General features: G+C 65.6%; 63 protein-coding genes (2 of these 63 cut by a window edge). 37 read left to right on the plus strand and 26 right to left on the minus strand.

Annotated features, from left to right (window positions below; translation table 11 throughout):
• The 27 genes from fusA to MU856_RS16600 all read left to right on the plus strand — a co-directional run.
• Positions 1-821, plus strand: partial view of an elongation factor G gene (gene fusA, locus MU856_RS16470; protein ID WP_003042194.1) — the 3' end only. 1,273 nt of this gene lie to the left of the window's left edge; only the last 821 of its 2,094 coding nucleotides appear in the window; its start codon lies off the left edge, out of view; its stop codon occupies positions 819-821.
• A gap of 153 nt (positions 822-974) precedes the next feature.
• Positions 975-2,165: an elongation factor Tu gene (gene tuf / locus MU856_RS16475; RefSeq protein WP_062901388.1), complete on the plus strand. Its 1,191-nt coding sequence runs from the start codon at positions 975-977 to the stop codon at positions 2,163-2,165.
• 147 nt (positions 2,166-2,312) lie between these two features.
• Positions 2,313-2,624 (plus strand): 30S ribosomal protein S10, encoded by a 312-nt coding sequence (gene rpsJ, locus MU856_RS16480; protein WP_003042199.1) that lies wholly within the window; start codon positions 2,313-2,315, stop codon positions 2,622-2,624.
• Between the two features lie 303 nt (positions 2,625-2,927).
• Positions 2,928-3,686 carry a 50S ribosomal protein L3 gene (gene rplC, locus MU856_RS16485; RefSeq protein WP_062903064.1) on the plus strand — a complete coding sequence of 253 codons (759 nt, stop codon included), beginning with the start codon at positions 2,928-2,930 and terminating at the stop codon, positions 3,684-3,686.
• Between the two features lie 2 nt (positions 3,687-3,688).
• Positions 3,689-4,315: a 50S ribosomal protein L4 gene (gene rplD / locus MU856_RS16490; RefSeq protein WP_062901387.1), complete on the plus strand. Its 627-nt coding sequence runs from the start codon at positions 3,689-3,691 to the stop codon at positions 4,313-4,315.
• Complete coding sequence (locus MU856_RS16495) at positions 4,308-4,616, plus strand: 50S ribosomal protein L23 (RefSeq protein ID WP_003042207.1); 309 nt, start codon at positions 4,308-4,310, stop codon at positions 4,614-4,616. Before rplD ends, MU856_RS16495 begins: the two co-directional genes overlap by 8 nt.
• A gap of 22 nt (positions 4,617-4,638) precedes the next feature.
• Positions 4,639-5,475: a 50S ribosomal protein L2 gene (rplB, locus tag MU856_RS16500; RefSeq protein WP_003042210.1), complete on the plus strand. Its 837-nt coding sequence runs from the start codon at positions 4,639-4,641 to the stop codon at positions 5,473-5,475.
• A gap of 3 nt (positions 5,476-5,478) precedes the next feature.
• Positions 5,479-5,754, plus strand: a complete 276-nt coding sequence (gene rpsS, locus MU856_RS16505) for a 30S ribosomal protein S19 (protein ID WP_003042215.1) — start codon at positions 5,479-5,481, stop codon at positions 5,752-5,754.
• The gene (gene rplV / locus MU856_RS16510) at positions 5,754-6,134 is read left to right on the plus strand and encodes a 50S ribosomal protein L22 (protein ID WP_003042218.1); all 381 of its coding nucleotides are present in this window, start codon (positions 5,754-5,756) and stop codon (positions 6,132-6,134) included. Before rpsS ends, rplV begins: the two co-directional genes overlap by 1 nt.
• Before the next feature lies 1 nt (position 6,135).
• Positions 6,136-6,843, plus strand: coding sequence for a 30S ribosomal protein S3 (gene rpsC, locus MU856_RS16515; protein WP_003042222.1), 708 nt, complete (start codon positions 6,136-6,138; stop codon positions 6,841-6,843).
• An 11-nt stretch (positions 6,844-6,854) separates the two neighbouring features.
• Positions 6,855-7,286, plus strand: coding sequence for a 50S ribosomal protein L16 (gene rplP, locus MU856_RS16520; protein ID WP_003042223.1), 432 nt, complete (start codon positions 6,855-6,857; stop codon positions 7,284-7,286).
• 5 nt (positions 7,287-7,291) lie between these two features.
• Positions 7,292-7,495 (plus strand): 50S ribosomal protein L29, encoded by a 204-nt coding sequence (gene rpmC, locus MU856_RS16525; protein ID WP_003042226.1) that lies wholly within the window; start codon positions 7,292-7,294, stop codon positions 7,493-7,495.
• Positions 7,496-7,505: 10 nt separating this feature from the next.
• The gene (gene rpsQ, locus MU856_RS16530; RefSeq protein ID WP_003042229.1) at positions 7,506-7,772 is read left to right on the plus strand and encodes a 30S ribosomal protein S17; all 267 of its coding nucleotides are present in this window, start codon (positions 7,506-7,508) and stop codon (positions 7,770-7,772) included.
• Positions 7,773-7,840: 68 nt separating this feature from the next.
• Positions 7,841-8,209 (plus strand): 50S ribosomal protein L14, encoded by a 369-nt coding sequence (gene rplN, locus MU856_RS16535; protein ID WP_003042233.1) that lies wholly within the window; start codon positions 7,841-7,843, stop codon positions 8,207-8,209.
• A gap of 2 nt (positions 8,210-8,211) precedes the next feature.
• A complete protein-coding gene (gene rplX, locus MU856_RS16540) occupies positions 8,212-8,532 on the plus strand; it encodes a 50S ribosomal protein L24 (protein WP_040589516.1) in 321 nt (106 codons plus the stop codon).
• Positions 8,525-9,103, plus strand: coding sequence for a 50S ribosomal protein L5 (gene rplE / locus MU856_RS16545; RefSeq protein ID WP_003042239.1), 579 nt, complete (start codon positions 8,525-8,527; stop codon positions 9,101-9,103). The genes rplX and rplE overlap by 8 nt, the downstream gene beginning before the upstream one ends.
• Positions 9,104-9,157: 54 nt before the next feature.
• Positions 9,158-9,463, plus strand: coding sequence for a 30S ribosomal protein S14 (gene rpsN / locus MU856_RS16550; RefSeq protein WP_062901386.1), 306 nt, complete (start codon positions 9,158-9,160; stop codon positions 9,461-9,463).
• A 12-nt stretch (positions 9,464-9,475) separates the two neighbouring features.
• Positions 9,476-9,880, plus strand: coding sequence for a 30S ribosomal protein S8 (rpsH, locus tag MU856_RS16555; RefSeq protein WP_003042244.1), 405 nt, complete (start codon positions 9,476-9,478; stop codon positions 9,878-9,880).
• The gene (rplF, locus tag MU856_RS16560; RefSeq protein ID WP_062901385.1) at positions 9,880-10,413 is read left to right on the plus strand and encodes a 50S ribosomal protein L6; all 534 of its coding nucleotides are present in this window, start codon (positions 9,880-9,882) and stop codon (positions 10,411-10,413) included. Before rpsH ends, rplF begins: the two co-directional genes overlap by 1 nt.
• 3 nt (positions 10,414-10,416) lie before the next feature.
• A complete protein-coding gene (gene rplR / locus MU856_RS16565; protein ID WP_003042250.1) occupies positions 10,417-10,770 on the plus strand; it encodes a 50S ribosomal protein L18 in 354 nt (117 codons plus the stop codon).
• A 2-nt stretch (positions 10,771-10,772) separates the two neighbouring features.
• Complete coding sequence (rpsE, locus tag MU856_RS16570) at positions 10,773-11,486, plus strand: 30S ribosomal protein S5 (protein ID WP_003042253.1); 714 nt, start codon at positions 10,773-10,775, stop codon at positions 11,484-11,486.
• A gap of 4 nt (positions 11,487-11,490) precedes the next feature.
• Positions 11,491-11,676 (plus strand): 50S ribosomal protein L30, encoded by a 186-nt coding sequence (gene rpmD, locus MU856_RS16575; RefSeq protein ID WP_003042255.1) that lies wholly within the window; start codon positions 11,491-11,493, stop codon positions 11,674-11,676.
• 1 nt (position 11,677) lies between these two features.
• Positions 11,678-11,884 (plus strand): DUF1737 domain-containing protein, encoded by a 207-nt coding sequence (locus tag MU856_RS16580; protein WP_062901384.1) that lies wholly within the window; start codon positions 11,678-11,680, stop codon positions 11,882-11,884.
• A 41-nt stretch (positions 11,885-11,925) separates the two neighbouring features.
• Entirely contained in the window at positions 11,926-12,408 is a 483-nt protein-coding gene (gene rplO / locus MU856_RS16585; RefSeq protein ID WP_062767596.1) for a 50S ribosomal protein L15, read from the plus strand.
• Between the two features lie 237 nt (positions 12,409-12,645).
• Positions 12,646-14,019, plus strand: a complete 1,374-nt coding sequence (gene secY / locus MU856_RS16590) for a preprotein translocase subunit SecY (RefSeq protein ID WP_003042263.1) — start codon at positions 12,646-12,648, stop codon at positions 14,017-14,019.
• 47 nt (positions 14,020-14,066) lie between these two features.
• Entirely contained in the window at positions 14,067-14,729 is a 663-nt protein-coding gene (locus MU856_RS16595) for an adenylate kinase (protein WP_202988431.1), read from the plus strand.
• 48 nt (positions 14,730-14,777) lie between these two features.
• Complete coding sequence (locus MU856_RS16600) at positions 14,778-15,500, plus strand: SRPBCC family protein (RefSeq protein WP_062901382.1); 723 nt, start codon at positions 14,778-14,780, stop codon at positions 15,498-15,500.
• A gap of 15 nt (positions 15,501-15,515) precedes the next feature.
• Here MU856_RS16600 and MU856_RS16605 read toward each other — a convergent pair whose 3' ends face one another.
• Both MU856_RS16605 and MU856_RS16610 read right to left on the minus strand, forming a co-directional pair.
• A complete protein-coding gene (locus MU856_RS16605) occupies positions 15,516-16,043 on the minus strand; it encodes a YceD family protein (protein ID WP_062901381.1) in 528 nt (175 codons plus the stop codon).
• Positions 16,040-16,570, minus strand: a complete 531-nt coding sequence (locus MU856_RS16610; RefSeq protein WP_062901380.1) for a ubiquinol-cytochrome C chaperone family protein — start codon at positions 16,568-16,570, stop codon at positions 16,040-16,042. The genes MU856_RS16605 and MU856_RS16610 overlap by 4 nt, the downstream gene beginning before the upstream one ends.
• Positions 16,571-16,741: 171 nt before the next feature.
• On the opposite strand from MU856_RS16610, the gene MU856_RS16615 reads away from it, so the two are divergent.
• Positions 16,742-17,230 (plus strand): outer membrane protein assembly factor BamE, encoded by a 489-nt coding sequence (locus MU856_RS16615; RefSeq protein ID WP_062901379.1) that lies wholly within the window; start codon positions 16,742-16,744, stop codon positions 17,228-17,230.
• A gap of 70 nt (positions 17,231-17,300) precedes the next feature.
• Here the strand turns inward: MU856_RS16615 and MU856_RS16620 are convergent, their stop codons facing one another.
• Positions 17,301-19,565, minus strand: a complete 2,265-nt coding sequence (locus tag MU856_RS16620; RefSeq protein ID WP_062901378.1) for an NADP-dependent malic enzyme — start codon at positions 19,563-19,565, stop codon at positions 17,301-17,303.
• Between the two features lie 132 nt (positions 19,566-19,697).
• On the opposite strand from MU856_RS16620, the gene mutS reads away from it, so the two are divergent.
• Both mutS and MU856_RS16630 read left to right on the plus strand, forming a co-directional pair.
• Positions 19,698-22,358 carry a DNA mismatch repair protein MutS gene (gene mutS, locus MU856_RS16625; protein ID WP_062901377.1) on the plus strand — a complete coding sequence of 887 codons (2,661 nt, stop codon included), beginning with the start codon at positions 19,698-19,700 and terminating at the stop codon, positions 22,356-22,358.
• Positions 22,355-25,111, plus strand: a complete 2,757-nt coding sequence (locus MU856_RS16630) for a [protein-PII] uridylyltransferase (protein ID WP_062901376.1) — start codon at positions 22,355-22,357, stop codon at positions 25,109-25,111. Before mutS ends, MU856_RS16630 begins: the two co-directional genes overlap by 4 nt.
• Positions 25,112-25,113: 2 nt before the next feature.
• Here MU856_RS16630 and MU856_RS16635 read toward each other — a convergent pair whose 3' ends face one another.
• The 11 genes from MU856_RS16635 to MU856_RS16685 all read right to left on the minus strand — a co-directional run bounded on the left by MU856_RS16635 (position 25,114) and on the right by MU856_RS16685 (position 35,084).
• Complete coding sequence (locus MU856_RS16635) at positions 25,114-25,533, minus strand: GFA family protein (RefSeq protein WP_062901375.1); 420 nt, start codon at positions 25,531-25,533, stop codon at positions 25,114-25,116.
• The gene (locus tag MU856_RS16640; protein ID WP_263587965.1) at positions 25,530-26,492 is read right to left on the minus strand and encodes an alpha/beta hydrolase; all 963 of its coding nucleotides are present in this window, start codon (positions 26,490-26,492) and stop codon (positions 25,530-25,532) included. The genes MU856_RS16635 and MU856_RS16640 overlap by 4 nt, the downstream gene beginning before the upstream one ends.
• 29 nt (positions 26,493-26,521) lie before the next feature.
• Entirely contained in the window at positions 26,522-28,903 is a 2,382-nt protein-coding gene (gene pheT / locus MU856_RS16645) for a phenylalanine--tRNA ligase subunit beta (RefSeq protein WP_263587966.1), read from the minus strand.
• Positions 28,900-29,994, minus strand: a complete 1,095-nt coding sequence (gene pheS, locus MU856_RS16650) for a phenylalanine--tRNA ligase subunit alpha (protein WP_263587967.1) — start codon at positions 29,992-29,994, stop codon at positions 28,900-28,902. Before pheS ends, pheT begins: the two co-directional genes overlap by 4 nt.
• Positions 29,995-30,152: 158 nt before the next feature.
• The gene (locus tag MU856_RS16655; RefSeq protein ID WP_082819858.1) at positions 30,153-31,055 is read right to left on the minus strand and encodes a helix-turn-helix domain-containing protein; all 903 of its coding nucleotides are present in this window, start codon (positions 31,053-31,055) and stop codon (positions 30,153-30,155) included.
• 326 nt (positions 31,056-31,381) lie between these two features.
• A complete protein-coding gene (rplT, locus tag MU856_RS16660; RefSeq protein ID WP_062901371.1) occupies positions 31,382-31,747 on the minus strand; it encodes a 50S ribosomal protein L20 in 366 nt (121 codons plus the stop codon).
• Positions 31,748-31,761: 14 nt separating this feature from the next.
• Positions 31,762-31,965: a 50S ribosomal protein L35 gene (gene rpmI, locus MU856_RS16665; RefSeq protein WP_003042306.1), complete on the minus strand. Its 204-nt coding sequence runs from the start codon at positions 31,963-31,965 to the stop codon at positions 31,762-31,764.
• A 146-nt stretch (positions 31,966-32,111) separates the two neighbouring features.
• Positions 32,112-32,462, minus strand: coding sequence for a GFA family protein (locus tag MU856_RS16670; RefSeq protein ID WP_062901370.1), 351 nt, complete (start codon positions 32,460-32,462; stop codon positions 32,112-32,114).
• Between the two features lie 25 nt (positions 32,463-32,487).
• The gene (hisN, locus tag MU856_RS16675) at positions 32,488-33,270 is read right to left on the minus strand and encodes a histidinol-phosphatase (protein WP_062901369.1); all 783 of its coding nucleotides are present in this window, start codon (positions 33,268-33,270) and stop codon (positions 32,488-32,490) included.
• Positions 33,271-33,274: 4 nt separating this feature from the next.
• A complete protein-coding gene (locus MU856_RS16680) occupies positions 33,275-34,210 on the minus strand; it encodes a ribose-phosphate pyrophosphokinase (protein WP_003042312.1) in 936 nt (311 codons plus the stop codon).
• Between the two features lie 82 nt (positions 34,211-34,292).
• Entirely contained in the window at positions 34,293-35,084 is a 792-nt protein-coding gene (locus MU856_RS16685; protein WP_263587968.1) for a LytTR family DNA-binding domain-containing protein, read from the minus strand.
• Between the two features lie 176 nt (positions 35,085-35,260).
• Here MU856_RS16685 and MU856_RS16690 point away from each other — a divergent pair, with 176 nt between their 5' ends.
• The 5 genes from MU856_RS16690 to rpmG all read left to right on the plus strand — a co-directional run bounded on the left by MU856_RS16690 (position 35,261) and on the right by rpmG (position 40,078).
• Entirely contained in the window at positions 35,261-35,773 is a 513-nt protein-coding gene (locus MU856_RS16690) for a DUF2306 domain-containing protein (RefSeq protein ID WP_263587969.1), read from the plus strand.
• Between the two features lie 31 nt (positions 35,774-35,804).
• A complete protein-coding gene (locus MU856_RS16695) occupies positions 35,805-37,478 on the plus strand; it encodes an NAD+ synthase (protein ID WP_263587970.1) in 1,674 nt (557 codons plus the stop codon).
• 35 nt (positions 37,479-37,513) lie between these two features.
• Positions 37,514-38,824 carry a glutamate--tRNA ligase gene (gene gltX, locus MU856_RS16700; RefSeq protein ID WP_263587971.1) on the plus strand — a complete coding sequence of 437 codons (1,311 nt, stop codon included), beginning with the start codon at positions 37,514-37,516 and terminating at the stop codon, positions 38,822-38,824.
• A gap of 128 nt (positions 38,825-38,952) precedes the next feature.
• On the plus strand, positions 38,953-39,681 hold the full coding sequence (locus tag MU856_RS16705; RefSeq protein WP_263587972.1) for an energy transducer TonB: 729 nt from the start codon (positions 38,953-38,955) through the stop codon (positions 39,679-39,681).
• Positions 39,682-39,910: 229 nt separating this feature from the next.
• Positions 39,911-40,078 carry a 50S ribosomal protein L33 gene (gene rpmG, locus MU856_RS16710; RefSeq protein ID WP_003042331.1) on the plus strand — a complete coding sequence of 56 codons (168 nt, stop codon included), beginning with the start codon at positions 39,911-39,913 and terminating at the stop codon, positions 40,076-40,078.
• A 150-nt stretch (positions 40,079-40,228) separates the two neighbouring features.
• Here rpmG and MU856_RS16715 read toward each other — a convergent pair whose 3' ends face one another.
• The 8 genes from MU856_RS16715 to ectA all read right to left on the minus strand — a co-directional run bounded on the left by MU856_RS16715 (position 40,229) and on the right by ectA (position 48,827).
• Positions 40,229-41,269, minus strand: a complete 1,041-nt coding sequence (locus MU856_RS16715) for a rod shape-determining protein (protein ID WP_263587973.1) — start codon at positions 41,267-41,269, stop codon at positions 40,229-40,231.
• Between the two features lie 181 nt (positions 41,270-41,450).
• A complete protein-coding gene (locus tag MU856_RS16720; protein ID WP_062901362.1) occupies positions 41,451-42,782 on the minus strand; it encodes an MFS transporter in 1,332 nt (443 codons plus the stop codon).
• Positions 42,783-42,789: 7 nt separating this feature from the next.
• The gene (locus MU856_RS16725; RefSeq protein WP_263587974.1) at positions 42,790-44,028 is read right to left on the minus strand and encodes an MFS transporter; all 1,239 of its coding nucleotides are present in this window, start codon (positions 44,026-44,028) and stop codon (positions 42,790-42,792) included.
• 23 nt (positions 44,029-44,051) lie between these two features.
• Entirely contained in the window at positions 44,052-45,512 is a 1,461-nt protein-coding gene (locus MU856_RS16730) for an aspartate kinase (protein ID WP_263587975.1), read from the minus strand.
• Positions 45,509-46,429, minus strand: a complete 921-nt coding sequence (gene thpD, locus MU856_RS16735; RefSeq protein ID WP_263587976.1) for an ectoine hydroxylase — start codon at positions 46,427-46,429, stop codon at positions 45,509-45,511. Before thpD ends, MU856_RS16730 begins: the two co-directional genes overlap by 4 nt.
• A gap of 25 nt (positions 46,430-46,454) precedes the next feature.
• Complete coding sequence (locus tag MU856_RS16740) at positions 46,455-46,880, minus strand: ectoine synthase (protein WP_263587977.1); 426 nt, start codon at positions 46,878-46,880, stop codon at positions 46,455-46,457.
• Between the two features lie 16 nt (positions 46,881-46,896).
• A complete protein-coding gene (ectB, locus tag MU856_RS16745; RefSeq protein WP_062901358.1) occupies positions 46,897-48,201 on the minus strand; it encodes a diaminobutyrate--2-oxoglutarate transaminase in 1,305 nt (434 codons plus the stop codon).
• Positions 48,202-48,239: 38 nt separating this feature from the next.
• Positions 48,240-48,827, minus strand: coding sequence for a diaminobutyrate acetyltransferase (ectA, locus tag MU856_RS16750; RefSeq protein WP_318153212.1), 588 nt, complete (start codon positions 48,825-48,827; stop codon positions 48,240-48,242).
• A 193-nt stretch (positions 48,828-49,020) separates the two neighbouring features.
• Between ectA and MU856_RS16755 the strand changes: the two genes are divergently transcribed.
• Positions 49,021-49,500 (plus strand): MarR family winged helix-turn-helix transcriptional regulator, encoded by a 480-nt coding sequence (locus tag MU856_RS16755; protein WP_062767514.1) that lies wholly within the window; start codon positions 49,021-49,023, stop codon positions 49,498-49,500.
• Between the two features lie 28 nt (positions 49,501-49,528).
• Here the strand turns inward: MU856_RS16755 and MU856_RS16760 are convergent, their stop codons facing one another.
• Together MU856_RS16760 and MU856_RS16765 are read right to left on the minus strand one after the other, a co-directional pair.
• The gene (locus tag MU856_RS16760) at positions 49,529-49,909 is read right to left on the minus strand and encodes a hypothetical protein (protein ID WP_263587978.1); all 381 of its coding nucleotides are present in this window, start codon (positions 49,907-49,909) and stop codon (positions 49,529-49,531) included.
• Positions 49,910-49,921: 12 nt separating this feature from the next.
• Positions 49,922-50,599 carry an EI24 domain-containing protein gene (locus tag MU856_RS16765; protein WP_263587979.1) on the minus strand — a complete coding sequence of 226 codons (678 nt, stop codon included), beginning with the start codon at positions 50,597-50,599 and terminating at the stop codon, positions 49,922-49,924.
• A gap of 109 nt (positions 50,600-50,708) precedes the next feature.
• On the opposite strand from MU856_RS16765, the gene MU856_RS16770 reads away from it, so the two are divergent.
• Positions 50,709-51,707, plus strand: a complete 999-nt coding sequence (locus MU856_RS16770; protein ID WP_186401440.1) for an adenosine kinase — start codon at positions 50,709-50,711, stop codon at positions 51,705-51,707.
• An 8-nt stretch (positions 51,708-51,715) separates the two neighbouring features.
• Here the strand turns inward: MU856_RS16770 and MU856_RS16775 are convergent, their stop codons facing one another.
• Positions 51,716-53,254, minus strand: a complete 1,539-nt coding sequence (locus tag MU856_RS16775; protein WP_062901353.1) for a lipopolysaccharide biosynthesis protein — start codon at positions 53,252-53,254, stop codon at positions 51,716-51,718.
• Between the two features lie 94 nt (positions 53,255-53,348).
• On the minus strand, positions 53,349-54,293 hold the 3' portion of the coding sequence (locus tag MU856_RS16780) for an NAD(P)H-dependent glycerol-3-phosphate dehydrogenase (RefSeq protein ID WP_263587980.1). It continues 48 nt past the right edge of the window; the window shows 945 of its 993 coding nt (coding positions 49-993); its start codon lies off the right edge, out of view; the stop codon is at positions 53,349-53,351.

Genomic DNA, 54,293 nt, shown 5'->3' on the forward strand with positions numbered 1-54,293 from the left:
ACCAGGAAAAGATGGGCGTTGCCCTCAACCGCCTGGCAGCCGAGGATCCCTCGTTCCGCGTCTCGACCGACCATGAATCGGGCCAGACGATCATCAAGGGCATGGGCGAGCTTCACCTCGACATTCTCGTCGATCGCATGAAGCGCGAATTCAAGGTCGAAGCAAATGTCGGTGCGCCGCAGGTGGCGTATCGCGAAAGCCTCGCGAAGCCGGTCGAAGTTGACTACACCCACAAGAAGCAGTCGGGTGGTTCGGGTCAGTTCGGTCGCGTCAAGGTCCAGGTCACCCCGGGCGAGCGCGGCAGCGGCGTCACCTTCACCGACGAGATCAAGGGCGGCAACATTCCGCGCGAATATATCCCGGCGGTCGAAAAGGGTTTCCGCGAATCGGCTGAAAACGGTCATATGATCGGCTTCCCGATCATCGACTTCGACATCAAGCTGATCGACGGTGCGTACCACGATGTCGACTCGTCGGCGCTGGCGTTCGAAATCGCGGGCCGTGCGGCGATGCGCGAAGTGGCGGCAAAGGCCGGCATCAAGCTGCTCGAACCGGTGATGAAGGTCGAAGTTGTTACCCCTGAAGAATTCATGGGCGACGTGATCGGCGACCTCAACAGCCGTCGTGGCCAGATCCAGGGTACGGACAGCCGCGGCAACGCCCAGGTGGTTGAAGCCATCGTGCCGCTCGCCAATATGTTCGGCTACGTCAACCAGCTGCGTTCTTTCACCCAGGGCCGGGCCCAGTACACGATGCAGTTCTCGCACTATGAAGAAGTGCCGAACAACGTCGCGGACGAGGTGAAGGCGAAGATGGCCTGATCCGGTTTGGCCGTGCGGGGCTTGCCTCGCACGGCGGGCCCGGACAAGCGCGGGCTTGCACCGCGCGGCAAGACCTACTAAGGGCGGCGCCTGATTCAGCAGGCTCGTCCAGGACTGATCAACTCAACACGCGAACAAGAAGGTTCAAGAAACATGGCTAAGGCTAAATTTGAGCGGACGAAGCCGCATTGCAACATCGGCACCATCGGTCACGTCGACCATGGCAAGACCTCGCTGACCGCCGCGATCACCAAGGTGCTCGCCGAAGAAGGTCTGTCGCAGAAGGTCGACTTCGAAAACATCGACAAGGCGCCCGAAGAGCGCGAACGCGGTATCACCATTTCGACCGCGCACGTCGAATATGAAACCAAGGAACGCCACTATGCGCACGTCGACTGCCCGGGTCACGCCGATTATGTGAAGAACATGATCACCGGCGCGGCGCAGATGGACGGCGCGATCCTGGTGGTTTCGGCTGCTGACGGCCCGATGCCGCAGACCAAGGAGCACATCCTGCTCGCGAAGCAGGTCGGCGTTCCGACCATGGTCGTCTTCCTGAACAAGGTTGACCAGCTCGACGATCCCGAACTGCTCGAACTCGTCGAGCTCGAAATCCGCGAAGAACTTTCGAAGCGCGATTTCGACGGCGACAATATTCCGATCATCGCGGGTTCGGCTCTGGCCGCCCTCGAAAGCCGCGACGACAACATCGGCAAGGAAGCTATCCTGAAGCTGATGGAAGCCGTCGACAGCTGGATCCCGCAGCCGGAACGCCCGCTCGACAAGCCCTTCCTGATGCCGATCGAAGACGTGTTCTCGATTTCGGGTCGTGGTACGGTCGTCACCGGCCGCGTCGAAACCGGTATCGTCAAGGTTGGTGAAGAAGTCGAAATCGTCGGCATCAAGGACACCAAGAAGACGACCGTCACCGGCGTCGAAATGTTCCGCAAGCTGCTCGATCAGGGACAGGCTGGCGACAACATCGGTGCGCTGATCCGCGGCGTCGGCCGTGAAGAAGTCGAGCGTGGCCAGGTTCTGGCGAAGCCCGGCTCGATCACGCCGCACACCGAGTTCAGCTCGGAAGTGTACGTCCTGTCGAAGGACGAAGGCGGCCGTCACACGCCGTTCTTCGCGAACTATCGTCCGCAGTTCTACTTCCGCACCACCGACGTCACCGGCGAAGTTATCCTGCCGGAAGGCACGGAAATGGTCATGCCGGGCGACAACGTCCAGCTGACGGTCAAGCTCATCGCTCCGATCGCCATGGACCAGGGCCTGCGCTTCGCGATCCGCGAAGGTGGCCGCACGGTCGGCGCAGGGGTTGTGGCCTCGATCATTAAGTAATATAGGGCCTCGAGCCGCTCGAATCGGGTGATTCGGGCGGCTCGTAGCTTTTGAGATTTTTGATGGCCTTTCCGGCCTCCATGCGGGGGTCGAGACGGGCCATTTCGGCTCTTTCGCATCGTCAGACGGGATTCGACTGGAATAGTCATGGAAACGCAGAATATTCGCATTCGCCTGAAGGCCTTTGATCACCGCGTGCTCGATCAGGCCACCACCGACATCGCCGATACGGCACGTCGTACGGGCGCCCTCATTCGCGGTCCCATCCCGCTGCCGACGCGCATTGAAAAATTCACCGTGAACCGCGGTCCGCATGTCGACAAGAAGTCGCGCGAGCAGTTCGAGGTGCGTACCCACAAGCGGCTGCTCGACATCGTGCAGCCCACCCCGCAGACGGTCGATGCGCTGATGAAGCTCGACCTCGCCGCGGGCGTGAACGTCGAAATCAAGTTGGCCTAACTAGCCAGCGTGCTCCGGACTTGATCCGGAGGCCAGGGTAGAAGCGGCCGATAGGCCGCACTGAAACCGCCCTGGGTTCCTGCTTTCGCAGGAACACATTCAGGTTTCGGAGGATACCGCCGGATTTATCCGGGCTGCGTCCCCCGTCTTGCCGCTGATCCCACGGGAAAGCGGCACCTCAGCCCGGACGGGGCGATGCATCGAAATTTCGGGCTGGGAGGGCCGTCATCGAGCGCAGGTTCGGTGGGGTCCACATGCCGTGCGGAAATGGTTCTGCCCGGCCTCTGTTAGGAGTGAATGATCATGCGCACTGGCGTGATCGCGAAAAAAATGGGGATGACCCGCCTGTTTCAGGACGATGGCCGCCATGTGCCCGTCACCGTTCTGAGCCTCGAAGGCTGCCAGGTCGTCTCGGTTCGCGAAAAGGAACGCGACGGCTATGTGGCCGTCCAGCTCGGTGCCGGCTCGGCAAAGGCGAAGAATGTCGCCAAGCCGCAGCGCGGGGCCTATGGCAAGGCCGAGGTTGAGCCCAAGGCGAAGCTCGTCGAATTCCGCGTCGCTGACGACGCGACGCTTGACGTCGGCGCCGAACTGTCGGCCGACCATTTCGTCGCCGGCCAGATGGTCGATATCCAGGGTGTCACCCAGGGTAAGGGCTTTGCCGGTGCGATGAAGCGCTGGGGTTTCGGCGGTATGCGCGCCACCCACGGTGTTTCCATCAGCCACCGTGCTCATGGTTCGACCGGTAACCGTCAGGATCCGGGCCGCGTCTTCAAGAACAAGAAGATGGCTGGCCACATGGGCGCGCGCAATCGCACCCAGCAGAATCTCGAAATCGTCCGCACCGACGCCGAGCGCGGTCTTCTCTTCGTCAAGGGTTCGGTCCCTGGCTCGAAGGGCGGCTGGCTGCTGGTTCGCGATGCGATGAAACTGCCGCGCCACCCCGAAGCCCCCTATCCGGCGGCGGTCAAGAGCGCGGCGAACAGCAACAATGCCCCGGCTGAAGCCCCTGCGGAAGCAGAGGTCGAAACGACCGCGGCCGACGGCGCACAGGAGTCCTGATCATGAAGGTCAAGGTACAGACCCTCGATGGCAAGGCTGGCGCCGACATCGATCTTAACGACGACGTCTTCGGCGTCGACGCGCGGGCGGACATCCTCCACCGCGTCGTCGCCTGGCAGCTCGAAAAGCGTCGCGGCCCCGCCCGCGCTGCCCGTGAGCGCAGCGACGTTGCCCGCACCGGCAAGAAGTTCGGTCGCCAGAAGGGCGGCGGTACCGCCCGTCACGGCGATCGCAAGGCGCCGATCTTCATCGGCGGTGGTAAGGCGCACGGTCCCCGGGCCCGCACTTTCGGCCACTCGCTGAACAAGAAGATCCGCACCCTTGGTCTCAAGATGGCGCTGAGCGACAAGGCAAAGGGCGGCAAGCTCGTTGTCATCGACACGCTCGAGCTCAAGGAAGCCAAGACCAAGGCGCTGGCCGGCAAGCTCGGCAAGCTCGACCTCGGTCGCCGTGCGCTCTTCATCGACGGCGATGCGGTCCATGACAGCTTCGCCCAGGCTTCGGCCAACATCGTCGGCGTCGATTCGCTGCCGGCGATCGGTGCCAACGTCTATGACATCCTTCGCGCCGACACGCTGGTCCTGACCCGCGCGGCGGTCGAAAAGCTGGAGGCCCGCTGCAATGGCTAAGGCAAAGACCATCGATGCGCGTCACTATGACGTGATCCTGTCGCCAGTGATCACCGAAAAGTCGACGCTGCTCAGCGAAAACGACGCCGTCGTCTTCCGCGTCGCCAACGACGCAACGAAGCCGGCGATCAAGGCCGCCGTCGAGGCGCTGTTCGATGTCAAGGTGCTCAGCGTGAACACGCTGGTCACCAAGGGCAAGACCAAGCGCTGGAAGGGCAAGCCCTACACCCGCAGCGACGTGAAGAAGGCGATCGTTCGCCTGGCCGAAGGCCAGTCGATCGACGTCACCACCGGCGTCTGACGGATAGGGGAAGGCAGAGAAAATGGCACTCAAATCCTATAATCCGACCAGCCCTGGACAGCGTGGCCTGATCCTCGTCGACAAATCGTCGCTGTGGAAGGGCAAGCCCGTCAAGGCGCTGACCGAAGGCAAGCGCAAGACCGGCGGCCGCAACAACAAGGGCCACGTGACCTCGCGCGGCATCGCCGGCGGTCACAAGCAAAAATATCGCTTCATCGACTTCAAGCGTCGCAAGTGGGGCGTTCCGGCGACCGTCGAACGGCTCGAATATGACCCGAACCGTACGGCGTTCATCGCGCTCATCAAATATGAGGACGGTGATCTCGCCTATATCCTGGCGCCGCAGCGCCTGGCGGTCGGCGATACGGTCGTCGCGGACAAGAAGACCGACGTGAAGCCCGGCAATGCGATGGAATTGTCGCAGATGCCGGTCGGCACGATCGTCCACAATATCGAGATGAAGCCGGGCAAGGGCGGCCAGATCGCCCGTTCGGCCGGCACTTATGCGCAGGTCGTCGGTCGTGACCGCGGTCTTGTCATCGTGCGTCTCGGTTCGGGCGAACAGCGCTACATTCGCGGCGAGTGCATGGGCACGGTCGGTGCGGTGTCGAACCCCGACAACCAGAACACCAACCTGGGCAAGGCCGGCCGCAGCCGCTGGCTCGGCAAGCGTCCGCTGACCCGCGGCGTCGCCAAGAACCCGGTCGACCACCCGCACGGCGGTGGTGAAGGCCGGACCTCGGGCGGCCGTCACCCGGTCACCCCGTGGGGCAAGCCGACCAAGGGCGCCCGTACCCGCCACAACAAGTCGACCGACAAGATGATCATCCGGTCGCGTCACGCGAAGAAGAAGAGGTAAGCCATGGCACGCTCGGTCTGGAAGGGTCCGTTCGTCGACCTTCATCTCCTCAAGAAAGCCGAAGCGGCTCAGGACGGCGGCAGCTCTGCCCCGATCAAGACCTGGTCGCGTCGCTCCACCATCCTGCCGCAGTTCGTCGGGCTGACCTTCAACGTCTACAACGGCCGCAAGTTCGTGCCGGTGTCGGTCAATGAAGACATGGTCGGCATGAAGCTGGGTGAATTTGCGCCGACGCGCTTCTTCCCCGGTCACGCGGCCGACAAGAAGGGCAAACGCTAATGGGCAAGGAAAAATCCCCTCGCCGCGTTGCGGACAATGAGGCGCTGTCGGTCGGCACGCAGATTCGCGGTTCGGCGCAGAAGCTGAACCTCGTTGCCGCTCTGATCCGCGGCCGCAAGGTCGAAGACGCGATGAACGTCCTCGCTTTCTCGAAGAAGGCGATGGCTGTCGACGTGCGCAAGGTTCTCGCCAGCGCCGTCGCCAACGCGGAAAACAATCACAACCTCGATGTCGATGCACTCGTCGTCAAGGAAGCGAGCGTCGGCAAGTCGTTCACGATGAAGCGCTGGCATGCGCGCGGCCGCGGCAAATCGACCCGGATCGAAAAGCCGTTCAGCCGCATCCGCATCGTCGTGCGCGAACAGGAAGAAGAGGCGTAAGATGGGCCAGAAGAGCAATCCGATCGGCCTGCGCCTGCAGGTCAACCGCACCTGGGACAGCCGCTGGTTCGCGGAAGGCCAGGATTATGGACGCATGCTTATCGAGGATCTGAAGATCCGCAAATATGTGTTCAAGACCCTGCCGCAGGCCGCGATTTCGAAGGTCGTCATCGAACGTCCGGCGAAGCTGTGCCGCGTGTCGATCTATGCCGCCCGTCCGGGTGTCATCATCGGCAAGAAGGGCGCGGACATCGAAAAGCTGCGCAAGGCGCTCGGTGAAATGACCGGCAGCGACGTGAGCCTGAACATCGTCGAAATCCGCAAGCCGGAAGTCGATGCCAAGCTCGTCGCGCAGGGCATTGCCGACCAGCTCGAACGCCGCGTTGCCTTCCGCCGTGCGATGAAGCGCGCGGTTCAGTCGGCGATGCGTCTGGGCGCCGAAGGCATCCGCATCAACTGTGCGGGTCGTCTCGGCGGCGCGGAAATCGCCCGCACCGAATGGTATCGCGAAGGCCGCGTTCCGCTGCACACGCTGCGTGCGAACGTCGATTATGCCGAGGCCGAAGCCCACACCGCCTATGGCGTGTGCGGCATGAAGGTCTGGATCTTCAAGGGCGAGATCCTGGGCCACGACCCGATGGCGACCGACCGGCTGATGCTCGACGCGCAGACGTCGGGCGTTCGCCCGGCGCGCGATGAACGCCGTTAAGGAACGCTGACATGTTGCAACCGAAGAAAACCAAGTTCCGCAAGGCCTTCAAGGGCCGCATCCATGGCAATGCCAAGGGTGGCACCAGCCTGAACTTCGGCTCCTACGGCCTGAAGGCGATGGAACCCGAGCGCATCACCGCGCGCCAGATCGAAGCGGCCCGCCGTGCGATCAGCCGTGCGATCAAGCGTCAGGGCCGCCTCTGGATCCGCGTGTTTCCCGACCTTCCCGTGTCGTCGAAGCCCGCCGAAGTCCGTATGGGTAAGGGCAAGGGCGCGCCCGAATATTGGGCCGCCCGCGTCAAGCCCGGCCGCATCCTGTTCGAACTCGACGGCGTTCCTGGCCCCGTGGCCGCGCTGGCGTTCGAGCGTGCGGCGATGAAGCTGCCGATCAAGACGAAGGTCGTCGCCCGCCTCGGCGACACCTCGCACCTGGAGGGTTGAGGGCCATGGCCAAGACCGAAGATGTGACCAAGAAGACCGACGACCAGCTCGCCGAACAGCTTGGCGAACTGAAGCGCGAGGCATTCAACCTCCGTTTCCAGGCCGCCACGGGCCAGCTCGAAAAGGCTTCGCGGGTCAAGGAAGTGCGGCGCACGATCGCCCGTATCAAGACCGAACAAACCGCGCGCGTTCGCGCGGCGGCGAAGTAAGGAGACTGTCATGCCGAAGCGCATTCTGACCGGCACGGTAGTGTCCGACAAGGGCGACAAGACCGTCGTGGTGAAGGTGGAGCGTAAGGTGAAGCACCCGCTCTACGGCAAGATCATCCGGCGTTCGAAGAAGTATCACGCCCATGATGAGGACAACGCCATCAAGGCTGGCGAAACCGTCCGCATCGAGGAAACGAAGCCGATTTCGAAGCTGAAGACGTGGAAGGTTCTCGAAAAGGTCGAAACCTCCACCAAGCCGAAAGCGGCCGAAGCCTGAGGGCTTCACGCAAGTTTCACGGAACCGCCGGGATGGCCCGGTAGGCCAAGGAAGAAGGAAATGCATCGATGATCCAGATGCAGTCACAACTGGAAGTCGCCGACAACAGCGGCGCGAAGCGCGTCCAGTGCATCAAGGTGCTGGGCGGCTCGAAGCGTCGCACGGCCGGCGTGGGCGACCTTATCGTCGTCTCGATCAAGGAAGCCCAGCCGCGCGGCAAGGTGAAGAAGGGCGACGTGCATCGTGCCGTCATCGTTCGCACCGCGAAGGACGTTCGTCGTGCCGACGGTTCGGTGATCCGTTTCGACAGCAACGCCGCCGTGCTCGTCAACAAGAATGAAGAGCCGATCGGCACCCGTATCTTCGGCCCCGTCGTCCGCGAACTGCGCGGTAAGGGCTATATGAAGATCATCAGCCTGGCGCCGGAGGTGCTTTGACCATGGGTATGGCCAAGATCAAGAAGGGTGACACCGTCGTCGTCCTGTCCGGCAAGGACAAGGGCAAGACCGGCGAAGTGACGCAGAGCCTGCCGAAGGACGGCAAGGTCGTCGTCGCGGGCGTCAACATCATCACCCGCCACAAGAAGCCGAACCAGCAGGATCCGCAGGGCGGCCTCGAGCGCAAGGAAGCGCCGCTGCACGTCAGCAAGGTCGCGGTTGCCGATCCCAAGACTGGCAAGCCGACGCGCGTCCGCTTTGAAACCAAGGACGGCAAGAAGGTCCGCGTGGCCGTGAAGTCCGGGGAGACGATCAATGGCTGACAACTACACCCCGCGCATGCGCAAGCTCTATGACGACCAGATCGTCAAGGCGATGACCGAAAAGTTCGGTTACAAGAATGCGATGGAAGTTCCGAAGATCGAGAAGATCACGCTCAACATGGGTGTGGGCGATGCGGTCCAGGACAAGAAGAAGGTCGAAACGGCCGCTTCGGAAATGGAACTGATCGCGGGCCAGAAGCCCGTTATCACCAAGGCGAAGAAGTCGATTGCCGGCTTCAAGCTGCGTGAAGGCATGCCGATCGGCTGCAAGGTGACGCTGCGTCGCGAGCGGATGTATGAATTCCTCGACCGCCTCATCACCATCGCGATGCCGCGCATCCGCGACTTCCGCGGCGTGTCGCCGAAGAGCTTCGACGGTCGGGGCAACTATGCCCTCGGCCTGAAGGAACAGATCATCTTCCCCGAGATCAACTATGACCGCATCGATCAAGTGCGCGGCATGGATGTGATCGTGACCACGTCGGCACGTACGGACGAGGAAGCCCGCGAACTGCTCAAGCTGTTCGGCTTCCCCTTCCCGATCGAAGCCCAGGCCAAGGAAGCCGCCTGAGTCCCCGCTGGGGATCCTCGGGCCGGACAGGAACAAGGAAAGAGAACTTAAGTCATGGCGAAACTGAGTTCGGTGAACAAGAATGAGCGTCGCAAGAAGCTGGTGAAGAAATATGCCGGCCGCTATGCGAAACTGAAGGCTATTGCGGCCGACACCACGCTCGACGACGGCGAGCGTCTGATCGCGCGCCTCAAGATGGCGGAAATTCCGCGCAACGGTAACCCGACCCGTATCCGTAACCGGTGCGAACTGACGGGCCGTCCGCGCGCTTATTATCGCAAATTCCGGCTGTGCCGTATTCAGCTCCGCGATCTGGCCAACAAGGGCCTGATCCCCGGCGTTGTGAAGTCGAGCTGGTAAGGAACACGCAACATGGCAATGACCGATCCTTTGGGTGATATGCTCACCCGCATCCGCAACGGCCAGCAGGCGAAGAAGGACAGCGTCCTGACGCCGGCTTCGACGCTGCGTGTCCGCGTTCTCGACGTGCTCAAGCGCGAAGGCTACATCCGTGGCTACAGCGAAGAAGTGCTCGGCACCAAGGGCCAGCACAAGGGCATCCGCATCGAGCTCAAATATTTCGAAGGCCAGCCGGCGATCCGCCACGTGGCGCGCGTCTCGAAGCCGGGCCGCCGCGTCTATTCGGGTTCGAAAGAACTGCCGGTGGTTCGCAACGGCCTGGGCATCACCATCGTGTCGACCCCGCGCGGTGTCCTTTCGGACGCCGAAGCACGCGAGCATAATGTCGGCGGCGAAGTGCTGGCGGAGGTGTTCTAATGTCGCGCATCGGTAAAAAGGCAGTGGAGATCCCCAGCGGTGTTACCGCTGCGATCGACGGCGGCCAGCTGTCGGTCAAGGGCCCCAAGGGCACGCTGGCGATGCCGCTGTCCGACAACATCAAATATGAAGTCGGCGAGGGCGCCATCTCGGTGCAGCCCGCGAACGAAAGCCGCGAAGCGCGCGCTTTCTGGGGCATGCAGCGCACGCTGGTGCAGAACCTGATCACGGGCGTGACCGAAGGTTTCACCAAGGTGCTCGAAATCACGGGTGTCGGCTACCGCGCCAACGCGCAGGGCAAGAATCTGAAGCTGCAGCTCGGCTACAGCCACGATGTCGATTTCGCGGTGCCGGAAGGCATCGAGATCAAGACGCCGGATAACACGACGATCGAGATCAGCGGCATCGACAAGCAGCAGGTCGGCCAGGTCGCGGCGGAAATTCGTCGCTGGCGCAAGCCCGAACCCTATAAGGGCAAGGGTATCAAGTATCGCGGCGAGTACATCTTCCGCAAAGAAGGCAAGAAGAAGTAAGCCATGGCACATCTTACCCCTTTCGAAAAACGCCGCCAGCGCGTTCGTACCGCACTCCGTCTGCGTGCTGCCGGGCGTCCGCGCCTTTCGGTGCACCGCTCGGGCCGCCACATCTATGCGCAGCTCATCGATGACGCCGCCGGCAAGACGCTGGCTGCGGCTTCGACGCTCGACAAGGATCTGCGCGGCAAGACCGGCGCGACGGCTTCGGCTGCTGCCGAAGTCGGCAAGCGCCTTGCCGACGCCGCCAAGAAGGCGGGCGTGACGCAGGTCGTGTTCGACCGCGGCGGCTTCCTGTTCCACGGGCGCATCAAGGCGCTGGCCGACGCGGCGCGCGAAGGCGGATTGGAGTTCTGATTATGGCTGACGAAAACACCACGGGTCAGGGCAACCAGCCCGAGGCGATCCTGGCGCCTGAAACCACCAACGCCGAAGTCACGGGTCGCCGTGGTCGCGGCGGTCGTGATGGCGGACGTGGCGGTCGCGACGGTGGCCGTGGTCGCCGCGACGATCGGCGTCCGCGCGACGAGGACGGTGGCGAAGAGCTGATTGAAAAGCTCGTTCACATCAACCGCGTCTCGAAGACCGTGAAGGGCGGCAAGCGCTTCGGTTTCGCCGCGCTCGTCGTCGTCGGTGATGGCAAGGGCCGCGCCGGTTTCGGTCATGGCAAGGCGCGCGAAGTGCCCGAAGCCATTTCGAAGGCGACCGCCGCTGCGAAGAAGGCGATGATTCGCGTTCCGCTGCGCGACGGCCGCACGCTGCACCATGACGGTCGCGGCCATTTCGGCGCCGGCAACGTCACCGTGCGTTCGGCGCCTGCCGGTACCGGCATCATCGCCGGTGGCCCGATGCGTGCCGTGTTCGAATCGCTCGGTGTTGCCGATGTGGTGACCAAGTCGGTCGGCACGTCGAACCCCTACAACATGATCCGCGCGACCTTCCAGGCGCTCGGCGAACAGACCAGCCCGAAGTCGGTTGCGCAGCGTCGCGGCAAGAAGGTTTCGGACCTGATCAAGCGCGGCGGCGTGTCCGATCGTGCAGCCGAGGCTGAAGCCGCGGCGGTGACGGAGTAAGACAATGGCCGACAAGAAGATCAAGATCCGCCAGATCGGTTCGCCGATCCGTCGTCCCAAGGACCAGCGCAAGATCCTGACCGGCCTCGGCCTGGGCAAGATGAACCGCGAAGTCGAACTGGTCGACACCCCGGAAGTGCGCGGCATGATCCGCAAGCTTCCGCACATGGTGGAAGTAATCGAGGGCTAAGTTGAAGCTCTATCGCCTGTTGACCGGTCCCGACGACGCCGCTTTCTGCGCGCGTGTCGAAGGGCTGCTCAACCGGGGGTGGCAACTTCACGGAAGTCCGTCGATCACCTGCGTCGATGGCCGCGGCTATGTGGCGCAGGCGATCGTGATGGAAAAGGCCGGGCCTTATCCCGGCTTCCAACCGTCGAGTGAAATCGAACCCGACTGAAACACCGGGTTCAAAGCGCGACAAAAGCGAAAGCGAGTGCAATGACTATCAAGCTTAACGATCTTCGTGACAACAATGGCGCCCGCAAGGGCCGTATGCGCGTCGGACGCGGCATCGGTTCGGGCAAGGGCAAGACCGCCGGCCGCGGCCAGAAGGGCCAGAAGGCCCGCAGCGGTGTCGCGATCAACGGCTTCGAAGGCGGCCAGATGCCGCTCCACATGCGCATCCCGAAGCGCGGCTTCAACAACATCTTTGGCAAGGATTTCGCGATCGTGAACCTGGGCCAGGTGCAGAAGCTGGTCGATGCCAAGAAGCTCGACCCCAAGGCGACTGTCGACCATGCGGCGCTGAAGGCGGCCGGTGTGGCCCGCGGCGGCAAGGACGGCGTCCGCCTCCTCGCCAAGGGCGAACTGACCGCGAAGCTCAACTTCGCCGTTGCCGGCGCGTCGAAGGGCGCGATCGAGGCGGTCGAAAAGGCGGGCGGCAAGGTTGACCTGCCGGCGGCCGAAGCGAAGGCCGAGTAATTCGGACAAGGGGCGGTTCCGAAAGGGATCGCCCTTCGTCTTTGTGACGATCTCTATTCCCGTTCGATAGCGCAGGTTCGAGAGGCATTCCGGCCCCGCCAGATGCGAGCGGATCGATGGGGCGAATGAACGCCCCATCAAAAATGGGCCTTTCCCCTTGCGCTTCGTAACCGCCGAACGCACATAGGCGCGGGGTCGCCGGGGGCGCGGTCCGGAATATCCTCGAGGAAACTACCCATGGCCTCTCGCGCCGACCAGCTTGCTTCCAGCATCAATTTTTCGAAGTTCGGCAAGGCGACCGAACTCAAGAACCGCATCTGGTTCACGATCGGTGCGCTGATCGTCTTCCGCTTCCTGTCGTTCGTGCCGCTGCCCGGGGTCGACCCCGTGGCGCTGTCGCGCCTTTACAGCCAGGCGGCGTCGGGCGGCATCCTCGACATCTTCAACACCTTCTCGGGCGGCAGCCTGGAGCGCATGAGCATCATCGCGCTCGGCGTCATGCCCTATATCACGGCGTCGATTGTCGTGCAGCTCGCCGCGGCGCTGGCCCCGAGCCTCGCCGCGCTCAAGAAAGAGGGCGAAAGCGGCCGCAAGAAGCTCAACCAATATACGCGCTACGGCACCGTGCTGCTCACCGCGATCCAGGGCTATTTCATTGCCGTCGGCCTGGAAACGCTCGGGCAGAGCCAGGGCATCGCCGCGGTCGTTGACCCAGGCATGATGTTCCGCGTCGGCGCAGTCATCAGCATCGTCGGCGGTACGCTGTTCCTGATGTGGCTTGGCGAACAGATCACCAGCCGCGGGATCGGCAACGGCGTCTCGCTGATCATCATGGCGGGCATTCTCGCCCAGCTTCCGCGCAGCTTTGCCCAGATGTTCACGCAGGTTCGTGAAGGATCGATGGGCGGCGGCACGATCGTCGCAGTCATCGGCGGCGCGATCATCATCATCGCCTTCATCAGCTTCATGGAACGCGCACAGCGCCGCGTGCTGGTGCAATATCCGAAGCGCGCGACGCAGCGCGGCGTGATGCAGGCCGAGCGCAGCCACCTGCCGCTGAAGGTCAATACTGCGGGCGTGATTCCGCCGATCTTCGCCTCGTCGCTGCTGCTGATGCCGCTGACCGTCACGCAGATGCTGGGCAATAATGTGAAGGGCGACACCGCCTGGGGCGATTTCCTCATCACGATCAACCAGTATCTCGCGCACGGCCAGCCGCTCTATATGGCGCTCTATGCGGCGGGCATCATCTTCTTCTGCTTCTTCTACGTCGCGGTCGTCTTCAACCCCGAGGAAACCGCCGACAATCTGAAGCGCCAGAACGGTTTCATCCCCGGCATCCGCCCGGGCAAGAATACCGCCGCCTATCTCGATTTCGTGCTGACCCGCATCACCGTTATCGGCGCCGGCTATCTTGCGCTCATCTGCCTCATTCCGGAATATTTCATCGCCGGATCGGGCCTGCCGTTCCAGCTTGGCGGCACCAGCCTGCTGATCATCGTCAATGTCACCATCGATACGATCAGCCAGATCCAGAGCCACATGCTCGCGCACCAATATGGCGATCTGATCAAGAAGGCCAAATTGAAGGGCGGCATTGCGCGCCGCTGACGCGGTCGCTAGGCGAAATCCTGACAGGGTAGGCAACAGGGGGCGTCATGACGCTGAACATCATTTTGCTTGGACCGCCGGGAGCCGGCAAGGGAACGCAGGCTTCGCGTCTGGTGGAAGAGCATGGGATGGTCCAGCTTTCCACCGGTGATATGCTCCGTGCAGCCGTCAGGGCGGGAACGCCGATCGGCCTGCAGGCCAAGGCAGTGATGGACGCGGGCGAACTGGTCTCGGACGAAATCGTCTCGGGCCTGATCGGCGAGCGGCTCGACGAGCTCGGGAACGAAACCTCGGTCATCTTTGACGGCTATCCACGCACCGCGGCGCAGGCCGAGGCGCTCGACGGCATCTTGTCGGTGCGCGGCCGCAAGCTCGACCATGTCATCGAACTGGTCGTTGACGAAGACGCGCTCGTCGACCGGATCACCGGACGCTTTTCGTGCGCAAATTGCGGCGAAGGCTATCACGATCGCTACAAGCTGCCGAAGGTCGAAGGCACCTGCGACGTGTGCGGCAGCCATGATTTCAAGCGCCGTCCCGACGACAATGAGGAAACGGTGCGCACCCGCATGGCCGAATATCGCGCGAAGACCGAACCGATCCTTCCGATCTACGAGGCGCGCGGCATCGTCAGCAAGGTCGACGGCATGGCCGCGATCGACGCCGTCAACGATGCGATCGAAGCGATCCTGCGAAGCGACGCCAGCTAGTCAGCCCCCCTGGCGCCGTCTATGAAGATGGCGAAGGGGGAATGATCCATGCATGTGAAATCGTCTTTCGGCGCGCTCCTGTTCGCGGCGACGTGCGTCGCCTCGCCGGCAGCGTCCAAGGTCATCGATCAGAGCGACATCGGTTTCACCGTCGCGCATACGGCGCAGGTCGCCGCGACGCCCGAAGACGTGTGGAAAATGCTCCGCACGCCCGACAAATGGTGGTCGAAAGAGCATAGCTGGTCGGGCGATGCCGCCAATTTCTGGCTCGATTCGCAGGCTGGTGGCTGCTTCTGCGAAAAGCTTCCCGACGAAGGACAGGGCGTCGGCAGCGTCCAACACGCGCGGATCATCTTCGCCAAGCCGGGCGAAATGATGCGCCTGTCGGGCGCATTCGGGCCGCTGCAGGGCGAGGCGGTCACGGGGACGCTGACGATCCAGATCAAAAAGACGCCGACGGGCAGCGCGATCCGCTTCGACTATGTCGTCGGCGGCTATATGCGCTTCAAGGTCGCCGACATCGCTCCCGCCGTCGACAAGGTGCTGGCCGAACAGATGGTCAGGCTCGCGAACGCGCTCGGCGGATCGCTCCCGGTCGCGCGCGGCGACAAGCCGGCCGAGGATAAGTCCGGCGAAGGCGCGGACGAAGCGGCCAAACCGGCGGATAGCAATGCCGATGCGGACGGCGCGGCGGAGGAGCCGGCACCCGCTGATTCGGGTCTCGACGCCGCGGTCGCTGATCTCGTCAAGGACGAGCCCAAGCGCGACTGAAGCCCGCTGCCGACGTCAGGAAGCGTCCTTGTCGCGCAGCTGGGCGAGCGCGCCGAAGGGGCCGGCCTGTTCTTCGGTCAGCACGCCCTTTTCGGCGAGGATGCGGTCGGCATCGGGATGGCGCGGAAAGGGCTCGAGCGCCAGCGACAGCGTCTGCACCGCGGCTTCGCCGATATCGACGCGATCGCCTTCGAGCGGCAGGACATCGCAATCGTCCGCGCTGATCTCGACCTCTTCTTCCTCGCTCGCGTCGGCGCCGATGTCGCGCAGGAAGCGCAGGTCGAAGGGGTCGGCGATGTGCGCGGGGACAGGGAGATCGGTGGCGGCGCACGCCTGCACGACGTCGGCGGTGATGCGGCCTCTTGCGGCGATCCCGCCGGCGACGGCGAACACCTCGGCCTCGACGACGAAGCGATCGAGCGCGATCAGGCCGAGTCGCTTGGCGATCGCGGCGCGGGTCGCTTCGTCGGCGTCGAGCGCGACCTTGCGGCCCTGCATCGCGTCGGCGAGGGTGACGAGGTGCGAAAGTTCGGGATTGGTCATGCGGGCTCTCCGGGCAAGCGGTCGGCGACGACCAGGTCCGCAACCGGCATCGCGGCAAGCCCTGTGCGCAGGGCCGCGACCGCTGCCATGACATGCGCCAGTCCTTCGGCGGGCGGCGCCTTGCCGCGCCACAGATTGCGCACCAGCGCTTCTTCCAGCGCCGCCGATCCGTCGGGCGCGCGATAGGCTCCCAGCCGTCCGCCCAGCGCTCCAACCATGCGACCGACCTGTTTGCCGACCACCATGTCGCCAAAGCCGATCTGGCGCATCTGCCCATCCATGTCGGCGACGAACAATTCGGTCAGTTCAACCCCCGCCAGCGCCTGGTCGGGATCATCGTCGATGCGATGGAGGACGAGCGCCAGCACCAGGCTGACCATGTCGAAGCGGCCGTCGAGCGTGTCGGGAACCTGTCCCGCCAGATACCAGTGCGGCGCACGCGCCGCCGCGACGACGGCGTCCCAGAGCGGACGCCGTGCTTCGCGGGGATCGGGGGCGGATCGGAAGAATTTGCTGATCGAGAACATAGCCCACCGCTTAGGCCCATTCGGCGTCGCGGAAAAGAGGCACCGGTCAGCCTGCAGCAAGCTTTGCGGCCGCATAAGCCGCTTGTGCGTCCCGTCCGCTTGCGGTTAAGAGGCGCACAAGCCAGCGCCTGCGCCGCCGTCCGGCGAGCCGCGCGCAACGGAGACCGATTGATGCCGAAAACCATTGCCTCGCTTACCGGCCGCCGCGCGGGCCTCATCCTTGCCGGGATCGCGCTTGCGCTGTCGGCGGGGGGATGCGCCCAGCTCAAGGGGCGTCAGGGCTATATCGTCGATCCGGTGCTGACCCAGGCGATCACCCCCGGCGTCGACAACCGCGAGTCGGTGGAAAAGACGCTCGGCCGTCCGACCTTCGTCGGTCAGTTCGGAAACAATGAATATTATTATCTGTCTCGCGAAACGCGCCAGCTCGCCTTCGCCCACCCGCGGCCGGTGTCGCAGCAGGTGCTGCGCGTCAGCTTCGATCCCGCAGGCAATGTCGTCGGCGTCGATCGCACCGGGCTCGAACAGGTGAGCAAGATCAGCCCGAACGGCGACAGCACGCCGACGCTGGGCCGTCATCGCAGCTTCTTCGAGGATATTTTCGGCAATATCGGCGCGGTCGGCGCGCCGGGTGTCGGGGGCGGCGCACAGGGCCAATAAGCCCCAGTTCGCAATCTGCGGAAGATGAATGGCGGCGCTGATCGATGGATCAGCGCCGCTTTTCGTTGGATCAGACCGCGATGCCGCCCGCCGCCAGAACCGCCAGTGTGACCAGATCCGAGGCGGTGGACGCCATGGTTGCAATCTGTACCGGCTTTTCCATCCCGATCAGCATCGGTCCGATGACCGCGCTGCCGCCGAGTTCGCGCAGCAGCTTTGCCGACAGATTGCCCGACTGCAGCCCCGGCATGACCAGAACATTCGCGGGGCCCGAGAGACGGCAGAAGGGATAATTGGCCATGACGCGGGGATTCAGCGCGACGTCGGGCGACATTTCGCCTTCATATTCGAAGGCCGGCTGGCGACCGTCGAGGATGTGGACGGCATCGCGGATATTATCGAGCCACGATCCCGGCGGGTTGCCGAAGGTCGAATAGGACAAGAAGGCAACGCGCGGTTCGTGACCCATGCGGCGTGCGACCTGCGCCGTGCGGTCGGCGATGTCCGCGAGCATTTCGGCCGAGGGGCGTTCGTTGACCGTCGTGTCGGCCATGAAGATGGTGTGATGCTGTCCGACGAGGACGTGAATGCCGAACGCCGTCTTGCCCTCGGCAGGGTCGATCACCCGCCGCACTTCGCGCATCGTCTGCGAATAGGTGCGCGTCACGCCGGTGATCATCGCATCGCCAAGGCCGAGTTTTAGCAGCAGCGAGCCGAAGATGTTGCGATCACGGTTGACCATCCGTTCGATGTCACGGCGCAGATAGCCGCGGCGCTGGAGCCGCTCATAGAGCATCTCGACCATCTGGGGGACGTGCGGCGAATTGACGCTGTTATGAACCTCGAAGCTTTCGGGGTCGGCGACGCCCATGTCGCGCAGTTTGTTGTGCAGGCCTTCGCGCCCGACGAGGACGGGAATGCCATAGCCGCCGTCGCGGAACTGGATCGCGGCGCGCAGCACCACTTCTTCCTCGCCCTCGGCAAAGACGACGCGCTTGGGATTGGCGCGCGCCGCTTCATAGGCGAGGGTGAGGACCGAGGTGGTCGGATTGAGCCGGGCGCGCAGCTGCGTGCGATACGCCTCCAGATCGTCGATCGGCTGCTGCGCGACGCCCGTCTCCATCGCCGCTTTTGCGACCGCCGCGGGGACGATCTCCATCAGCCGCGGGTCGAAGGGCGAGGGGATGATATATTCGGGGCCGAAGCTCGACGCGCGGCCGCCATAGGCTGCGGCCACTTCCTCGGGTACCTGCTGGCGCGCGAGATCGGCAATCGCATAGGCGGCGGCGATCTTCATCTCTTCGTTGATCGCGGTCGCCCGCACGTCGAGCGCGCCGCGGAAGATGAAGGGGAAGCACAGCACATTGTTGACCTGGTTGGGATAGTCCGAACGCCCCGTTGCGATGATCGCGTCAGGGCGCGCCGCACGGGCATCGGGCGGCGAGATTTCGGGGTCGGGGTTTGCCATCGCGAAAATGATCGGCGCGGGCGCCATGTCCTTCACCATCTCGGGCTTGAGCGCGCCCGCCGCCGACAGACCGAGGAAGACGTCCGCGCCGCGAAGCGCTTCGGTCAGGTCGCGCGCTTCGGTCGGCACGGCGTGGGCCGATTTCCACTGGTCCATTCCTTCGGTGCGGCCCTGGAAGATGGTGCCCTTGCGATCGCACATGATGACATTTTCGTGCCGCACGCCCATCGCCTTGATCAGCGCGGTGCAGGCGATGGCCGCGGCGCCGGCGCCGTTGACGACAACCTTGATGTCGGCCAGATCGCGCCCGGTCAGATGACAGGCGTTGATCAGGCCGGCGGCGGTGATGATCGCGGTGCCATGCTGGTCGTCATGGAACACCGGGATGTTCATCTTTTCCTTGAGCGCCGCCTCGATGATGAAGCAGTTGGGGGCCGCAATGTCCTCGAGGTTGATGCCGCCGAAGCTTGGCTCGAGCAGTTCGACCGCGTCGATGAACGCCTGGGGATCTTCGGTCTTGAGCTCAAGGTCGATCGAATCGACGTCGGCGAAGCGCTTGAACAGCACCGCCTTGCCTTCCATCACCGGCTTCGAGGCAAGCGCGCCGAGATTGCCGAGACCCAGAATCGCCGTGCCGTTCGAGATGACGGCGACAAGATTGCCCTTGGCGGTATAGTCATAGGCCTTGGCCGGATCCTCGGCGATTGCATTCACCGGCACCGCGACGCCCGGCGAATAGGCGAGGCTGAGGTCGCGCTGCGTTGCCATCGGCTTCGACGCGACGATCTCGATTTTCCCCGGCCGCCCATAGCTATGATAGAGCAGGGCCTCGCGGTCCGAAAATTGCACCTTGCTGCCGCCGTCCATTCTTTATCCCCTACTTCGATTATCAGGATGCGCGTCCGAGCCCATTCCCTAGCGTCGGCTTGGCGAAATGGAACCCCGTGTTTCTGGCGCGCGCGCCTTGCCATGCGAGCCCCAATCACTAAGCAGGGGCGGATGTCCGTTCCCGCTCCCGCCAACAGCAACAGCAAGGCCCCTCCCGCCGCGACGCCGATGATGGCGCAATATTGGTCGCTCAAGGAAAAGGCCGGCGATTGTCTGCTCTTCTACCGCATGGGCGATTTCTTCGAACTGTTTTTTGACGATGCCAAGGCAGCGGCCTCGACGCTCGACATCGCGCTGACCGCGCGCGGCGAACATGGCGGCGAGCCGGTGCCGATGTGCGGCGTCCCCGTCCATTCGGCCGAATCCTATCTCGCCCGCCTGATCCGCGCCGGCCATCGCGTCGCGATCGCCGAACAGGTCGAAACCCCCGCCGAGGCCAAGGCGCGTGGCGGATCGAAGGCGCTTGTCGCGCGCGACATCGTGCGCTTCGTCACGGCGGGCACGCTGACCGAAGAGGCGCTGCTCGAAGGGCGCAGCGCGAACCGGCTTGCAGCGCTTGCCGAGGTCGGCAGCGAAGGGCTGATCGCCATCGCCGCCGCCGACATCTCGACCGGGCGGTTCGAGGTCGTCGCGGTGCGGCGCGAAGCGGTCGATGCCGAACTGGCGCGGCTGGCCCCGTCCGAACTGCTGATCAGCGAAGCGGCGGACGAACAGCCGCCCTCGGCGGCGCGCCAGATCGTTCGCCGCCCCGCCGCCGAGTTCGCGAGTGGCGCAGGGCAGAAACGGCTCGAGACGTTGTTCGGGGTGCAGACGCTCGACGGCTTCGGCAATTTTTCGCGCGGTGAAATCGCCGCCATGGGCGCGATCGCCGCCTATCTCGACCATGTCGGCACCGGCGGGGCGGTCTTTCTGCAGCCGCCCGTGCGGCACGCCGCGGGCGACCGGATGGCGATCGACGCGGCGACGCGCGAGAGTCTGGAGCTGGTCCGTACCATGGCGGGCGGGCGCGACGGCAGCCTGCTTGGCACGATCGACCGTACCGTGACCGCGGCGGGCGCGCGGCTGCTTGCCGACGACCTTGCAAGCCCGCTCACCGACAAGGGCGCGATTCTCGACCGGCTCGATCTCGTCGATGCGCTGGCGCGCGATGCCTTGTGGCGCGGCGATCTGCGCGCCGCCTTGCGCGCGCTGCCCGATGCAGGACGCGCGCTCGGCCGCCTCGTCGCTGGGCGCGGCGGGCCGCGCGATCTGGCGCAGCTTCGCGACGCGCTCGGCGGTGCACGCCTCCTGCGCGAACGGCTTGCGCTGCGCGCCGATCTGCCGCCGCTGCTCGCGCGTCTGCTGCCGGGGCTCGACGGTCATGGCGCGCTGGTCGATGAACTGACGCGCGCGCTGATCGAAACCCCGCCGGTTGATGCCGCGCAGGGCGGCTATATCGCCGAAGGCTATGACGCCGCGCTCGATTCGCTGCGCGAAACCGCGCGAGACGGGCGCAAGGCGATTGCGGCGCTCGAGGCGGGCTATCGCGAACGTACGGGCATCGCGGCGCTCAAGATCCGTCACAATGGCGTGCTCGGATATCATGTCGAAGTGCCTGCGCGGCACGCCGATGCGCTGATGGCGCCTGAATCGGGTTTCACCCATCGGCAAACGCTGGCGGGCGTCGTTCGCTTCAACTCGTCGGATCTGCACGAAGCGGCGGCGCGCGTGACCCAGGCGGGAGTGCATGCGGCGGCAGCCGAAGCCGCGCATCTCGAAGCGCTGACCGAAGCCGCGACCCAGCGCCGCGAAGCGATCGCCGCGAGCTGCGACGTGCTCGCGCGAATCGACGTCGCCGCGGCGCTCGCTGATCATGCCATGAGCCACGATTGGTGCCGGCCGGACATCGCTGACGAACCGTGCCTCGACGTGACGGGCGGGCGACATCCTGTGGTCGAGGCGGCGCTGGCGAAGAGCGGCGAGCATTTCGTCCCCAATGATGTATCGCTGTCCGAAGCCGACCGGCTATGGCTTGTCACCGGCCCCAATATGGGCGGTAAATCGACCTTCCTGCGCCAGAACGCTTTGATTGTCGTGCTCGCGCAGGCGGGCGCCTTCGTGCCGGCAGGCGCCGCAACCCTCGGGCTGGTCGATCGGCTGTTCAGCCGCGTGGGGGCGAGCGACAATCTGGCGCGGGGGCGATCGACCTTCATGGTCGAGATGGTCGAGACCGCCGCGATCCTCGCGCAGGCGACCCCGCAAAGCTTCGTGATCCTCGACGAGGTCGGGCGCGGCACCTCGACCTATGACGGGCTCGCACTCGCCTGGTCGGTGGTCGAGGCGGTGCACGAGGTCAATCGGTGCCGCTGTCTGTTCGCAACCCATTATCACGAGCTGACGCGGCTTGCCGAAACGCTGAACGCGCTTTCCCTCCACCATGTTCGCGCGCGCGAATGGCAGGGCGACCTCGTCCTGCTGCATGAGGTGGCCGAGGGGCCTGCCGACCGGAGCTACGGTCTGGCGGTCGCGCGGCTTGCCGGAGTCCCCGCCGGCGTTGTGAGGCGCGCCGAGGCGGTGCTCGCCAAGCTCGAAGCGGGACGTGAGGCAACCGGCGGATTGGCGGCAGGGCTCGACGATCTGCCGCTGTTCGCAGCGTCTCTCGCCGAAGCGCCCGCAGCGGCAAAGGACGCGCTGCGCGAGGCGCTCGCCGGGATCGACCCCGACGCGCTCGCGCCGCGCGCCGCGCTCGAAGCGCTCTATCGGCTCAAGCAGATCGTGGCGGAGGAAGGATGAGCGACATTTTCAGCGACCTTCCTCACCGCCGCGCGATCATCGACCGGCGCCTGCTCGCCGACCGGCTCGATGCCATCGCCGCCGAGACCGCCGATGCCGGCAAGCGCCGCGGCGCGATGGTCGCGTTGCTGAAGGAGGCCTTGGAAGAGGGCCGCGCAGAGATCGCCCGGCGCCTGCTCGACCACCCGTCTTCGGGACGCGTCGCGGCGCAGGCGACGGCCTTTCTGATCGACCAGATCGTTCGCCTTTCCTATGATTTCACCGTCGATTATCTCTATCCCGCAAGCAATCGGTCGGCGGGCGAACGGATTACGGTGATCGCGGTCGGCGGCTATGGCCGCGCCGAAATGGCGCCGTTCAGCGACGTCGACATCGGCTTTCTTACCCCGTTCAAGCAGACGAGCTGGACCGAGCAGGTCATCGAGGCACAACTCTACACGCTGTGGGACCTGGGCCTGAAGGTGGGGCATTCGTCGCGTTCGCTCGATGAGATGGTGCGCACCGCGAAGGACGATCTGACGATCCGCACCGCGCTGCTCGAGGCGCGCTTCATCTGGGGCGAGCGGGCGCTTTACGATCAGGCGGCGGCGCGCTTCGATGCCGAGGTGATGGCGGGCAATGCCCGCGCCTTCGTCGCCGAAAAACTCGCCGAGCGCGACGAGCGGCACAAGCGCATGGGCGATTCGCGCTATGTCGTCGAGCCCAATGTGAAGGAAGGGAAGGGCGGGCTGCGCGACCTGCACACCCTGTTCTGGATCGGCAAGTTCATCCACCGCGTTCGCACCGTGCCCGAGCTCGTCGATGCGGGGCTGCTCAGTGCGCGCGAACTGCGGCAGTTCTCGCGCGCCGAAAATTTCCTGCTCGCGGTACGCTGCCACCTTCATATCCTCGCCGGACGCGCCGAGGACCGGCTGACCTTCGATTTCCAGCGCGAGATCGCCGCGCGGATGCAGTTTGCCGACCGGCCGGGCAAAAGCCCGGTCGAACGCTTCATGCAGCTCTATTTTCTCCACGCGAAGAGCGTTGGCGATTTGACGGGCACCTTTCTCGCGCATCTCGACGAGCAACTCGCGGCGCGCGGGCGGCGCTTTCTGCCGACGCTGCGGCGGCGGCCGGGCCGGCTCAACGGCTTCGTCCTCGATCGCGGCCGGCTTGCGCTGCCGTCGGACGACTATTTCCGCGAAGATCCGGTCCGCCTGCTCGAGATATTTCAGCTCGCCGACAAATATGGGCTCGAGATCCACCCGCAGGCGATGCGCCAGGCCCGCCACGATGCGAAAATGATCGACGGCAAGGTGCGGCGGATCGCGCGCGCCAATGCGCTGTTCCTCGACGTGTTGACCAGCCCGCGCGACCCCGAAACGGTGCTGCGCTGGATGAACGAGGCCGGGGTCTTCGGCCGCTTCGTTCCCGACTTCGGCCGCGTCGTCGCGCAGATGCAGTTCGACATGTATCACCATTATACGGTCGACGAGCATACGATCCGCGCGATCGGCCTGTTGTCCGACATCGAACAGAATCGGTTGAAGGACGATCATCCGCTGTCGACCGCGATCATGGACCAGATCCACTCGCGGCGCGTTATCTATGTCGCGGTACTGCTCCACGATATCGCGAAGGGACGCGGCGGCGACCATAGCGTGCTGGGCGCCGAACTGGCGCTGCGCGTCTGTCCGCGGCTCGGGCTGAACGAGGCTGAAACCGAGACCGTGTCATGGCTTGTCCGCCACCACCTGCTCATGTCGGCGACCGCCTTCAAGCGCGACCTTGCCGACTTCAAGACGATCCTCGACTTTGCGCAGCTCGTACAGAGCCCCGAGCGGCTTCGCCTTCTGCTCGTCCTCACGGTTGTCGATATTCGCGCGGTGGGCCCGGGGGTCTGGAACAGCTGGAAGCGGCAATTGCTCACCGAATTATACGATGCCGCCGAGGAAGTGCTGCGGCTTGGCCACAAGCAGCGCGGCCGCGAGGTACGGATCGCCACCAAGAAGGAGGAGGCGCAGGCGCTGCTCCAGATGGGCGACAAGGATTTCGGGAAGCTCGCCAAACGCCTGCCCGAAAGCTACTGGATTGCCGAGCCGGTCGAGGTGATCGCGGCCAATTTGATCCATATCCAGAAGTCGTCGGGAGCGCCGCTCCATATCGCGGCAGTGCCCGACGACGATCGCGGCGCGACGCTGGTGATGGTGCTCGCTGCCGACCATCCGGGTCTGTTCTATCGCATCGCGGGCGGTATCCACCTTGCGGGCGGCAACATCATCGATGCGCGCATCCACACGACGCGCGACGGGCTGGCGCTCGACAATTTCCTGGTCCAGGATCCGCTCGGCCGCCCCTTTGCCGAGGCCGAACAGATCGTCCGGCTGACCCGCGCGATCGAAGACGCGCTCGCCAACCGGCATAAATTGCTGCCCAAGCTCGAGGCGCGGGCGCTGCCGCGGACCCGCGCCGAAGCCTTTCGTATCGCGCCCAATGTCTTCATCGACAACAAGGCTTCCAACCGGTTTACGGTGATCGAGGTCAATGCGCAGGACCGCCCGGCGCTATTGAACCAGCTCGCCTATGCGCTCTTCCAGTCGAAGGTCACGGTGCACAGCGCGCATGTCGCGACCTATGGCGAGCGTGCCGTCGACACCTTTTACGTCACCGATCTCATTGGCGACAAGATCGACAGCGCAGCGCGCGTGAAGTCGCTCGAAAAGCGCCTGCTCGAAGCCGCGGCGAGCCGCAGCGAGGAGGCGGTGGCGGCCTGACCTCAGGCGCGTTTCACCGGATTGCGTGCGTGCGCAGCAACCGCTGGCGGCAGGTCGAGCCACGCATGGCGATCGTCGCACCAGACGGCCTGTTCGGGCATCGGAAAATCCGGGTCGGCAAAGGCGCCGACTGCGACGCCGGAGAGGTGCGGCATCCGGTCGGGTTCCCACCACAGGTTCGATCCGCAATCGGCGCAGAAATGAAAGGTCACGTCATGACCGCTCGCCGAAGGCCGGCGGAAGCGCTGCGCCGAACCGGCGGCGACGGCCACCGCTTCGCGCGGGAAAAAGGCGGCGACGCTGAACAGCGACCCGGTTCGCCGCTGGCAATCGCGGCAATGGCACATCGAAATCTTGATCGGATCGCCGCTGCATCGAAGCTGCAGCAAGCCGCAGTGGCAGGTGGCGACCCGCCCGGTCATCCTGCGGCCGGAGGCGCCGTCATCGCGGCGGCGGCGGCGAGCAGCCCCGCGGTGAAGCGCTGGCTGATGGCGGCGGTCGGGATTGCGTTGAAGGCGTGGATGGCGCCCGCATAGCTGTGCAGCTCGACCGGAACCCCCGCCGCAGCGAGACGCTGGGCGTAGTCGAGATTTTCGTCAAAGAAGAGGTCGAGGCTGCCGGTCGCGATATAGGCAGGCGGCAGGCCGGAAAGATCGTCGGCGAGGCTCGGTGAAAACCAGCCGCGCCGCTCGTCGTCGGCCGCGTAGGCGCCGCGCAGCGCGCTCCATCCGAAACGATTGCTTGCGCGCGTCCAGATGAATTCGCCCGTGACCGGATTGCGATAGGGGCAGGCGTCGCCGCCCGTCCGGTGATCGAGCATCGGATAGGTCAGCAATTGCCCGGCAAGCGCTGGCCCGCCGAGGTCGCGCGCCATGATCGCCAGAGCCGCGGCGAGGCCGCCGCCCGCGCTTTCGCCTGCAACGACGATGCGCTGCGCATCGAAGCCAAGGGCATCGGCCTGTGCGGCGAGCCAGACGAGCGCCGAATGGCAATCCTCCTGCGGCGCCGGGAAGGGATTTTCGGGCGCGAGCCGATATTCGACTGAGAGCACCGGCACGCCCACGGCCGCGGCAAGCGCCGCCGGTCCGGCCTGCATCTGCCGCACCGATCCCATCACCATGCCGCCGCCGTGGATATGCAGGATCGCACCCGCGCCGGCGCGTCCCTGTGCCGGGCGGAAGAGGAAGGCCAGCATGTCCGGCCCGCCATGGATCGACGGGATAAGCAGCTCTTCGGGCGCGATGACCGGCGGCGGCAGGATCGCATAGGTTTCGGCCGCCTTGGCGCGAATCTCTGCGATCGGCGCGGCGTCGAGGTCGACGCGTCCGAACAGGTCAATCAGAGGCTGAAGCTCGCGATCGACCAGGTGGCGCGTATCCATGACCCTTTTTCCCTTCTGCCGTCGCCGGCCTATCCGCGCAGCACAGCGCCCAGCTTCGCCGCGGCAGCGACCACCTTGTCGCCGATCGTCTTCAGCTCGGCATCGGTGAAGCTCTTGTCCTGCGGTTGCAACGCGACCTCGACCGCCAGGCTGACCTGTCCGTCGGGGACGCCCTGGCCGGCGAAACGGTCGAACAGCCGCGCATCGATGATGCTCGCCTTGTCGGCGCCCTTGACCGCGCGGACGAGATCGCCCGCGGCCAGCGTTTCGGGCGCGAGGAAGGCGAAATCGCGGCGCACCGATTGCAGCGCGGGCGGCGTGAAGGCCGCACGCGCCGGGCCGCTCGCACGCTTCGCCGGAATCGCATCAAGAAAAATCTGCACCGCCATCACCGGCCCGTCGACATCGAAATGCTTCGCGAGGGCGGGGTGCAGCGCACCGAATTCGGCGAGCACCGCCTTCGGCCCCAGTCGTAGGGTTGCCGACTGCCCAGGATGCCAGATCGCACCATCGGCGACCGGCTCCATCACCTGCAGACGGTCGGCAGGGGCACCCGCCGCATCGAGCAGGGCGAGCGCCGCCGCCTTGGCGTCGAAAGCGTCGAACGGCGCGGCCTTGCCCGCCTGCCAGCCGCGCGGATGCTTGTCGCCGGCCATCAGCAGCGCGAGCGTCGGATGCTCGGCATCGGCCAGATAGCGCCGCCCGATCTCGAACAGACGGATGCTGTCGGCGCCGCGGTTCTGATTGCGCGCCGTGGCGGCAAGCAGCCCGGGCAGCAACGACGGCCGCATGACCTTCAGATCCTCGCTGATCGGATTGGCGAGCGTCCAGGTGCCGCCGCCGAAGGGCGCCGCTTCGCGTTCGGAGACGAAGGACCAGGTCACCGCCTCGTGGAATCCCGCCGCCGCTGCGCCCCGGCGCAGGCGCCGTTCGATCAGCTGCTCGGGGGTTGCGGTCGGCCGGGCGACGCCGTCGGCGCGGGGCAGGGCGACCGATGCGATGGCGTCGAAACCCGCGATCCGCGTCACTTCCTCGACCACGTCGGGCGCGGCGTCCATGTCGCGGCGCCAGCTCGGCACCGCAATCTGCCAAGGCGTGCCTTCGGTGACGCCGAAGCCCAGAGCCTCAAGGATCGCGCGCTGCCGCGCCGGGTCGATCGCGATCCCGCCGAGCGTCGCCGACAGCGTGGGGTCATAGGCGATCGTCTTCGCCTCGATCGGCGGCTCGCCCGCGCGCGTTACCCTCGAGGCCGTGCCACCACAGATATCGAGGATATATCCGGTGATGATCGCGGTCGCATCGTCGAGGAATGCGGGATCGACGCCGCGTTCGAACCGGCTGCGCGCATCGCTGGTGAGGCCGAGCGCCTGCCCGGTCAGCGCGATCCGCTCGGGCGTGAAATAAGCGACCTCGAGCAACACGTCGGTCGTCGTTTCGCTGCACCCGCTATGCTCGCCGCCCATGATACCGGCGATGTCGTGGACGCCGCTGTCGTCGCCGATCACGGTCATGCTGTCGGTCAGCACATAGTCCTTGCCGTTGAGCGCAGTCACCGTTTCGCCATCGCGCGCGCGGCGCGCAACGAGCGCGCCGTTCAGCGTCGCGCGATCGTAAACATGGCTCGGCCGGCCGAGGTCGAGCATCACATAGTTGGTGATGTCGACCAGCGCCGAAATCGAACGCTGCCCCACCGCTTCGAGCCGCCGCCGCATCCATTCAGGAGCGGTGCCATTGGCGACGCCGCTGATCGTGCGACCGAAAAAGGCCGGGCAGCCTTCGGTGTCGTCGGTACGGATCGCGGTGGCCGGGGCGTCTTCGCCCGCGATGACGGGGACGTCGAGCGGCTTCAGCGTGCCGAGCCCGGCGGCGGCGAGGTCGCGCGCGATGCCGCGCACGCCCATGCAATCCTGCCGGTTGGGGGTAATCGAAATGTCGATCACCGGATCGGCTGCGCCCGAATAATCGGCGAAGGCGGTGCCGACCGGCGCGTCGGCGGGCAATTCGATAATGCCGTCATGATCGTCGCCGAGTTCGAGTTCGCGCGTCGAACACATCATGCCGTTCGACGTGACGCCGCGGATCGCCGAGATCTTGAGCTCCATGCCGTTTGCCGGCACCACCGCGCCCGGCAGCCCGAGCACACCGACCATTCCCGCGCGGGCGTTGGGTGCACCGCATACGACCTGGAGCGGGGCGCCGTCGCCGGCATCGACCGTCAGCACCTGCAGCCTGTCGGCCTGGGGGTGCCGTTCGGCTGTCAGCACCTTGGCGACGCGAAAGCCCGCGAGCTTCTCGGCGGGATTCTCGACGCCCTCGACTTCGAGCCCGATGCGGTTGAGCGCCGCGACGACATCGTCGACGGTCGCATCGGTTTCGAGATGCGCCTTCAGCCATTCGAGGGTGATCTTCATGCCGAAATCCCCCCGCTCAGAGTCGGTACATTCAGCGCGCCGAACCCGTAGTGCGACAGCCAGCGCAGGTCGCCGTCGAAGAAGGCGCGCAGATCGTCCATGCCATATTTGAGCATTGCGAGCCGGTCGATACCGATGCCGAAGGCGAAACCCTGCCACGCGTCGGGATCGAGGCCGCAATTGGCAAGGACACGGCGGTTGACCATGCCGCTGCCGAGCAATTCCATCCACGCATGACCGTCGTCATCGCCGTGCCCGCCGACGATCCGCCGCCCCTTTTCCTGGCGGTAACCGACATCGACCTCGGCCGAGGGTTCGGTGAAGGGAAAATAGGAGGGGCGCAGCCGCAGGACGATGTCGTCGCGTTCGAAAAAGGCCTTCAGGAAGGTTTCGAGCGTCCATTTGAGATGGCCCATATGGATATTGCGATCGATCACCAGCCCTTCGACCTGATGGAACATCGGCGTGTGCGTGGCGTCGCTGTCGCTGCGATAGACGCGGCCGGGCGCGATGATGCGGATCGGCGGCTCCTGGCTCATCATCGTGCGGACCTGCACCGGCGAGGTGTGGGTGCGCAGCAGCATCGCGCGGCCTTCGGCATCCTTGTCGGGGAAATAGAAGGTGTCATGCATCGCGCGCGCGGGGTGCGTTTCGGGGATGTTGAGTGCGGTGAAATTGCGCCAGTCGTCCTCGATCTCGGGCCCCGTCGCGACCGCAAAGCCCATGTCGGCGAATATTTCGGCGATTTCGTCCATGACCTGGCTAACCGGATGGACGCTGCCTTTGGGGGCGGCGTCGGCAGGCAGCGTCATGTCGAGACGCTCGGCGGCGAGCTTCGCCTCGAGCGCCGCGCCTTCGAGCGCGACCTTGCGCGCGGCGAGCGCGTTGGTGACGGCTTCGCGCAGCGCGTGGATCTGCGGCCCCTGCGTCTGGCGTTCGTCGGGGGTCATGCTGCCCAGCGTCTTGAGCAGGGCCGACACGCTGCCCGCCTTGCCAAGCGCCGCGACGCGCAGCGCCTCAACCGCGTCGAGGTCGGCGGCGGCGTCGATCTCGGCCACCAGCTTGGCCTGCATGGCCTGATAATCGCTCATCGTCTTTTTCGTCCTGCGGCGGCCGCGCACCGGTTCGCGCGCGACCGTCTTTAGCCTGTTTCTGTCCGGCCTGCGGCGGCGCAAAGCCTGCCATTGCCCCGTCGCCGCTTGCACCGAAGGACGCGCGCGGGTCAACCCCGAAGCGCGGGGCAGGCGGTTCAGCCTGCGGGCTTGTGCAGTCCCTGAACCGCCGCACCTGCGGCGGCGGCGCGCGCCATCGCGGCGGCGCCGAGGATGGGTTTGGGCCGCGCCGCATAGTCGCGCGGGCCGATGCCCATGAAAGCCTTGAAGTCGCGAGTGAACTGCGCCTGATCGTAATAGTGATAATCGAGGGTATCGATCCACGCCATCGAGGGGTCGAGCATGAAGCGGGCAAGGCTGCGCAGGAAGCGCTGGCGGCGCAGCAGCAGCTTCGGCGAAAAGCCGAAGGCGCGCTGGCTGAGCCGCTCGACCGAGCGTTCGGACATTCCCAGCTTGTTCGCCAGATCGGCCACACTGCCAAGATCGTCATCCATAAGCGCGGCATAGGCGGCGGCGATCGCGGGATCGTCGCGCGGCGCGCTCGCAAGCATGGCGGCAAAGCGCGCGTCGATCAGCGCCGCGCCAACTTCAAGATCCTCAATAGCGGCAAGTTCGTCGAGCAGGGGGGCGAGCGCCGCGAAGGCGGGGTGCGTCGCGCCGTCGCAAAAGCGATCGGCCATCGAATCGGCCGGAATGTCGAAGAATTTCGCCCAACCTGTAGGCAAAATGCCAATCCCCCAGGCCCGCATCGCGCCGCACGAAAAGAAGGTCGCGCGGCTTGTCGGACCGGTCGCTATGAAGGGCGCGGTGGCGCTCGGCGCATCGCTGCCGACCGACGCGAGCAGTACACTTCCGGCGATAAAGCGCAGATTGGCCCATTCGGGGTGCAGATAATCGTCGATGCGTACGCTTGCCGGGGCTTCGACCTCGATGTGGTAGATAATGCTGCAATAGGGGCGCAGGGCTTCTGACACGGGAAAAAAGCGCGTGGCGACGCGCACATCTTGCGGCAGCTTCTGGTTCGCCCTGGTCCCCGGCATGGCGCCACCCTGCAAAGCGAGGCGAAAAAAAACAACAGGCTAGGCGGTCCGCCTGTCGGATTTTTACAATTTTTCCCGGTGATGCGGCGCCATATCTCGCTGCACAGGGATACTTCCACCGGCCGTCAGCTTATCTGCGACCCACGGCTATTCGGTACGGAGGGAGGGGGGCGATGCATCCATTCGGGTCATCGTCGAGACGGCGCGGAGCTTGCGGGCTCCGCGCCGTCTCTCTTTGGAAATCCTGTCCACCCCGCCGTTAGCCGCGCACGAAAAAGGGCGGCCCCTTGCGGGACCGCCCCTTTGTCTCGTCGGTGCCGGCGGCCTCAGGCGGCCTTGGGCAGCGCCGCCTTCGCCTGCGCGATGATGGCGGTGAAGACACCGCCTTCGTTCATCGCGAGATCGGCCATGACCTTGCGGTCGAGTTCGATACCGGCCAGCTTAACGCCGTGCATGAACTGCGAATAGGTCAGGCCTTCGGCGCGAACCGCAGCGTTGATGCGCTGGATCCACAGGGCGCGGAAGTTCCGCTTCTTCACCTTGCGGTCGCGATAGGCGTACTGGCCGGCCTTCTCGACCGCCTGCTTGGCGACGCGGATGGTGTTCTTGCGACGGCCGTAATAGCCCTTCGCCTGCGCCAGAATGCGGTTGTGCTTGGCGCGCGTGGTGGTGCCGCGTTTGATACGGGACATGGTTCAGGCGCTCCTTACTTCAGGCCGTAGGGCGCCCAGAGGCGCACATGGCCCGCATCGGCATCGCTGAGCACGCTGGTGCCGCGATTGGTGCGGATATATTTGCTATTGTGCGAAATCAGGCGGTGGCGCTTGCCGGCAACGCCGTGCTTCACCTTGCCCGAGGCGGTGAATTTGAAGCGCTTCTTCACACCGCTCTTGGTCTTCAGCTTGGGCATTTTCGTCTCCTTGGTTAGCGACGATATCGACCGGCCCTGGCAGCCCTTTCAGCCAGGCAGGTCAGCTCACTATCGTGCGAAGGCGCGCGCCTAGACGGATTCGCGCGGAAATGCAAGCGCGGCACGCAAATCCGTCATTGCGAGCGCTAGAAGCTCGCGCCGTCGACTTTCTGGATTGTCAGCGAATCGAGATCGACATCCGGAACGCAGCGCAGGTTGACCGCTGCCATCTTCGACCCGTCCGGGCCCGTTCCGACCGAAAACCCTTGGCAGCCGCATGACACGCAGAATTGATGATCGATATTGTGCTTGTTGAATTTATAGGACGTCAGCCTGTCTCCGCCGCTCGTCAGGCGGAACTGGTCTATCGGTACGAAAGCGAGCAGAAAGCCCTTGCGGCGGCAGTGCGAACAGTTGCAGCTCATCGCCGTGGTCGGAATGTCGCCATCAATCGTGTAGGTCACCGCGCCGCAATGGCAGCTTCCATCGAATGCCATGTCGCTCTCCTTCGCAAGCCCGGCTCTAATGGTGGCAGGCCAGTCCCTCGATAACATCTTCGAGCCGCGCGGGATCCCCCAAGGCAATCACATGCCCGCTGCTGTCGGCGTGGAGCGGGTCACCGTTCCAGTCGCACATCGTCCCGCCGGCGCCTTCGACGATGGGAACGAGCGCTGCATAATCGTGAAGTTTCAGCCCCGCCTCGACCACCAGATCGATATGCCCGCTGGCGAGAAGGCCGTAATTGTAGCAGTCGCCGCCGAACACCATCCGCTTGTGCGCGGTCTGCGCCGCGAGCGCCATGAAATGTTCGCCGTCATGGTCGCTGAAATATTGCGGCCCCGTCGTTGCGAGCACCGCCTCTGCAAGGTTGCGGCAGGTTCGCGTCGTGGCCGGGCGGCCGTTGAACAGCGAAGGCTCGCCCATCGCGCCGGTCCAGCGTTCGCCCGCAATTGGCTGGTCGATGATACCGAGTACAGGCCAGCCGTCCTGCAACAGGGCAATCAGCGTGCCGAAGATCGGCCGGCCGGCCATGAAGCTGACCGTCCCGTCGATCGGGTCGAGCACCCACTGGCGCGCGGAGTCCGCCCGTTCGGCGCCATATTCCTCGCCGATGATCCCGTCGCGCGGAGCTTCGGCGTCCAGCAGTTTGCGCATTGCTGCTTCGGCGGCGCGATCGGCCTCGGTAACGGGCGACGCGTCGGCCTTGGCTTCGTGCGACCAGTCCGAACGGAAAAGCGGACGAATCGCGGCGCCCGCCGCATCGGCGAGGCGATGAGCAAGGGCAATGTCGGTTTCGAGCGACACGCGATCAGTCGAAGAGGCTGCTGACCGAGCTTTCGTCGGCGATGCGTTTGATCGCTTCGCCGAGCAGCGGCGCGACGGTCAGCGCGCGCACCTTGCTGCTGTCATTCACGGCGTCGGTCGGCTGGATCGAATCGGTGATGACGAGTTCAGTCAGCTCGCTCGCATCGACGCGCGCGACCGCCCCGCCCGACAGCACCCCATGGGTGCAATAAGCGACGACGCCTTCTGCCCCTGCGGCCTTCAGCGCGGCGGCGGCGTTGCACAGCGTGCCCGCCGAATCGACGATATCGTCGATCAGGACGCAGAAGCGCCCTTCGACGTCGCCGATGATGTTCATCACTTCGGATTCGCCGGCGCGTTCGCGGCGCTTGTCGACGATCGCCAGCGGCGCGTTGTCGAGCCGCTTTGCCAGCGCGCGGGCGCGCACGACGCCGCCGACGTCGGGCGACACGACCATAAGATTCTTGTCGCCGAAGCGCGCCTGGATGTCGGCGCTCATCACCGGTGCGGCATAGAGATTGTCGGTCGGGATGTCGAAGAAGCCCTGGATCTGTCCAGCGTGCAGGTCGATTGCCAACACGCGGTCGGCCCCTGCCGTGGTGACGAGATTGGCGACCAGCTTGGCTGAAATCGGCGTGCGCGGGCCGGGTTTGCGGTCTTGGCGGGCATAACCGAAATAGGGGATCACCGCGGTGATGCGTTTCGCCGAGGCGCGGCGTAGCGCGTCGGTGATGATCAGCAATTCCATCAGATTGTCGTTCGCCGGGAAGTTGGTCGGCTGAACCACGAAAACGTCCTGACCGCGGACATTTTCGTGGATTTCGACGAAAACCTCCTCGTCGGCGAAGCGGCGCACGCTGGTATCGGTCAGCGGCAGTTCCAGATAGTCCGCGATGGCGCGGGCGAGGGGAAGATTGCTGTTGCCGGAAATCAGTTTCATGCGCGGGGCCCCTTGTCGCCGATTGGGGATGGATGCGCGCCCCTTAGCCAGCGGGCGCGCGAAGGGAAAGGGGCAATCCCGTCTAAATCCACCCCGCGGCGCGCAGTTCGGGCATCATGTCGCGCGCAACGGGCGCTTCATGGCCGCTTGTCAGCGTGACCATCGCGGTGCGACCATCGCGGCGGACGGCGGCGACGGCGGCGCGTGCGACCCACCAGCTGCGATGAGTGCGCAGACCGTCGGCATCGTCCAGCCGCGCGATCGCATCGCGCATCCGCATGAGGATAAGTTCTTCCGATCGCGTACCGATTACCCGGACATAATGATCCTCGCCCTTCAGCGCGAGTATGGCGCCGAAACCGGGCGGCAGCGGTAGCGCTGCATCGGGCTGCGGTGCGACGGGGGTCGGCGTTGGCGCTGCAGGTGGCGCTGCGGCCGGGGCCGTGATCGGCGTTTCGGGAGCGGGCGGCGGGCCATCGTCGGCGCGCGGACGGAAGCTCAGCCCCATTACGCCCACGACCACCGCCGAAACGATGCTGATATAGAGATACATCGTCCAGAAGCCGGGCCAGCGCAGCGCCTCGCCGAAGCTCATCTGCATCGCCATCATCGTGACGACGAGCGTCACCGGAACGCTGGCGACGATCAGCGCGATCAGCCGCCCGCCAAGCGGCGGAAGACCGGTCGCGTCGCACAGCCAGCCCGCAACAACCCCGGTTGGGCGATAGAAGACGTAGCCCGCGAGCAGCCACATCACCCAGTTGAGCATCCGGATGGCTGGCGGATTGTTGAAGGTGCCGAACGGCCCGAGTAGCCCGATCAACAGGCCGAGCGCGATCATCGCCAGCAGTTCGATCGTCAGCCGTTTCGCCATAGGGCCCTGCTTGTGCGTGCCATTTCACGAAGCGTCAACGGGCAAAGGGGCGCATTTGCGAACTATTCCGCCGCCTTGGCGAAGGCGCGCTTGTCCGTGAACGGCGCGGGGCCAGGAAGAGGGCAACCGCCGGCGAGAGCGCCGGAACAGATCGGTCTTCGAAAGGAAAAGCCGCCATGACCAGCATCGCCGTCCCCGCCGCCACGGCGCGTCGTCCCGTCAAATTGTCGCACCGCATCGGGCTGACCGCGCTCCTCGTTCTCGGCGGCATCGCTGCGGCGCTGCTGGCGCGCTCGTTCTTGGGGCCGTCGACCTATCGTACGCCGATGTGGGCGATCTGGCTCCATCTTGCGACTGTCGTCCCCGCGGTGCCGCTTGGCGCCTGGCTGCTCTGGCGCCGCCGCAAGGGCGATCTGGCGCACAAGATCGGCGGGCGCGCCTGGGCCGCGATGATGGTGGTGACCGCGATCGACAGTTTCTGGATCCGGACCATTACCGGGACGATCAGTCCTATCCACATCTTTTCGCTGATCGTGCTCGTCCAGCTGCCGCGGGCGATCCGGTTTGCCCGGATCGGCGACCTCGACCGTCACCTCAAGCTGATGCGCGGCATCTATATCGGTCTGATCGCGGCGGGCTTCTTTGCGATGGCGCCGGGCCGGACGCTGTGGACGCTGGCTTTCGGTTGAATTTGGAGCGCGGTGGCCTATTGGCGGGAGCATGACCGATGCCCCCGCCGCCACGCTGTCCATCGTCCTGTCGCAGATGACGCAGAGCGTCGGCGACCTTGCTGCCAATGTCGCTGCGATGCGCGCCGTCCGCGCGCGGCACAGCGGCGCCGATCTGATCCTCTATCCCGAACTGCAATTGATCGGTTATCCGCCCGAGGATCTGGTGCTCAAGCCCGCGCTCGCCGATCGCGCCGCGCGCCTGCTGACCGAGCTGGCGGCGGACACTGCCGATGGCGGTCCGGCGATGCTGGTGGGTTCGGTCGAGCGCGACGGCGACGGCCGCCTCTACAATATCGTCGCGCTGCTCGACGGCGGCCGGGTCGTCGCGACGCGGCGCAAGCACGAATTGCCCAATTATGGCACCTTCGATGAAAAGCGCGTCTTCGCACCCGGCCCGCTGCCCGATGTCGTCGAATGGCGCGGGGTTCGGCTGGGACTGCCGATCTGCGAGGACGGCTGGTTTCCCACGGTCTGCGCGCATCTGGCGGCGCAGGGCGCGGATCTGCTGATCTCGGTCAACGGCAGCCCTTATGAAATCGACAAGGACGACCGCCGGCTGACACAAGTGTTCGCAGCGCGTGTCGCCGAAACGAAACTGCCGCTCATTTTCCTCAATCGCATCGGAGGACAGGACGAGCTGGTGTTCGACGGCTGCTCCTTCGTGCTGAACGGCGACGGGCGCGCGGCGCATCGCCTCACCGACTGGGAAGCCGAAGAGCGCGTGACCCGTTGGACGAAAGAAGCCGATGGTTGGATCTGCGGGCCCGGCGCGATCGCCGAATGGGACGCGCATCCAGCCGACATATATGATGCGATGGTGCTGTCGCTGCGCGACTATGTCGAGCGTAATCGCTTTCCCGGCGTCGTGCTGGGCCTGTCCGGCGGCATAGATTCGGCGATCTGCGCCGCAATCGCCGCCGACGCGCTCGGCCCCGACAAGGTGTGGTGCGTGATGCTGCCGAGCCGCTTTACCAGCCAGGACAGCCTCGACGATGCGGCGGGCTGCGCTGGCATGATCGGGTGCCGGCTCGACACGATTTCGATCGTCCCGGCGGTCGAGGCCTTCGATACCATGCTGTCGGACAGCTTTGCCGACGCGGCGGTTGATACGACCGAGGAGAATGTCCAGTCGCGCATCCGCGGCGTCACGCTGATGGCGCTCAGCAACAAGTTCGGCCCGATGCTGATGACGACGGGGAACAAGAGCGAGATGAGCGTCGGCTATGCGACCATCTATGGCGACATGGCGGGCGGCTATAATCCGCTGAAGGATGCCTACAAGACCACGGTGTTCGCGGTGTCGCGCTGGCGCAACGCGAATGTCCCGCGCCTTTCGCGCAATCCGGTGACGCCAGTGATGCCCGACCGCATCATCACCAAGCCGCCCAGCGCCGAGCTCCGCCCCGACCAGAAGGACGAGGACAGCCTGCCGCCCTATGAGGATCTCGATCGCATGCTCCACATGCTGGTCGAAGAGGAAGCGAGCGTCGATGATGTGGTCGCGCGCTACGGCTTCGACCGCGACGTGGTGGCGCGCATCGAACGGCTGCTGGCGATCGCCGAATATAAGCGGCGCCAGGCACCGCCGGGGGTCAAGCTGTCGACGCGCAACTTCGGCCGCGACCGCCGCTATCCGATCACGCACGGCTTTCGCACCGCCTGACTCGCATCGCGCGCGAAACCGGCTATAGGCGCGCCATGACCGTCACCACCCGCTTCGCTCCCTCGCCGACCGGCAGCCTGCACGTCGGCAATGTCCGCACCGCGCTCCACAACTGGATGTGGGCGCGCAAGCATGGCGGGCGCTTCCTGCTCCGCATCGACGATACCGATCTCGAACGCTCGAAGGAGGAATATGTCGAGGGCATCCGCGCCGATCTCGCATGGCTGGGTCTCGATATCGACGGCGAGGAGCGCCAGTCGGCGCGCTTCGCGCTCTACGATGTCGAGTTTGAAAAGCTGAAGTCGGCGGGCCGCGTCTATGCCTGTTACGAGACGCCCGAGGAGCTGGAAATCCGGCGCAAGATTTTGCTCTCGCGCGGGCTGCCGCCGGTCTATGAGCGTAAGCCCGCCGACGCGCCGGGGCCCGAAGGCGTGGCGCCGCACTGGCGCTTCCGCCTCGACGAGGGCGCGCCGATCGAATGGACCGACCTCATTCGCGGACCGCAGCATTTCGACCCCAGGACCATGTCCGACCCGGTCGTGCGCCGCGCCGACGGCAGCTGGCTCTATCTCTTGCCGAGCGTGATCGACGATGTTGCCATGGGTATCACGCATGTCGTGCGCGGCGAGGATCATGTGTCGAACACCGCGGCGCAGATCCAGATGTTTCAGGCGCTCGGCGCGACGCCGCCCGCATTCGCGCACGAGGCGCTGCTCGTCGGCACCGAAGGAAAGTTGTCGAAGCGCCTCGGCTCGCTCGGCATGACAGCGCTGCGCGAGAATGGTATCGAACCGATCGCGCTCGTCGCGCTGCTGGCGCGCCTCGGGACGAGCGACCCGGTCGAGCCGGTGACGAGCGCGGCACCGCTGATCGAAGCGATCGACTTCGCGCGCTTCGGCCGCGCGCCGGCGCGCTTCGACGAGGCCGAGCTGGCGCTGCTCAACCAGAAGATTCTGCACCACACTGATTATCATGCGGTTGCGCCGCGCCTGCCGCTCGCGATCGACGCCGCGCGCTGGAACGCGATTCGTCCCAATCTGATGACCGTGGCCGAGGCTGCGGAATGGGCTCCGGTGTTCGACGGGCCGTTCGCGCCGCCCGTCCCCGACGCCGCCGATCGCCCGGTACTTGCCGCCGCTGCGGCCGCGGCGGCAGCGCTCGATTGGGATGCCGACCCCTGGCACGCGCTCACTGCCGCAGTGAAGGCTGCGACCGGGGCGAAGGGGCGGGCGCTCTTTCTGCCTCTGCGCCGCGCGCTGACGGGCCGCGACCATGGGCCCGACATGGCCGAACTGCTGCCGCTGATCGCCAAGGATCAGGCAGTGGCGCGCCTCTCCATTTCCTGAACGCGACGCCGGCGCATTCCTATCTGGCCGCTTGACAATTGCCGTAACGTTATATTATCACATAAACTGATCCGGCAGACAGCTCGGGCAGAAACGGGCGGCACCGGTCACAGGCAAGGAGAGAGGCCATGACCCTGATTCCCCTGATCTCGGCGATCGTATCGGCGCCCGAGGCGACCACCGCAGTTGTCGGCGCCGCGCCGCCGCGCCGCAATAGCTACGATCCCGGCGCGGGCCATCGGCCCGTGGCGTTCGCCTGCGCGGTCGGCCTGCCGGTGGCGCTCGTCGTTGCGGTCGCATTGTCGCCGATCATCATCGAAAAGGCGCCTGTGCTCGCGCCGCTGACCGGCACGCTGATCGAAATCGAAAAGCCCAAACCGCCCGAGGCGAAGCCCGAGGCCAAGCCCAGCCCCAGAAGCAACGCGCCGACCGAGGCGGTGCGACCGCTGGTCGATACATTTCCCCCGGCCGACCGAGGGGTCGAGGTGAAGTCGGTGTTGCCCGACCCGCTTCCTTATGATCCCGGCCCGACGACGGTCCCGCCAGCCGATCCGCCCAAGCCGCCGCCGCTCGTCCTGGCCGAACTCGACCAGCGTTTTGCCGGCAGCTTTCAGCCCGATTATCCCGCAAGCGAGCAGCGGCGCGAGATCGAAGGCAGCGCGAAGGTGCGCGTGCTGATCGGTACCGACGGCCGGGTCAAGGCGGTCGAACTGATCAGTAGCGACAGCCCGGGCTTTTTCACCGAAACGAAACGCCGCGGGCTCGCCAAATGGCGCTTCAAGCCGGCGACCCGCGGCGGGGTGGCTGAGGAAAGCTGGAAGGTGATGGTCGTGCATTTCCAGATCCGCAACGGCTGACCCCCATCGCGAGACCCCTCCCGGGGGCGGGCGCACCCCATCGACCCGCCCCTTTTTGACCACAGATTGCTTGACATTGACCGCGAATCCGGCCAATGGCGCCCGGATAAATGAGGGCGGCGCCCGCGCGCGGCCCTCTTTGTTTTTCATAGCAACCGTCGGGGCCCCCAGTCCCGCCACATGTGCCGGACGATCCGGCGGATGTGCCAATAGTTCGAGGATCAGGGCCATGGCCAAGCCGACGACCGTCAAGATCAAGCTGGTGAGCACCGCCGACACGGGCTTTTTCTATGTCACCAAGAAGAACCCGCGCACGATGACCGAGAAGATGTCGGTGCGCAAATATGACCCGCGTGCGCGCAAGCACGTCGAGTTCAAGGAAGCCAAGATCAAGTAAGCGCGCTACCCGCGTCCCGATGACGCGGGTCCGCAAAGACTTGTCCCGGCATCGTCGGGATTGCGAAGGGCGGCGCTGAGCCGCCCTTTTTGCGTGCGCGAGCAGCGCGCCGTAAAGCGCCCGCACCGCAGGACGGCGCGGCCAGGGAAATCAGGCGGCCATCAATATGCCGCTGTAGGACCGGTCGTCGAACGTCAGTCCGGCGCCCATGGCAACGCAGATCAGCGCATCTTCGGCGACCAGCACCGGCAGGCCGGTCGCCGCCGAGATCGCCTGATCCATCCGGCGCAACAGCGCGCCGCCGCCAGTCAGCATGATCCCCGCATCGATGATATCGGCCGACAATTCGGGCGGGGTCCGTTCCAGCGCCGCCTTTACCGCGCTGACGATCTGGCCCACCGGTTCGGCCAGTGCTTCGGCGATTTCGGCTTCGGAGACGCTGATTTCGGACGGGCGGCCGCTGACGAGATCGCGCCCTTTGACGGCCATGACGACGCCTTCGCCCTGCGGCGGCACGGCGGAGCCGATCGCGAGCTTGATGCGCTCGGCCGTCATCTCGCCAATCATCATATTATGCTTGCGGCGGATATACGACGCGATCATGTCGTCCATCTTGTCGCCGCCGACGCGCACCGAACTGCTGTGCGCGACACCGCCGAGCGACAGCACGGCCACTTCGGTGGTGCCGCCGCCGATATCGACAACCATTGTTCCCTGCGGTTCGGTGACGGGCAAGCCGGCGCCGATCGCCGCGGCGAGCGGTTCCTCGATCAACTGAACGCTGCTCGCGCCGGCGTTGGAGGCCGCGTCGCGGATCGCGCGCCGCTCGACATGCGTCGATCCCGACGGCACGCACACCACGACATGGCCGCGTCGCCGCAGGCGACTTGTGCCGTTGAGGGCCTTGTCGATGAAATGCTTGATCATCTGTTCGGCCAGATCGATGTCGGCGATCACGCCGTCGCGCAGCGGTCGCAGCGCATCGAGATTGGCGGGCGTCTTGCCCATCATCAGCTTGGCATCGGCGCCGACCGCCTTGACGCGGCGCACGCCGTCGCGCGTTTCGATCGCTATCACCGATGGTTCGTTGAGCACGATACCGCGGCCGCGGACATAGATGACGGTGTTGACCGTGCCGAGATCGATCGCGACATCTTGTGCGTGCGATGCGAAGCGTTGGAAAATCTTCATAAGCGGGGCGAAACCTCGATCCTTCCAGAATCCGATACAAGCGCCCCGCCCCCCGGCCTTCGCTCGCTCAATCCATAGTTCGCCGCTTGGAAAACTGCGTCCGCCAGGTCAATGCCCGTGCGAGCCAAAGCGTGGGTTTCGCGCGCCTGATCGATAAGCTGGGCCGGAACTGTGCCGGTTTCTAGCGCCGGAACGGGTCGTCGCGCAGCGAACGGCCCGCGGTTTCGGGCATGTAATGAAGCGCGACGAGTCCGACGAGACACGCCGCCATCATGTAATAGGCAGGCATCAGCGGGTCGCCAGTCGCGGAGATCAGCGCGCTGCCGACCATCGGTGCGGTGCCGCCGAAGATCGACGTCGAGATATTATAGGCGATCGCAAAGCCGGCAAAACGCACCGCGGTGGGAAAGAGCGCGGGAAAGGTTGCCGAGATTGTCGCGAGCTGCGGCACATAGAGCAGGCCGAGCAGCAGGAAGCCGGCGACCGCCCCCGCGAAGCCCGTGCCGATCAGCATATAGAGCGGGATGACCGCGACGAGCAACGCGAGGAGTGAAAAGCGCCACATCGGCCGCCGTCCGACCCGGTCCGACAGCGCGCCCGCAAAGGGCAGAAAGACCATCATGAACAGCATCCCGATGATCGGAACGAGCAGCGCCTGATCGGGCGCCAAGCCGATCCGCCGCTCGAGATAGGTCGGCATATAGCTGAGCAGTGTATAATTGACGACGTTCAGCGCGACGACGAGCCCGCCGACGACGAGCAGAGGCCGCCAGTGATCCCTGCCCAGCGCGGCGAGTCCGGGCGAGGGCCGGTCTTCGGCCGACTGCTGCGCCTCCAGAAAGATGGGCGTATCCTCCATCTTCGAGCGGACATACATGCCGATCAACCCGATCGGACCGGCGACAAGGAAGGGGATGCGCCACCCCCATTCGTGCATCGCCGCATCGCCAAGGTGCAGCGAATAGCCGAGCATCAGCGCGGCGCCGAAGGAAAAGCCCGCGAGTGTTCCGAACTCGAGGAAGCTGCCATAGAAGCCGCGTCGGGCGTCGGGGGCATATTCGGCCATGAAAGTCGCCGCGCCGCCATATTCGCCGCCGGTCGAAAAACCTTGGATCATCCGCAGCAGGACGAGGATCGCGGGCGCCCAGAAGCCGATACTGTCATAGGATGGGATCAGGCCGACGGCGAAGGTCGCGCCCGCCATCATAAGGATCGTCATCGCGAGCACGGACTTGCGGCCGATGCGGTCGCCGAGCGGCCCCCAGAACAGTCCGCCGAGGGGGCGGACAAGGAAGGAAATGGCGAAGGTCGCGAGCGCGAAGAGCACCGCCTCGCTCGCCTCGCCGGGGAAAAGCGCGGCCGAGATGTAGGTGACGCCATAGGCGTAAATGCCATAGTCGAACCATTCGACCGCATTGCCGAGCGCCGACGCCCCGATCGCGCGACGCAGCGTCGATTGGGTGGGGAGCGGCGCGGGCTGTCCGGCGGCGGGGAGCGGGGACGAACGGTCCATGGGTCAGTTAATCCTTTGCGGTGGCGGCTTCGGGGCCGGAGGGGTCGAGCAGCGCCGCGACCGGGGTCGTGCGGGGCAGCATCTGGAAATCCTGCTGCGCCGGACCGGGCACCGGCGCGGTGGCGGCGAGCCGCCACAGGCTGAAACCCAGCATCGCCGCGGCGCAGGCCGCGATGAACAGGAACAGGCCGCCCGGTCCCACCCAGTTCATCGCTGCGGCAGCGCCAAGCGGGCCCAGCGCGGCTCCGGCCGAATAGAGAAGCACAAGCTGGCCGCTGGCGCTAACCCGCTCGGCGGGGAGCAGGCGATCGTTGGCGTGCGCGACGCACAGCGGGTAGAGCGCGAAGCTGAGCCCGCCGAAGGCCGCGCCGAACAGCAGCAGCAGCCCCCCACCGGGCGCGGCGGCGAGCGCCACGCTCACCGCCAGTGCAAGCGCGAAGCAGGTAATGATGACGCTGCGGCGATCATAACGGTCGGAGAGGCGTCCCAGCGGCCATTGCAGCGCCACGCCGCCGAGAATCACCGTCATCATGAAGGTGGCGATCGCGCCGAGACCCAGGCCGATCCCGCGCGCATAGATTGCAGCCATGCCGTAGAAGGCGCCAAGGATTAGCCCGGTGATCGCCGCGCCCGCCAGCCCCAGCGGCGAGGCGGCAAACAGCCGCGCCAGGGGAAGATTGTCGGCTTCTCCCAAGGTCGGTGCGGTGCTGCGCGTGAGGCAAACCGGCAGGATGGCGAGCGAAATGAGGATTGAGGCAATCTGGAAGGGCACGGCCGGCGTTGCCGCGCCGGTGCTCAGGAAAAGCTGTCCGAGGGCCTGTCCCGAATAGAGGGCGACCATATAGGCGGCGAGGATGCCGCCGCGCGTCTCGGGTTCGGCGCGGTCGTTGAGCCAGCTTTCGACGCAGATGAACATGCCTGCGACGCACACGCCGTCGACCAGCCGCAGCAAGGCCCAAAGCAGCGGGTGCTGGACCAGCGCATAAGTCAGCGTGCTCGCCGAGAGCAGCGCGACGAAGGCGGCAAAGGCGCGGATATGTCCGACGCGGCGGACGATCGCGCCGGCGCGCAAGGCGCCGAGCGTCAATCCGCCGAAATAGGCGGTCGCGACCAGCCCGATCAGGATCGTGTCGCTGCCCGCCCGCTCGAGCCGCAGGCCGATCAGCGTCGACAGGAAGCCGCTGCCCGCCATCATCACGAAGATGGCGAGCAGCAGGCTGCGAACGGGAGCGAGGGACGCGATCATCGGGAGGGTGCGGGTGCCGCGCGTCAGGCGGCGCGGCGCCCTTCTGCCCCGCCAGCATCCTCTTCGACCAGCGTGCGGTGCAGCGCGCGGACGGCGGCATCGAAATCGCGGCTTTCGACGATGAACTGGACATCGACGTTACGGATCTGATGCTGCATCGCGATCATTGCGACGCCGGCGTCATCGAGCGCGCGCAGCGCATCGGGCACCAGCCCCGGCCGCGCGATGTCGCTGCCGATCACCGACACCATTGCAACCGGATGCGCCGAGATCGCGGCGTCGGGATATTGCTTTTGCAGATCGGCGATCACCTTTTTCACCGCGCCTGCGCTGGCCGACAGATAGTGGGTGATGGTGTTGGCATTCGACGCCTTGCTGACGATCCACAGGCCGTGACGCGTCAGCACGTCGAGGATTGCGGAATCATAACCCTTCACCCCGACCATATCCTGTTCGAAGAATTGCAGCGCCTGCATCTGGCGGATGCCGGTGACGATCTCGACCCGCGGCACGTCAGAGACATAGGTACCGGTGACGAGCGTGCCGCCATCTTCGCGGTCGAAGGTGTTGCGCACGCGCAGCGGAATGTCGGTCTGCCTGAGGCCGCGTCCGGCGCCCGGATGGATCGCCTCCATGCCCAGATTGGCAAGCTGATCGGCGACATCATAATTGGTACGACCGATCTTGCGCGCTTTATCCTCGCCGACCAGCTTGGGGTCGGCGCTCGAAAGGTGAAATTCCTTGTGGATGATCGCCTCGCGCGCGCCGGTCAGCACCGCGATGCGCGAGAAGGTCATTTCGGTATAGCCGCGCGCAAAGCGTTTCACCATGCCGCCCTGGCAGCCGGCATAGCCGGTGACGATCGGCAGCGTCGTCGCCAGATCGATGTCGGCAAAGGCCTCCGCGATCCGCTCGTCGAGCGTGCGCAGATCCTCCTGATCCCAGGCGGTCAGATCGATGAAGCGCGCGTTGACGTCGCGATCACGCAGCAGCAGCGCGGTGCTGTGGGCGCTATGCGCTTCGCCCAGCCCGGCGAGCAATTCGCGGGCGGTGACGAGCTGTTCCTTGACGCAGAAGCGGCCGTGGCTGCGCAGCCGTGCCAGATCGTCGAGGCAGGCCGCGACCGCGTCGAGCCGCATGTCGACGAAGGCATCGGCCTCGTCACGGCTCTCGCGGCGCGCAAACATCGCTTCGTTGCGCGCGCGCATCGCACCGCGCACCGCCTCCATCGCGCGGCGCCAGCCATCGCTGTCCTCGTCGTCGGCGACGAAGCGCCCGAACACGCCGGGTTCGCCGGTCTTCTTGTCTTCGAGCAGCAGATTGGTGATCCCGGCATAGGCCGACACCACGAAAATGCGATTGTAGAGATCAGCGCCCGAGCGGCCGGCGATCAGCACATTGTCGAACAATGTCGCGGTCGCGGCCATCGACGTGCCGCCGATCTTTTCGACGCTGTGTCCACCCTTTTTGACGTCCTGTGTCATGCCGCAATCCTTTCGGTCAGCGGGCCTGCCTCGATGGCGAGCGGTTCGGGCGCGCCGCGATGCGCGAGGAACCAGGGGCGCGGCTTGTCGACCCCGAACGGCTTTTCGAGCCGATTGCTCACCGCATTATAGACGAGAAAGGCATTCGCGCGCGGGAAGGGGGTGATGTTGCCGTTCGACCCGTGCATCAGATTGCAGTCGAACAGGATCACGGTTCCCGGCGCGCCGGTCGGCGCAACGATACCGTGATCATGCGCCAGTTCGGCGAGGCTGTCCTCGTCGGGAACGCCATATTCCTGGCGCTTCAGCGATTGGCGATAATGGTCGTCGGGGGTTTCGCCGACGCACGTCAGATAAGTACGATGCGACCCCGGAATGACCATCAGCGGGCCATTGTGCGGCGTGTTCTCGGCGAGCAGAACCGACATCGAGAGCGCGCGCATCCGCGGCATGCCGTCCTCGACATGCCAGGTTTCGAAATCGCTGTGCCAGTAGAATTCCTTGCCCTTGAAGCCGGGTTTGTAATTGAGGCGCGACTGGTGGATATAAACCTCGTCGCCAAGCAGGAAGCGCGCGACCCCCGCCAGCCGCTCGTCGGCAGCAAGCCGCGCCATGATCGCGCTCTGGTTGTGAATGTCGAAGATCGACCGGATTTCGCGGCTCTGCGGCTCGGTGACGATCGTTTCCTCGTCGAGTGCGTCGGGATCGGCGAGCAGCTTGCCTGCGGCGCGCTGCAAATAGGTCACTTCCTCGTCGTCGAAAAGATTCTCAAGCAGCAGATAGCCGTCGCGATCGAAGGCCTCCGCCTGCTCGCGGCTGATCGGTGCGTCGGGTGTCCACGCGCTGCGGACGACCGGGTCGAGCCGCGGCCGCATTTCTGGCGCGGCCGCGTGACGCGATGGGTAGATGTCGGTCATGGGACTTCCCCCTGTTGCTATGGGTTTACTCTGCGGGCGCGGCCTCGCGCACCGGTTCGCTCGCCATGTCGGCCTCGGCCGGATAGGCACCGCTTGCGTCATGCACTTCCGTGCCCGTGACGGGCGGATTGAAGGCACAGGCGGTCAGTATGTCGGTTTCGGGACGCACGATGTGGCGGTCGTGCTTGTCGAGCGCATACATCACGCCGGGTTCGAGCCGATGGATTTCGCCGCTGTCCAGGTCCTCGATCGTCCCCGTGCCCTTGAGCACGAACACCGCCTCGAGGTGATTCTGATAATGCATTTTGAGCTCGCTGCCCGCGAACATGGTGGTGACGTGGAAGGAAAAGCCCATCCCGTCATCCTTGAGCAGCATGCGCGCACTGGCCCAGCCGTTCGAGCGGACGTTGCGGTCGGATTTGCGGATCTGGTCGAGATTGCGGATGATCATGGTCGGTCTCCTGTCTTCATTCGGCGGCGACGGCGTAATCGTCGGCCATCGCTTCGCGGATCTTGGTTTCGAGAATGTCGAGCCCTGCCGAGAGCAGGGCGTCATCGATGACGAGCGGCGCGAGCACCTTGACGATTTCGTCGTGCGCGCCGCTGGTCTCGATGATGAGGCCGGCGTCGAAGCAGGCGGCGGTGATCGCCCCGGCGCGTTCGCCCGACCCGACGTTGATGCCGCGCATCATCCCGCGGCCGCGCGTTTCGAAGCCATGTTCGGCGGCGATGCGCGCGAGCCGCTCTTCGAGCAGCGCCCCGCGGCGGCGCACATCGTCGGCGAAAGCGTCGCTGCTCCAGAAATGGCCTAGCGCGGCGGTCGCAGTGACGAAAGCGTGGTTGTTGCCGCGGAACGTCCCATTATGTTCGCCGGGCGACCATTGGTCGAGCTCGGGGCGGAAAAGGGTCAGCGCGAAGGGCAGGCCCATGCCCGACAGCGATTTGGCAAGCGTGACGATGTCGGGGGTGAAGCCCATTTCCTCGAAGCTGAAGAAGCTTCCCGTGCGGCCACAGCCTGCCTGAATATCGTCGACGATCAGCAGCGCGCCGTGGCGCTTCGCGATCTCGGCGATCTTGCGCAGCCATTCGGGCGAAGCAGCGTTGAGGCCACCTTCGCCCTGCACCGTTTCGACCAGGATCGCGGCGGGCGCGTCGAGGCCGCTCGACGGATCGGCCAGCCGCTGGTCGAGCAGTTCGGCGGTGTCGACCTCGGGGCCGAAATAGCCGTCATAAGGTTCGTGCGCGACATGGGCGAGCGGGACGCCCGCGCCGCCGCGCTTGGCCGCATTGCCCGTGCAGGCAAGCGCGCCGAGCGTCATGCCGTGAAAGCCGTTGGTGAAGGCGATAACCAGTTCGCGCCCCGTCACCTTGCGGGCGAGCTTGATCGCTGCCTCGACCGCGTTGGTGCCGGTCGGGCCGGTGAACATGACGCGATAGTCGAGTGCGCGCGGCTTCAGGATCACATCCTCGAACGTGTCGAGAAAGGCGGCCTTGGCATCGGTGTGCAGGTCGAGCCCGTGGGCGATGCCGTCGGCGGCGATATAATCGAGCAGCGCCTGCTTCAAAATCGGATGGTTGTGACCATAGTTGAGCGTCGAACAGCCCGACAGGAAGTCGAGATAGCGACCGCCCTGATCGTCGTGCATCCATACGCCTTCGGCCTTGCCGAACTGACGCGGCATCGCGCGGGCATAGCTGCGGACCACCGATTCGCGGCGTTCGTAAATGCTCCGGTCGGGAATGGACCCGGACGGTTTGGGTGCGATAATCATGTGAATACCCCTATTCTGCCTGTGTCATTGTGCCTGAGTCATTCAGGCGATGTCGTATCGGTTGGTGTCGTATCGATGGCGAAGGGCCCGATGCGGGCTTGAAACTCGCTGGGATGGACACCCGCAAAATGGGCGTCGCGTTCGAAGACGATACTGCGGTCGAGCGTCGTGTCGTGGCGCCGGGCAAGGCCGTGGAACAGCGCCCACGACGCCGCATTGTCGGCGGTGATCGTCGCCAGAACATGTGTCACGCCCGCCTGAGCCGGCCGCATGAGCAGTTCGTCGAGCATCCGGCTGGCGAGCCCCTGGCCCCGTCCTTCGGGCGCGACCGCGACCTGCCAGACGAAGAAGGCGCTCGGTTCCGCGGGCGGGCGATGCCCCGAAATCCAGCCGAGAATGCGGCCGCCACGCTCGGCGATGATGCAATTGTCGGCGAAATGCGTGCACTGGATCAGATTGAAGTAGCGCGAATTGCGGTCGAGCGGCGGGCAGGCCGCGATCAGCGCGGTGATCGCCGGCCCGTCGGTAGCAACGGGCTTGCGAAATTGCAGCGACGCGGCGGGTCGGCCGGACGGCGATTCCTTTGTGGATGGTGCCGTGTCCCGTTCCTGTGGCCGGTCAAATATCTTTCATCTCCTGAAATAATGCCAAGCGCATATTCGGACCATCCGGCCCGGCATGCCGCGAAATATAGGGTGCTCATCGCCTCGTTCAACCCCGCGGCGACCGTAATGTTTCATGATCTGAAATAAAATTCCGCAACAGAGCGAGGTCGACTTTGCAATTGGCGCCCACTGCGGGCGCGGCTAACAAGGCGGAATGGAGTCCGAAATTGCCAACGCCACCCTGCGCGCGCTGCGGCGCATCCTGCGTGCGACCGAGACGGGCAGTCGCAAGCTGGGCGCGGCGACCGGCCTGACGCCGTCGCAGCTGCTCGTGCTGCGCGATGTGGCGGGCGCGCAGGGCGCCACGCCGGGGCAGGTCGCACAGCGCCTGCAATTCAGCCACGCGACGATCACCGCCATCGTCGACCGGCTGGTTGCAATGGAGCTGGTGACGCGAACGCGAAGCGAGCGCGACAAGCGGCAGATGCTGCTGACCGCTACCGACGCGGGTCAGCGCCGCGTCGCCGAGGCGCCCGATATGCTGCAACAGATATTCGCCGACCGCTTCGCCGCGCTGCCCGCATGGGAACAGGCGATGATCCTTGCCGCGGCCGAGCGGCTGGCGATCGTGCTCGGCGCTGCCGACATCGACGCCGCGCCCTTACTCGATACCGGCGCGATCGACCGCGCCTAGCGCGCAAATTTCCGGATCAATCTTTGCCCTACCGCCGCAGCGCGGCGATGCAGCTGTCGATATTCGCGTCGCGCCCGTCGGGGGTGCGCGCGTCGACATGGGTGGCGAGCGCCTCGGCGCCTGAGCGCTGGGCGTAATAGTAAACATCCAATACGCATGCCGAACCGGCGAATTGCAGCTTGCGACCCGCGCCCTCGCTGACGTCGAGCCGCGGCTTGCCGAACAGACGCAATGCGCTGTTGGCATCGCGCCCGACGAGCGCATTATTCTGGGTGACCCGCGGCGGGTTGAGCGGCGCCGGGGCGCTGCTTGTCGGCGGCGGCGTCACGCGCGGCACGGCGGTGGCGGCGCAGCCGCCGAGCATCAGCGAAAGGCCCGCGAGTGCGGCCATGTTGGTGGTGCGGGTCAAGCCGGTCCCCCTTTATCTGTCTGCCCGGCGCAGATGGAGCATGTGGACGGCCATAGCCGCGCTCGCGATGGGCGCCAACAGATTGGCGACGGGAACCAGAAAGCTTGCGGCGGACAGCAGGCCGAGCGACCAGCGCGCGCTCCTCTCAAGCCGTGGCCGGCCGGGATGGCGCGCGAGGACCATCGCCTCGAGATCGCGGCCGAGCAGCATCGCGTTGACGAAAAGGGCGAGGATCGGCGTGCCGATTCCCGTCACCAGGAGGAGGACATAAAAGGGCAGCGCGGCAAGATTGCCAAGGAACAGGCGCGCGAGCGATGCGAGCGCGAGGGCGACCGACTGCCGCCAGCCGACATCGACCGCGCCTGCCGCGGCGGCGGGATAGTGGCGCCCCTCGACATCGGCGACGATGGCGTCGGCGAACAGCCCGACGACGACAATCGCGACGGCGCGAAACAGGAGCCAGCTCCCCGCGATCAGCAGCAGCAGGATCAGCACGCTCGCCATGTCGATCCCCGCCGCGCCCAGCCACTGCCAATGCGTGAGCGCCCAGCGCGCGCCAGCCAGAAGCGCCGCACCCGCCCCAACGAACAGCAGCAGGGTGAGGGCAAGGCTGATCGCCAGGATGCGCAGCACCCGCGGGCTCGACAGGTCGCCGATGGCGAGGAACAGGGCTTGGACGGCGCGGGCCATGCCCCCGAATGGCGCGGCGGGCGCTGCGCCGTCAAGCGTCGCGCTTGCCTTGGCGCCCGCGGCCCCCTAAGGCGCGCGGCATATTTTCCCACGCATCACAGGATTTTTCATGGCCTCCACCGCCCGTTTCGAAGTCGTTGCGATCGGCAATGCGATCGTCGATGTCATTGCCCGCGCCGACGACGCACTGATCGAGGCCGAGGGCCTGACCAAAGGGTCGATGCGACTCATCGATGCCGAAGAGGCTGGGCGGCTGTATGCGGCGATGGGTCCGGCGATCGAAATGTCGGGCGGATCGGCAGCGAACACGCTTGCCGGCATGGCGGCGCTCGGCCGCCGCTGCGCCTTCATCGGCCAGGTTGCCGACGACCAGCTCGGCAGCGTTTTCACGCACGACCTGCGCGCGCTCGGCGTTGCCTATGAAACCCCGGCGCTCAAGGAAGGCGCGCCGACAGCGCGCTGCCTGATCCTCGTCACGCCCGACGGCCAGCGGACGATGAACACCTTCCTCGGAGCGAGCCATCTGCTCGAACAGGCGATGATCGCCGAAGACTGGATCGCCGACGCCGACATCCTCTATCTCGAGGGCTATCTGTGGGATCCGCCGCTGTCGCGCGCCGCGATGCGCCGCGCGATCGACGTCGCACGCGGCGCCGGACGCAAGGTTGCCTTCACCCTGTCCGACGCCTTCATCATCGACCGCCACGGCGATGATTTCCGCGCGCTGATCGGCGAGGGACTGTTCGACATATTGTTCGCCAACGAGGTCGAGATCTGCGCGCTCGCCGGTACGCAGGACTTCGAAGCCGCCGTCGCGGCGATCGCGCCGCGCGTGCCGCTGCTCGTCGTGACGCGCAGCGAAAAGGGCGCGATCGCGGTCGCGAACGGTGAGCGCGTTGCGGTCGGCGCCGAGCCGATCGAGACGGTCGTCGACACCACGGGCGCCGGCGACCTGTTCGCTGCCGGGTTCCTTGCGGGCCAGGCCGAGGGCCGCTCGCTCGCCGATTGCCTGACGATGGGTGCGGTGTGTGCGCGCGAAATCATCGCGCAGGTCGGCCCGCGCGCGCAGACCGATCTCAAAGCCGAAGTCGCCGCGCGGCTCGGCTGACGCGCGGATCAGCTTGCCGGAGCGGCCGTTTCAGGCTGCTTGCGGAACAGCGCGCGGTCGGCCGGGCCGAAGCCGCGCGTCCAGATCAGCCACGCATAGATGCCGAGGATGAAGGGGACCCCGATCAGCAGCTCGGCCCATTCGGGCATCTGTGTCGCGCCCCAGCCGAGAACCGTGGCCCCAGCGGTTGCCCAGACGAGCGCCCAGCGCAGGCTGTTGACCGGTGCGCCGAGGATACGCGCAAGCAGCCGCGCCTTCACCACCGAAGCAAAGCCGAGCGCGAGCATCAGCGCGAGCGCGACCGCTCCGGCATAGGCGATCGGCGGCAATCCCATCGACTTGGCGGTGAGGATCAGCGCGACGCTGAGCACCGCCTGCAGCGCAAGCGTCGCGATGCTGATCAGCAGATTGCGGTGGCGGGCGACATAGACGAGCGCGGCTTCGCTCACCACCGCCGTCGCCGCCACGACCTCCGCTGCGAGCAGGAAGGCGAGCGCCACATTGCCCTCGACGAATTGCGGGCCGACGAGGCCCATCACCGCCTCGCCCGGAATGCCGAGCGCGAGCGCGATTCCTGCTTGCGCCGCGATGATCCAGAAACCGACCTGACTGACCTGCGCGGCGACGGCGGCAAGGCGGTTCTCGGCCAGATTGCGGGTGATGACGGGGCCGAGGATCGGCTCGAAGCTGGTCTTGAGCTTCTGCGGCAGCGAGGCAACCTGCTGCGCCATGTAATAGATGCCGTAGATCGCTGGCGAGGTGAACTGGCCGAGGATGAACAGGTCGAGCCGGCGCGTCCCCCATTCGATCGCATCGGCGGCGGCGAGCGGCGCGTTGCGGCGCGCGAGAGAGATGAGCTGCGCGGGATGCGGGCGCCAGACGCCGGGGCCACCATAGTGGCGAATCATCGGAATGAGCGCGGTGAAGAAGGTCGCGATCATCGCGGCGGCGTAGGAAAGGATCAACCCGTCGCGCAGCGAATAGAAGGCGAAGCCGAAGGCGGCGGCGCTGATCGCCCAAGGTTCGACGATCGAACGCGCGCGCACCGTGGCGCCGATGTCGTAGCGATAGGCGCAGGCGGCGAGTGCGATGTCGGCACCGGCGATCGCGAAGACGGTGATCGCCACCCAGCGATCCCAGCCGTCGATATCGCCCGAGGGGAACATGAGCTGCGGAAAGGCGAAGAGAATCGCCGAGCCGAACGCCGAGGCGAGGAAGGCGACGAACATGCCGTCCCACACGATATGGCGATGATCGGCGCCCGGCTTGCTGAGCTGTTCGGCGAGGCCCCGCTTGAGCCCGAGCGTCGCAAGCTGCGCGATCAACTCGATGACGAGCACGGCAAAGGCGAAGCGGCCGACCGCTTCGGGGCCATACCAGCGGCCGGCGAAATAGAGAAAGGGCAGGCGCGCGACGAGGCGCAGGATAAAGCCGAAGAAATTGGTGCGGCCGCCCCTCGCGAGCGCGGCGGTGTCGGCATCCTGCCCCGCCGGGTCGGCCGCCGGGGATGCGGAAGGGGGCGCGGCTGCGCTGTCCGTCTGGCTCAAGCCTGGCGCCCCTTCTGCTGCTCCCCTGTGCGCTGTTTAGCGCGCGGAAAAGGGCGAGGCAATCCGGGCAATCCAGGCAATCGGCAGCGGTGCATCATCGGCCCTCGGGTCGCAGCGGGCGGCTGAGCAGGGCCTGAATGGCGTCGGCAACGCGCGTTTCGCCCGCGACGAGCCGCGCCACCGCGTCGGTGATCGGCATGTCGATCGCATCGGCGCGCGCAGCGGCGGCGATCACCGGGGCGCTGAACGCGCCTTCGGCGACCGTGCGGCGGTCGGCCATCAGGGCCGCTGCGCTCTCGCCGCGCCCCAGCCCCTGGCCGAGCGCGAAATTGCGCGAATTGGACGAGGTGCAGGTGAGGACGAGATCCCCGAGCCCGGCAAGTCCGGCGAGCGTTTCGGCCTGCGCGCCGCGCGCGAGTCCGAAGCGCGTCATCTCCGCAAAGCCGCGGCTGATCAGCGCGGCGCGCGCGTTGAGGCCCAGCCCGGCGCCGTCGACGATGCCGCAGGCGATGGCGAGAACATTCTTGATCGCGCCGCCGATTTCGGCGCCGATCATGTCAGTCGACACATAAGGACGAAAATGCGGGCGGGCGAGCGCGCGGGCGAGCGCCTCGGCGAGCGCGGGGTTTTCGGCAGCGAGCGTGATCGCGGTCGGCAGCCCCGCTGCGACCTCGTGCGCGAAGGTTGGCCCCGACAGCACGGCGAAGCCGCGGCCGGGAAAGATTTCGCGCGCGATGTCGATCGGAAAGTCAAAGCTGCCCGTCTCCATCCCCTTGCTGCAGAAGATCAGCGGCGCATCGCCTGCGGGCAGCGCCGCGAGCACGGCGCGCAGATAGGGCACCGGCACGACGACGAGCAGCGCGTCCAGCCCCGACAGCGCGCCAAGGTCGCTCGTTGCCGCGAGCGAAGGCGACAGCGCCGCACCGGGCAGGAACAGCGGGTTGCGATGTTCGGCGTTGATCGCCGCCACGACGTCTTCCTCGCGGGCCCACAGGCGCACCGGTGCGCCCTCGGCGGCGAGAAGCTGGGCGAGTGCCGT

Source organism: Sphingopyxis sp. GC21 (genome assembly GCF_025727575.1).
Taxonomy (GTDB): Bacteria; Pseudomonadota; Alphaproteobacteria; order Sphingomonadales; family Sphingomonadaceae; genus Sphingopyxis; species Sphingopyxis terrae_A.

What these genes read in the sequence shown, in the direction of transcription:
- tuf (WP_062901388.1), top strand. Translation starts at nt 975, where the DNA reads ATGGCTAAGGCTAAATTTGAGCGGACGAAGCCGCATTGCAACATCGGC.
- rpsJ (WP_003042199.1), top strand. Translation starts at nt 2,313, where the DNA reads ATGGAAACGCAGAATATTCGCATTCGCCTGAAGGCCTTTGATCACCGC.
- rplC (WP_062903064.1), top strand. Translation starts at nt 2,928, where the DNA reads ATGCGCACTGGCGTGATCGCGAAAAAAATGGGGATGACCCGCCTGTTT.
- rplD (WP_062901387.1), top strand. Translation starts at nt 3,689, where the DNA reads ATGAAGGTCAAGGTACAGACCCTCGATGGCAAGGCTGGCGCCGACATC.
- MU856_RS16495 (WP_003042207.1), top strand. Translation starts at nt 4,308, where the DNA reads ATGGCTAAGGCAAAGACCATCGATGCGCGTCACTATGACGTGATCCTG.
- rplB (WP_003042210.1), top strand. Translation starts at nt 4,639, where the DNA reads ATGGCACTCAAATCCTATAATCCGACCAGCCCTGGACAGCGTGGCCTG.
- rpsS (WP_003042215.1), top strand. Translation starts at nt 5,479, where the DNA reads ATGGCACGCTCGGTCTGGAAGGGTCCGTTCGTCGACCTTCATCTCCTC.
- rplV (WP_003042218.1), top strand. Translation starts at nt 5,754, where the DNA reads ATGGGCAAGGAAAAATCCCCTCGCCGCGTTGCGGACAATGAGGCGCTG.
- rpsC (WP_003042222.1), top strand. Translation starts at nt 6,136, where the DNA reads ATGGGCCAGAAGAGCAATCCGATCGGCCTGCGCCTGCAGGTCAACCGC.
- rplP (WP_003042223.1), top strand. Translation starts at nt 6,855, where the DNA reads ATGTTGCAACCGAAGAAAACCAAGTTCCGCAAGGCCTTCAAGGGCCGC.
- rpmC (WP_003042226.1), top strand. Translation starts at nt 7,292, where the DNA reads ATGGCCAAGACCGAAGATGTGACCAAGAAGACCGACGACCAGCTCGCC.
- rpsQ (WP_003042229.1), top strand. Translation starts at nt 7,506, where the DNA reads ATGCCGAAGCGCATTCTGACCGGCACGGTAGTGTCCGACAAGGGCGAC.
- rplN (WP_003042233.1), top strand. Translation starts at nt 7,841, where the DNA reads ATGATCCAGATGCAGTCACAACTGGAAGTCGCCGACAACAGCGGCGCG.
- rplX (WP_040589516.1), top strand. Translation starts at nt 8,212, where the DNA reads ATGGGTATGGCCAAGATCAAGAAGGGTGACACCGTCGTCGTCCTGTCC.
- rplE (WP_003042239.1), top strand. Translation starts at nt 8,525, where the DNA reads ATGGCTGACAACTACACCCCGCGCATGCGCAAGCTCTATGACGACCAG.
- rpsN (WP_062901386.1), top strand. Translation starts at nt 9,158, where the DNA reads ATGGCGAAACTGAGTTCGGTGAACAAGAATGAGCGTCGCAAGAAGCTG.
- rpsH (WP_003042244.1), top strand. Translation starts at nt 9,476, where the DNA reads ATGGCAATGACCGATCCTTTGGGTGATATGCTCACCCGCATCCGCAAC.
- rplF (WP_062901385.1), top strand. Translation starts at nt 9,880, where the DNA reads ATGTCGCGCATCGGTAAAAAGGCAGTGGAGATCCCCAGCGGTGTTACC.
- rplR (WP_003042250.1), top strand. Translation starts at nt 10,417, where the DNA reads ATGGCACATCTTACCCCTTTCGAAAAACGCCGCCAGCGCGTTCGTACC.
- rpsE (WP_003042253.1), top strand. Translation starts at nt 10,773, where the DNA reads ATGGCTGACGAAAACACCACGGGTCAGGGCAACCAGCCCGAGGCGATC.
- rpmD (WP_003042255.1), top strand. Translation starts at nt 11,491, where the DNA reads ATGGCCGACAAGAAGATCAAGATCCGCCAGATCGGTTCGCCGATCCGT.
- rplO (WP_062767596.1), top strand. Translation starts at nt 11,926, where the DNA reads ATGACTATCAAGCTTAACGATCTTCGTGACAACAATGGCGCCCGCAAG.
- secY (WP_003042263.1), top strand. Translation starts at nt 12,646, where the DNA reads ATGGCCTCTCGCGCCGACCAGCTTGCTTCCAGCATCAATTTTTCGAAG.
- MU856_RS16595 (WP_202988431.1), top strand. Translation starts at nt 14,067, where the DNA reads ATGACGCTGAACATCATTTTGCTTGGACCGCCGGGAGCCGGCAAGGGA.
- MU856_RS16600 (WP_062901382.1), top strand. Translation starts at nt 14,778, where the DNA reads ATGCATGTGAAATCGTCTTTCGGCGCGCTCCTGTTCGCGGCGACGTGC.
- MU856_RS16605 (WP_062901381.1), bottom strand. Translation starts at nt 16,043, where the DNA reads ATGACCAATCCCGAACTTTCGCACCTCGTCACCCTCGCCGACGCGATG.
- MU856_RS16610 (WP_062901380.1), bottom strand. Translation starts at nt 16,570, where the DNA reads ATGTTCTCGATCAGCAAATTCTTCCGATCCGCCCCCGATCCCCGCGAA.
- MU856_RS16615 (WP_062901379.1), top strand. Translation starts at nt 16,742, where the DNA reads ATGCCGAAAACCATTGCCTCGCTTACCGGCCGCCGCGCGGGCCTCATC.
- MU856_RS16620 (WP_062901378.1), bottom strand. Translation starts at nt 19,565, where the DNA reads ATGGACGGCGGCAGCAAGGTGCAATTTTCGGACCGCGAGGCCCTGCTC.
- mutS (WP_062901377.1), top strand. Translation starts at nt 19,698, where the DNA reads ATGTCCGTTCCCGCTCCCGCCAACAGCAACAGCAAGGCCCCTCCCGCC.
- MU856_RS16630 (WP_062901376.1), top strand. Translation starts at nt 22,355, where the DNA reads ATGAGCGACATTTTCAGCGACCTTCCTCACCGCCGCGCGATCATCGAC.
- MU856_RS16635 (WP_062901375.1), bottom strand. Translation starts at nt 25,533, where the DNA reads ATGACCGGGCGGGTCGCCACCTGCCACTGCGGCTTGCTGCAGCTTCGA.
- MU856_RS16640 (WP_263587965.1), bottom strand. Translation starts at nt 26,492, where the DNA reads ATGGATACGCGCCACCTGGTCGATCGCGAGCTTCAGCCTCTGATTGAC.
- pheT (WP_263587966.1), bottom strand. Translation starts at nt 28,903, where the DNA reads ATGAAGATCACCCTCGAATGGCTGAAGGCGCATCTCGAAACCGATGCG.
- pheS (WP_263587967.1), bottom strand. Translation starts at nt 29,994, where the DNA reads ATGAGCGATTATCAGGCCATGCAGGCCAAGCTGGTGGCCGAGATCGAC.
- MU856_RS16655 (WP_082819858.1), bottom strand. Translation starts at nt 31,055, where the DNA reads ATGCCGGGGACCAGGGCGAACCAGAAGCTGCCGCAAGATGTGCGCGTC.
- rplT (WP_062901371.1), bottom strand. Translation starts at nt 31,747, where the DNA reads ATGTCCCGTATCAAACGCGGCACCACCACGCGCGCCAAGCACAACCGC.
- rpmI (WP_003042306.1), bottom strand. Translation starts at nt 31,965, where the DNA reads ATGCCCAAGCTGAAGACCAAGAGCGGTGTGAAGAAGCGCTTCAAATTC.
- MU856_RS16670 (WP_062901370.1), bottom strand. Translation starts at nt 32,462, where the DNA reads ATGGCATTCGATGGAAGCTGCCATTGCGGCGCGGTGACCTACACGATT.
- MU856_RS16680 (WP_003042312.1), bottom strand. Translation starts at nt 34,210, where the DNA reads ATGAAACTGATTTCCGGCAACAGCAATCTTCCCCTCGCCCGCGCCATC.
- MU856_RS16685 (WP_263587968.1), bottom strand. Translation starts at nt 35,084, where the DNA reads ATGGCGAAACGGCTGACGATCGAACTGCTGGCGATGATCGCGCTCGGC.
- MU856_RS16690 (WP_263587969.1), top strand. Translation starts at nt 35,261, where the DNA reads ATGACCAGCATCGCCGTCCCCGCCGCCACGGCGCGTCGTCCCGTCAAA.
- MU856_RS16695 (WP_263587970.1), top strand. Translation starts at nt 35,805, where the DNA reads ATGACCGATGCCCCCGCCGCCACGCTGTCCATCGTCCTGTCGCAGATG.
- gltX (WP_263587971.1), top strand. Translation starts at nt 37,514, where the DNA reads ATGACCGTCACCACCCGCTTCGCTCCCTCGCCGACCGGCAGCCTGCAC.
- MU856_RS16705 (WP_263587972.1), top strand. Translation starts at nt 38,953, where the DNA reads ATGACCCTGATTCCCCTGATCTCGGCGATCGTATCGGCGCCCGAGGCG.
- rpmG (WP_003042331.1), top strand. Translation starts at nt 39,911, where the DNA reads ATGGCCAAGCCGACGACCGTCAAGATCAAGCTGGTGAGCACCGCCGAC.
- MU856_RS16715 (WP_263587973.1), bottom strand. Translation starts at nt 41,269, where the DNA reads ATGAAGATTTTCCAACGCTTCGCATCGCACGCACAAGATGTCGCGATC.
- MU856_RS16720 (WP_062901362.1), bottom strand. Translation starts at nt 42,782, where the DNA reads ATGGACCGTTCGTCCCCGCTCCCCGCCGCCGGACAGCCCGCGCCGCTC.
- MU856_RS16725 (WP_263587974.1), bottom strand. Translation starts at nt 44,028, where the DNA reads ATGATCGCGTCCCTCGCTCCCGTTCGCAGCCTGCTGCTCGCCATCTTC.
- MU856_RS16730 (WP_263587975.1), bottom strand. Translation starts at nt 45,512, where the DNA reads ATGACACAGGACGTCAAAAAGGGTGGACACAGCGTCGAAAAGATCGGC.
- thpD (WP_263587976.1), bottom strand. Translation starts at nt 46,429, where the DNA reads ATGACCGACATCTACCCATCGCGTCACGCGGCCGCGCCAGAAATGCGG.
- MU856_RS16740 (WP_263587977.1), bottom strand. Translation starts at nt 46,880, where the DNA reads ATGATCATCCGCAATCTCGACCAGATCCGCAAATCCGACCGCAACGTC.
- ectB (WP_062901358.1), bottom strand. Translation starts at nt 48,201, where the DNA reads ATGATTATCGCACCCAAACCGTCCGGGTCCATTCCCGACCGGAGCATT.
- MU856_RS16755 (WP_062767514.1), top strand. Translation starts at nt 49,021, where the DNA reads ATGGAGTCCGAAATTGCCAACGCCACCCTGCGCGCGCTGCGGCGCATC.
- MU856_RS16765 (WP_263587979.1), bottom strand. Translation starts at nt 50,599, where the DNA reads ATGGCCCGCGCCGTCCAAGCCCTGTTCCTCGCCATCGGCGACCTGTCG.
- MU856_RS16770 (WP_186401440.1), top strand. Translation starts at nt 50,709, where the DNA reads ATGGCCTCCACCGCCCGTTTCGAAGTCGTTGCGATCGGCAATGCGATC.